At 68.4% G+C, this 56,009-nt stretch carries 59 protein-coding genes (1 of these 59 cut by a window edge); 41 read left to right on the top strand and 18 right to left on the bottom strand.

Annotated elements, in window-relative coordinates:
* The first annotated feature begins 38 nt into the window (after window positions 1–38).
* Both ISP_RS37915 and ISP_RS37910 read left to right on the top strand, forming a co-directional pair.
* The gene (locus tag ISP_RS37915; protein WP_013229083.1) at window positions 39–1,148 is read left to right on the top strand and encodes an ImmA/IrrE family metallo-endopeptidase; all 1,110 of its coding nucleotides are present in this window, start codon (window positions 39–41) and stop codon (window positions 1,146–1,148) included.
* Window positions 1,141–2,301: a hypothetical protein gene (locus ISP_RS37910; RefSeq protein ID WP_013229082.1), complete on the top strand. Its 1,161-nt coding sequence runs from the start codon at window positions 1,141–1,143 to the stop codon at window positions 2,299–2,301. The genes ISP_RS37915 and ISP_RS37910 overlap by 8 nt, the downstream gene beginning before the upstream one ends.
* Here ISP_RS37910 and ISP_RS37905 read toward each other — a convergent pair.
* Complete coding sequence (locus ISP_RS37905; protein WP_013229081.1) at window positions 2,298–2,894, bottom strand: hypothetical protein; 597 nt, start codon at window positions 2,892–2,894, stop codon at window positions 2,298–2,300. The genes ISP_RS37910 and ISP_RS37905 overlap by 4 nt on opposite strands.
* Window positions 2,895–3,023: 129 nt before the next feature.
* Between ISP_RS37905 and ISP_RS37900 the strand changes: the two genes are divergently transcribed.
* The 3 genes from ISP_RS37900 (at window position 3,024) to ISP_RS37890 (ending at window position 5,697) form a co-directional block, all read left to right on the top strand.
* Window positions 3,024–3,302, top strand: a complete 279-nt coding sequence (locus tag ISP_RS37900; RefSeq protein WP_013229080.1) for a hypothetical protein — start codon at window positions 3,024–3,026, stop codon at window positions 3,300–3,302.
* A gap of 103 nt (window positions 3,303–3,405) precedes the next feature.
* Complete coding sequence (locus ISP_RS37895) at window positions 3,406–4,548, top strand: hypothetical protein (RefSeq protein ID WP_013229079.1); 1,143 nt, start codon at window positions 3,406–3,408, stop codon at window positions 4,546–4,548.
* Window positions 4,549–4,761: 213 nt separating this feature from the next.
* Window positions 4,762–5,697 (top strand): hypothetical protein, encoded by a 936-nt coding sequence (locus ISP_RS37890; protein WP_013229078.1) that lies wholly within the window; start codon window positions 4,762–4,764, stop codon window positions 5,695–5,697.
* A gap of 75 nt (window positions 5,698–5,772) precedes the next feature.
* On the opposite strand, the gene ISP_RS48425 is transcribed toward ISP_RS37890, so the two are convergent.
* Complete coding sequence (locus ISP_RS48425; protein ID WP_080604935.1) at window positions 5,773–5,967, bottom strand: (2Fe-2S)-binding protein; 195 nt, start codon at window positions 5,965–5,967, stop codon at window positions 5,773–5,775.
* Between the two features lie 92 nt (window positions 5,968–6,059).
* The gene (locus tag ISP_RS37885) at window positions 6,060–6,284 is read right to left on the bottom strand and encodes a hypothetical protein (RefSeq protein ID WP_230469002.1); all 225 of its coding nucleotides are present in this window, start codon (window positions 6,282–6,284) and stop codon (window positions 6,060–6,062) included.
* On the opposite strand from ISP_RS37885, the gene ISP_RS37880 reads away from it, so the two are divergent.
* Window positions 6,189–6,890 (top strand): citrate/2-methylcitrate synthase, encoded by a 702-nt coding sequence (locus ISP_RS37880; protein ID WP_230468534.1) that lies wholly within the window; start codon window positions 6,189–6,191, stop codon window positions 6,888–6,890. The two genes, ISP_RS37885 and ISP_RS37880, sit on opposite strands and share 96 nt — an antisense overlap.
* Window positions 6,829–7,521 (top strand): NPCBM/NEW2 domain-containing protein, encoded by a 693-nt coding sequence (locus tag ISP_RS37875; RefSeq protein WP_230468533.1) that lies wholly within the window; start codon window positions 6,829–6,831, stop codon window positions 7,519–7,521. The genes ISP_RS37880 and ISP_RS37875 overlap by 62 nt, the downstream gene beginning before the upstream one ends.
* Window positions 7,522–7,553: 32 nt before the next feature.
* Here the strand turns inward: ISP_RS37875 and ISP_RS37870 are convergent, their stop codons facing one another.
* The gene (locus tag ISP_RS37870; RefSeq protein WP_071831714.1) at window positions 7,554–7,883 is read right to left on the bottom strand and encodes a uroporphyrinogen decarboxylase/cobalamine-independent methonine synthase family protein; all 330 of its coding nucleotides are present in this window, start codon (window positions 7,881–7,883) and stop codon (window positions 7,554–7,556) included.
* 60 nt (window positions 7,884–7,943) lie between these two features.
* On the opposite strand from ISP_RS37870, the gene ISP_RS37865 reads away from it, so the two are divergent.
* Complete coding sequence (locus ISP_RS37865; protein ID WP_013229075.1) at window positions 7,944–8,231, top strand: dihydropteroate synthase; 288 nt, start codon at window positions 7,944–7,946, stop codon at window positions 8,229–8,231.
* On the opposite strand, the gene ISP_RS37860 is transcribed toward ISP_RS37865, so the two are convergent.
* Window positions 8,142–9,443 carry a hypothetical protein gene (locus ISP_RS37860; RefSeq protein WP_230468532.1) on the bottom strand — a complete coding sequence of 434 codons (1,302 nt, stop codon included), beginning with the start codon at window positions 9,441–9,443 and terminating at the stop codon, window positions 8,142–8,144. The two genes, ISP_RS37865 and ISP_RS37860, sit on opposite strands and share 90 nt — an antisense overlap.
* Window positions 9,444–9,477: 34 nt before the next feature.
* Between ISP_RS37860 and ISP_RS37855 the strand changes: the two genes are divergently transcribed.
* The gene (locus ISP_RS37855; protein WP_230468531.1) at window positions 9,478–9,729 is read left to right on the top strand and encodes a hypothetical protein; all 252 of its coding nucleotides are present in this window, start codon (window positions 9,478–9,480) and stop codon (window positions 9,727–9,729) included.
* A gap of 96 nt (window positions 9,730–9,825) precedes the next feature.
* Here the strand turns inward: ISP_RS37855 and ISP_RS37850 are convergent, their stop codons facing one another.
* Window positions 9,826–11,133, bottom strand: coding sequence for a VOC family protein (locus tag ISP_RS37850; RefSeq protein WP_013229073.1), 1,308 nt, complete (start codon window positions 11,131–11,133; stop codon window positions 9,826–9,828).
* Between ISP_RS37850 and ISP_RS37845 the strand changes: the two genes are divergently transcribed.
* Window positions 11,132–11,524: a hypothetical protein gene (locus ISP_RS37845; protein WP_014467607.1), complete on the top strand. Its 393-nt coding sequence runs from the start codon at window positions 11,132–11,134 to the stop codon at window positions 11,522–11,524. The genes ISP_RS37850 and ISP_RS37845 overlap by 2 nt on opposite strands.
* A gap of 80 nt (window positions 11,525–11,604) precedes the next feature.
* The gene (locus ISP_RS37840) at window positions 11,605–12,402 is read left to right on the top strand and encodes a hypothetical protein (protein ID WP_141748519.1); all 798 of its coding nucleotides are present in this window, start codon (window positions 11,605–11,607) and stop codon (window positions 12,400–12,402) included.
* A gap of 44 nt (window positions 12,403–12,446) precedes the next feature.
* Here the strand turns inward: ISP_RS37840 and ISP_RS37835 are convergent, their stop codons facing one another.
* Both ISP_RS37835 and ISP_RS37830 read right to left on the bottom strand, forming a co-directional pair.
* Window positions 12,447–12,698 carry a hypothetical protein gene (locus ISP_RS37835; RefSeq protein ID WP_013229072.1) on the bottom strand — a complete coding sequence of 84 codons (252 nt, stop codon included), beginning with the start codon at window positions 12,696–12,698 and terminating at the stop codon, window positions 12,447–12,449.
* A gap of 113 nt (window positions 12,699–12,811) precedes the next feature.
* On the bottom strand, window positions 12,812–13,090 hold the full coding sequence (locus tag ISP_RS37830; protein ID WP_013229071.1) for a hypothetical protein: 279 nt from the start codon (window positions 13,088–13,090) through the stop codon (window positions 12,812–12,814).
* Between the two features lie 72 nt (window positions 13,091–13,162).
* Here ISP_RS37830 and ISP_RS37825 point away from each other — a divergent pair, with 72 nt between their 5' ends.
* Window positions 13,163–13,321: a hypothetical protein gene (locus ISP_RS37825; RefSeq protein WP_155258940.1), complete on the top strand. Its 159-nt coding sequence runs from the start codon at window positions 13,163–13,165 to the stop codon at window positions 13,319–13,321.
* A 176-nt stretch (window positions 13,322–13,497) separates the two neighbouring features.
* Here ISP_RS37825 and ISP_RS37820 read toward each other — a convergent pair whose 3' ends face one another.
* Entirely contained in the window at window positions 13,498–13,629 is a 132-nt protein-coding gene (locus ISP_RS37820) for a hypothetical protein (protein WP_014467606.1), read from the bottom strand.
* A gap of 86 nt (window positions 13,630–13,715) precedes the next feature.
* Between ISP_RS37820 and ISP_RS37815 the strand changes: the two genes are divergently transcribed.
* Entirely contained in the window at window positions 13,716–14,660 is a 945-nt protein-coding gene (locus tag ISP_RS37815; RefSeq protein ID WP_014467605.1) for a hypothetical protein, read from the top strand.
* Window positions 14,661–14,875: 215 nt separating this feature from the next.
* On the opposite strand, the gene ISP_RS37810 is transcribed toward ISP_RS37815, so the two are convergent.
* The 3 genes from ISP_RS37810 to ISP_RS37800 all read right to left on the bottom strand — a co-directional run bounded on the left by ISP_RS37810 (window position 14,876) and on the right by ISP_RS37800 (window position 17,026).
* Window positions 14,876–15,448, bottom strand: a complete 573-nt coding sequence (locus ISP_RS37810; protein WP_014467604.1) for a hypothetical protein — start codon at window positions 15,446–15,448, stop codon at window positions 14,876–14,878.
* Between the two features lie 214 nt (window positions 15,449–15,662).
* Window positions 15,663–16,550: a phosphotransferase family protein gene (locus tag ISP_RS37805; protein WP_013229069.1), complete on the bottom strand. Its 888-nt coding sequence runs from the start codon at window positions 16,548–16,550 to the stop codon at window positions 15,663–15,665.
* A 14-nt stretch (window positions 16,551–16,564) separates the two neighbouring features.
* Window positions 16,565–17,026, bottom strand: coding sequence for a glycine-rich domain-containing protein (locus tag ISP_RS37800; protein ID WP_013229068.1), 462 nt, complete (start codon window positions 17,024–17,026; stop codon window positions 16,565–16,567).
* A 276-nt stretch (window positions 17,027–17,302) separates the two neighbouring features.
* On the opposite strand from ISP_RS37800, the gene ISP_RS37795 reads away from it, so the two are divergent.
* The 12 genes from ISP_RS37795 to ISP_RS37740 all read left to right on the top strand — a co-directional run bounded on the left by ISP_RS37795 (window position 17,303) and on the right by ISP_RS37740 (window position 35,567).
* Complete coding sequence (locus ISP_RS37795; protein WP_013229067.1) at window positions 17,303–18,610, top strand: hypothetical protein; 1,308 nt, start codon at window positions 17,303–17,305, stop codon at window positions 18,608–18,610.
* Between the two features lie 14 nt (window positions 18,611–18,624).
* Window positions 18,625–19,101, top strand: a complete 477-nt coding sequence (locus tag ISP_RS37790) for a hypothetical protein (RefSeq protein WP_013229066.1) — start codon at window positions 18,625–18,627, stop codon at window positions 19,099–19,101.
* A gap of 461 nt (window positions 19,102–19,562) precedes the next feature.
* Complete coding sequence (locus tag ISP_RS37785; protein WP_013229065.1) at window positions 19,563–20,426, top strand: hypothetical protein; 864 nt, start codon at window positions 19,563–19,565, stop codon at window positions 20,424–20,426.
* A 69-nt stretch (window positions 20,427–20,495) separates the two neighbouring features.
* On the top strand, window positions 20,496–21,425 hold the full coding sequence (locus ISP_RS37780) for a conjugal transfer protein (protein WP_235204755.1): 930 nt from the start codon (window positions 20,496–20,498) through the stop codon (window positions 21,423–21,425).
* Window positions 21,426–21,441: 16 nt separating this feature from the next.
* A complete protein-coding gene (locus ISP_RS37775) occupies window positions 21,442–21,681 on the top strand; it encodes a hypothetical protein (RefSeq protein ID WP_013229063.1) in 240 nt (79 codons plus the stop codon).
* 80 nt (window positions 21,682–21,761) lie between these two features.
* Window positions 21,762–22,142 (top strand): hypothetical protein, encoded by a 381-nt coding sequence (locus ISP_RS37770; RefSeq protein ID WP_230468530.1) that lies wholly within the window; start codon window positions 21,762–21,764, stop codon window positions 22,140–22,142.
* Window positions 22,143–22,153: 11 nt separating this feature from the next.
* Window positions 22,154–24,721, top strand: a complete 2,568-nt coding sequence (locus tag ISP_RS37765; RefSeq protein ID WP_014467600.1) for an ATP-binding protein — start codon at window positions 22,154–22,156, stop codon at window positions 24,719–24,721.
* A gap of 52 nt (window positions 24,722–24,773) precedes the next feature.
* Window positions 24,774–26,858 (top strand): hypothetical protein, encoded by a 2,085-nt coding sequence (locus tag ISP_RS37760; RefSeq protein ID WP_013229060.1) that lies wholly within the window; start codon window positions 24,774–24,776, stop codon window positions 26,856–26,858.
* Window positions 26,855–27,850 carry a C40 family peptidase gene (locus ISP_RS37755; RefSeq protein WP_013229059.1) on the top strand — a complete coding sequence of 332 codons (996 nt, stop codon included), beginning with the start codon at window positions 26,855–26,857 and terminating at the stop codon, window positions 27,848–27,850. The genes ISP_RS37760 and ISP_RS37755 overlap by 4 nt, the downstream gene beginning before the upstream one ends.
* A gap of 737 nt (window positions 27,851–28,587) precedes the next feature.
* Window positions 28,588–33,312, top strand: a complete 4,725-nt coding sequence (locus ISP_RS37750; protein WP_320109509.1) for an RHS repeat-associated core domain-containing protein — start codon at window positions 28,588–28,590, stop codon at window positions 33,310–33,312.
* Window positions 33,313–33,362: 50 nt separating this feature from the next.
* A complete protein-coding gene (locus ISP_RS37745; RefSeq protein WP_230468529.1) occupies window positions 33,363–33,788 on the top strand; it encodes a hypothetical protein in 426 nt (141 codons plus the stop codon).
* A 1,146-nt stretch (window positions 33,789–34,934) separates the two neighbouring features.
* Window positions 34,935–35,567 carry a hypothetical protein gene (locus tag ISP_RS37740; RefSeq protein ID WP_230468528.1) on the top strand — a complete coding sequence of 211 codons (633 nt, stop codon included), beginning with the start codon at window positions 34,935–34,937 and terminating at the stop codon, window positions 35,565–35,567.
* 37 nt (window positions 35,568–35,604) lie between these two features.
* On the opposite strand, the gene ISP_RS37735 is transcribed toward ISP_RS37740, so the two are convergent.
* The gene (locus tag ISP_RS37735) at window positions 35,605–36,009 is read right to left on the bottom strand and encodes a histone-like nucleoid-structuring protein Lsr2 (RefSeq protein WP_013229055.1); all 405 of its coding nucleotides are present in this window, start codon (window positions 36,007–36,009) and stop codon (window positions 35,605–35,607) included.
* Between the two features lie 206 nt (window positions 36,010–36,215).
* On the opposite strand from ISP_RS37735, the gene ISP_RS37730 reads away from it, so the two are divergent.
* The 10 genes from ISP_RS37730 (at window position 36,216) to ISP_RS37685 (ending at window position 47,699) form a co-directional block, all read left to right on the top strand.
* On the top strand, window positions 36,216–38,390 hold the full coding sequence (locus ISP_RS37730; RefSeq protein ID WP_230468527.1) for a type IV secretory system conjugative DNA transfer family protein: 2,175 nt from the start codon (window positions 36,216–36,218) through the stop codon (window positions 38,388–38,390).
* Window positions 38,391–38,395: 5 nt separating this feature from the next.
* Window positions 38,396–39,250: a replication-relaxation family protein gene (locus ISP_RS37725; RefSeq protein ID WP_230468526.1), complete on the top strand. Its 855-nt coding sequence runs from the start codon at window positions 38,396–38,398 to the stop codon at window positions 39,248–39,250.
* Window positions 39,247–40,359: a ParB/RepB/Spo0J family partition protein gene (locus ISP_RS37720; protein ID WP_013229052.1), complete on the top strand. Its 1,113-nt coding sequence runs from the start codon at window positions 39,247–39,249 to the stop codon at window positions 40,357–40,359. The genes ISP_RS37725 and ISP_RS37720 overlap by 4 nt, the downstream gene beginning before the upstream one ends.
* Window positions 40,356–41,447, top strand: a complete 1,092-nt coding sequence (locus tag ISP_RS37715; RefSeq protein ID WP_013229051.1) for a DUF4417 domain-containing protein — start codon at window positions 40,356–40,358, stop codon at window positions 41,445–41,447. Before ISP_RS37720 ends, ISP_RS37715 begins: the two co-directional genes overlap by 4 nt.
* Window positions 41,447–41,752, top strand: a complete 306-nt coding sequence (locus tag ISP_RS37710; RefSeq protein ID WP_230468978.1) for a hypothetical protein — start codon at window positions 41,447–41,449, stop codon at window positions 41,750–41,752. The genes ISP_RS37715 and ISP_RS37710 overlap by 1 nt, the downstream gene beginning before the upstream one ends.
* 102 nt (window positions 41,753–41,854) lie before the next feature.
* A complete protein-coding gene (locus ISP_RS37705) occupies window positions 41,855–44,182 on the top strand; it encodes a hypothetical protein (protein WP_013229049.1) in 2,328 nt (775 codons plus the stop codon).
* Window positions 44,182–46,161, top strand: coding sequence for a hypothetical protein (locus ISP_RS37700; protein ID WP_013229048.1), 1,980 nt, complete (start codon window positions 44,182–44,184; stop codon window positions 46,159–46,161). Before ISP_RS37705 ends, ISP_RS37700 begins: the two co-directional genes overlap by 1 nt.
* The gene (locus ISP_RS37695; RefSeq protein ID WP_013229047.1) at window positions 46,149–46,595 is read left to right on the top strand and encodes a hypothetical protein; all 447 of its coding nucleotides are present in this window, start codon (window positions 46,149–46,151) and stop codon (window positions 46,593–46,595) included. The genes ISP_RS37700 and ISP_RS37695 overlap by 13 nt, the downstream gene beginning before the upstream one ends.
* A gap of 430 nt (window positions 46,596–47,025) precedes the next feature.
* Window positions 47,026–47,259, top strand: a complete 234-nt coding sequence (locus ISP_RS37690; protein ID WP_013229046.1) for a hypothetical protein — start codon at window positions 47,026–47,028, stop codon at window positions 47,257–47,259.
* The gene (locus ISP_RS37685) at window positions 47,256–47,699 is read left to right on the top strand and encodes a hypothetical protein (RefSeq protein WP_013229045.1); all 444 of its coding nucleotides are present in this window, start codon (window positions 47,256–47,258) and stop codon (window positions 47,697–47,699) included. Before ISP_RS37690 ends, ISP_RS37685 begins: the two co-directional genes overlap by 4 nt.
* Here the strand turns inward: ISP_RS37685 and ISP_RS37680 are convergent.
* The gene (locus ISP_RS37680; RefSeq protein WP_071831690.1) at window positions 47,670–47,963 is read right to left on the bottom strand and encodes a hypothetical protein; all 294 of its coding nucleotides are present in this window, start codon (window positions 47,961–47,963) and stop codon (window positions 47,670–47,672) included. The genes ISP_RS37685 and ISP_RS37680 overlap by 30 nt on opposite strands.
* A 207-nt stretch (window positions 47,964–48,170) precedes the next feature.
* Entirely contained in the window at window positions 48,171–49,034 is an 864-nt protein-coding gene (locus ISP_RS37675; RefSeq protein WP_013229044.1) for a hypothetical protein, read from the bottom strand.
* A 95-nt stretch (window positions 49,035–49,129) separates the two neighbouring features.
* Between ISP_RS37675 and ISP_RS37670 the strand changes: the two genes are divergently transcribed.
* Window positions 49,130–49,990 (top strand): N-6 DNA methylase, encoded by an 861-nt coding sequence (locus ISP_RS37670; protein ID WP_014467594.1) that lies wholly within the window; start codon window positions 49,130–49,132, stop codon window positions 49,988–49,990.
* 40 nt (window positions 49,991–50,030) lie between these two features.
* Complete coding sequence (locus ISP_RS37665) at window positions 50,031–50,312, top strand: hypothetical protein (protein ID WP_013229042.1); 282 nt, start codon at window positions 50,031–50,033, stop codon at window positions 50,310–50,312.
* Between the two features lie 34 nt (window positions 50,313–50,346).
* Here ISP_RS37665 and ISP_RS37660 read toward each other — a convergent pair whose 3' ends face one another.
* The 3 genes from ISP_RS37660 to ISP_RS37650 are packed head-to-tail and all read right to left on the bottom strand — an operon-like array spanning window position 50,347 to window position 52,719.
* A complete protein-coding gene (locus ISP_RS37660) occupies window positions 50,347–51,207 on the bottom strand; it encodes a 3-hydroxyacyl-CoA dehydrogenase family protein (RefSeq protein ID WP_013229041.1) in 861 nt (286 codons plus the stop codon).
* Complete coding sequence (locus ISP_RS37655; RefSeq protein ID WP_013229040.1) at window positions 51,204–51,836, bottom strand: fumarate hydratase C-terminal domain-containing protein; 633 nt, start codon at window positions 51,834–51,836, stop codon at window positions 51,204–51,206. Before ISP_RS37655 ends, ISP_RS37660 begins: the two co-directional genes overlap by 4 nt.
* 13 nt (window positions 51,837–51,849) lie before the next feature.
* Window positions 51,850–52,719 carry a fumarate hydratase gene (locus ISP_RS37650; protein ID WP_014467593.1) on the bottom strand — a complete coding sequence of 290 codons (870 nt, stop codon included), beginning with the start codon at window positions 52,717–52,719 and terminating at the stop codon, window positions 51,850–51,852.
* 147 nt (window positions 52,720–52,866) lie between these two features.
* On the opposite strand from ISP_RS37650, the gene ISP_RS37645 reads away from it, so the two are divergent.
* From ISP_RS37645 to ISP_RS37630, 4 genes are all read left to right on the top strand, one after another.
* Window positions 52,867–54,177 carry an MFS transporter gene (locus ISP_RS37645; RefSeq protein WP_230468977.1) on the top strand — a complete coding sequence of 437 codons (1,311 nt, stop codon included), beginning with the start codon at window positions 52,867–52,869 and terminating at the stop codon, window positions 54,175–54,177.
* Between the two features lie 56 nt (window positions 54,178–54,233).
* Window positions 54,234–54,971: a GntR family transcriptional regulator gene (locus ISP_RS37640; RefSeq protein WP_014467592.1), complete on the top strand. Its 738-nt coding sequence runs from the start codon at window positions 54,234–54,236 to the stop codon at window positions 54,969–54,971.
* 82 nt (window positions 54,972–55,053) lie between these two features.
* Window positions 55,054–55,701 (top strand): glutathione S-transferase, encoded by a 648-nt coding sequence (locus ISP_RS37635; protein ID WP_013229036.1) that lies wholly within the window; start codon window positions 55,054–55,056, stop codon window positions 55,699–55,701.
* On the top strand, window positions 55,698–56,009 hold the 5' end (the start) of the coding sequence (locus ISP_RS37630) for a CaiB/BaiF CoA transferase family protein (RefSeq protein WP_013229035.1). Its footprint extends 870 nt past the window's final position; the window shows 312 of its 1,182 coding nt (coding positions 1–312); the start codon lies at window positions 55,698–55,700; the stop codon falls past the right edge of the window. The genes ISP_RS37635 and ISP_RS37630 overlap by 4 nt, the downstream gene beginning before the upstream one ends.

Below are 56,009 nucleotides of genomic sequence, written 5' to 3'. Positions count from 1 at the left end.
ATGCGGCGTGGTACCCTCCTGAGGTAAGGAGGTGGCCCGTGGCTGAGACCAGCGCGAATCCGGTGATGCTGACGCTCGCCCGGGACTCCCGTGAGCTGACCCAGTCGGACGTCGCCAGGGAAATGAGCGAGCGGCGAGGCGACGGCCCGAAGATCACGCAGGGCTACGTCTCGAAGGCCGAGGCTGGGGCGACTTCGGTCAGTGGTGAGCGACTGGAACTTTTCGCCGCAGTCTTGGGCTACCCCACTGAGCTGCTGACTTTGTCGGGGAACGTTTTCGGGCTCGGGACGACGTGTGTGCACCACCGCAAGCGCCAGTCCCTGTCGGCTGCTGCTGGCCGTCGCGTGCACGCCTACCTCAACCTCGCGCGGATCCAGACCCGCCATCTGCTGCACGGTACCGACGTTCAGCCCGCGAACGCGTTCTTCCGCTTCCCGGTGTCCGTCATCGACACCGCGCGCGACGCCGCGGCCGAGGTGCGCAAGCGGTGGCGGATACCGCCGGGGCCGGTGGAGTCGATGGTCGACCTGTTGGAGCAGGCCGGCGGCATCGTGGTCCAGCGCCGCACACCATCGGCTGCATGGGACGCCGTCAGCCAGTGGCCGGACGATGAGGCGCCTGTCTTCCTCCTGAATGCCGCCACACCACCGGACCGGCAGAGATTCACGCTGGCACACGAGCTGGGACACATTGTCTGTCACCCGGTTGTCGGGCCGAATCAAGAGAAGGAAGCCGACGAGTTTGCTGCCGAATTCCTGATGCCGGCCGCGCAAATCGTCGCGGATCTGAAGAGCGACTTGGACATCGCCATGCTCGGCGCGCTGAAGCAACGGTGGAAGGTGTCCATGGCAGCGCTCGTCCGGCGTGCCCACGACCTGGGCGTGATTACGGACTGGCGCTACCGAACCCTCAATGTCGAGCTCTCCAGTCTCGGCTACCGGACGGACGAACCTGGTGTACTGCCGGCGGAGCACCCGCGGCTGCCGCTCAAGGCGGCACGCGAGTGGATCACCCGACAGCAGGATGGCCTTGACGACCTGGCCGCACGCACTCTGTTGACGACTGCCGAATTCACCGAGGTGTTCGGGCTCGCTGGGCAGTCCGATCCTGAGCTCGCCTCGACTCTCGAAGGGGGCACGTGTGGCTAACGACGACCGTGCCGGATCGCATGAAAGCGGCGCGCTCAACGCCGCCATCAAGGACGCCGAACGGCTCCGGCCACCTGGCCGCGTCGGCGTGCTCTTCGATCGCCTGCTGACCGCCGCGAGTACCCGCGAACTGCAACCGGTCCTAGGGGCCGTCGACCCGACGTGGGGTGGTGTATGGGTCGGTGGCGACAACGCGGCACTGAAGATCGCCGGGTATCGCGATGCGGGCTTCGACGAGCTGGTGCTCGTCGCAGATCCGGAGATCTACTGCAAGCGTTGTGCCACGCCGGAAGTGCCGTTCGACTTGCCCGGCACGCTTGATGGCGGCTTGGACGCGGTCCTGGACGACCAGCTGGCCCGCGGGGCTTCGGTCGCCGCGACGCCCTCGCTGTACGTCGCCGCCGGCGACTCAGCCAGCCTGAAGGCCCAGGTGCGCCGAGTATCCGAGCTGGAACGCGACGACACGGTGTTTGTCGTCGCTGCAGCGGTCGCGTGGCTCAACAAGACGTTCATCGACCAGTTCAGCGCCTTGCTGCAGGCTGCGAAGACGCCGATCGGGCTGCGGCTAGGCGGCCAGTTCGACCCGCTGGCCAAGGTCAAGGAGGCGCCTGAGAACCTCCGTCGCCTCGAGCGTGAAGTCCCCCACCTCATGCGACTGGGGACCGATCTCTCGGCTATCGACGGGCTTTGCCACAACTCCTTCGCCGGCGCGATCGGCCTGACCTCGACGCGCCGGCACCTGATCCCACCCGGGGAAATACCGAAGTCGGCGCCCAGCGACGGGCCACCGCCGCCAAGTGTTCTCGTCAGCGAGCTGTTGAGCTTCATCAGGACGACGTCGCTCGCCGAAAAGTTTGCCAACTCGTCGTCGCCGTCGTGTTCCTGTTCGATCTGCCACGGACAGAAGCTGACCCGGCTGCTTCACCCGACCGAGGACAAGCTTGAAGCCCGCTCGCACAACATCGCCGTCTGGAGCGCTCTCATGCACACCCTGCAGCGGGAGCTTCCTCGACGCGCCGATCGAGGCGAGTGGTGGAAGAAGCGGTGCCAGGTCGCGGTGGACCACCACACCCTGTTCAACGACCAGCTGCGCAACCCCAAGGCGTTCAAGTCTCAAGCGGTCCTGACGCGCTGGGCGAAGCTGCCCGCCTAGTTCGAGCAGGAGAGGTGCAGCGCATACACGCGCTCGGCGAACGCCCAGCGGGCCGCTGAATGCTGCTGGACGACGAAGGCATCGGGTTCCAGGACCCAGTTCCCGTCGTCACCTTCGAGGGCGACTCCCACTCCGTTATAGGACGCTTCGAGCACCTGCTCATGAGTGGGGCTCGACGTGCAGACCAGGACCCGTTCGGCGAACTGGCTGAACTCGAGAACGCGCTGCAACGCCGCCGTCCACGAACGTCGGACAGCTACAGTGATCCGCTCGACCCGCACTGGGTGCCGGGCGAGCCTGCGTAACCTGTCCTCGCTCTGAGACACCGCTGACTCTGGTAGCCGGGCGACGATGCGCTGGACGCGCCCGGACACCGACTCCCGGGAGATGTCCGCTTCCTCCGGCAGTTCCAACATGGCGTCCAGAGCTGCGAGATCATCCAGGCTGCCAAGTTCAGCCAGCTGCCGTCGCTCGTGTTCGCGACGGTCGAGGAGGTAGTGCGCGACGGCCCCAACGCCGCTACCAGGCAGGTGTCGAGCGTAGGTCTCCTCGCCGAGGCCGACCTGACGGGTGGAGCTGACCGCGACGTCCACGTTCTGCTCCCTCGCGTTGCTGATCCTCGATGGTCTACCGCACCATCACCGGTCTCACCAGGCCGTGTATTTGACTGGCCCAGCCTATCAACTATCTTGAAAGTTGATACTAGACACCCGGGAGCGTTCGTGGAGACCGACGAGCTGGGGCGGCTCCTCTTCGGGAGACCCTGCCGGCTCAAGCTCGCGCTCTGGATCCTTGACCACCCGCAACGCCGGTTCTACCAGTCCGAGCCTCCGAGCGACGTCATCGCCCAGAGCGCGGTCGGCGTCGAGCTGCGTCGGCTGGCATCGCTCGGCATGCTCACGGAGTCGAGCGGCAAGGAGCGACGGCGGATCTACTACGACCGCACCGACAGCAGCCTTTGGTCGATCATCGAGGCGGCCAGGCGATCTCTCGAACGATAGGCCGGTCTCAATCCGTGGTCCGCCGACTGCGGCGCGCCTCGCAAGGCCAAGCCGGCTCGGCGGGGTGCGCACGGTCACGGTGCCGTTGAGGGACAATGCACGGGTGAGCGCTCGACTGGCTGAGGCCGACTACCAGCTCGTGTGGCCGCGGGCCCTGTTCAAATCCGAGGCCGCCAAACTGCTCAACCAACGCGATCTGAACGACTGGAATGATCGCTGCGCGTTGCTTCTGGACGATGCCTTCGTGCGAGGCATCAGAGGTGGGCCTGTGGAGGAGTTCGCTGAGATCGGCGAACTCCCGCATGCCAGTCCTCGAGACGGCCGGGATACGCCCCGTTCAGCCATGACCTTCAAGCAACAGTTCCTCCGCGACCTCATGGTCAACGCGGACCTCTTGAACGAGGATCCGCCCCCTCGTCGTCCGTACTGGAGTGAGCGGAAGACGGGTCCGCGCTCCGCCCGAGCCCTGACCCGGGAAGAGACTGTCCGTGAATTCGTCGACCTGGTCCATGAGCTCGAGATGCTGGGCTACTTCGAGAAGCGTTTCGGAAAAGATTGCATCGACGATCCATATGGAGACAGGCCGGCGCGGTGGGTCGAGCGTGAGCTAGGGGTCGCCGGCTTGTGGCCGTTACGTGCGGATCGCCTGGCGCAGGACCACGATCTCTTCTTCGATGTTGTCGAGTTGTTGCACGACACGGCTGCGCGGCCCCTGCGGCGCTGGCTTCACAGCCACGGGGAATGCGGCTGGCACAATGAGCTCTTCGAGATCGAACCGGGACGCCTCGCTTACCGTTGGCGGGTGAACAAAATCCTCGACCGGAGCGAGTTCGGTTATCGGTTGGCCGAAGAGGGTGCCGATGTGGGCCGCCTTGTCTTGGCGACCGACGACGCCCGCTCGACGCTGGTTCACAAGCTGATCACGCGAGATGACGGAGGACCGGCCGACCAGGTCCGCCACGCGATCGAGTTGTTCCGCGCCCGCGGGGCGGACCGCAACCAGAAGCGCTCGGCGGTGGTGGCCCTTGCCCTTGTCCTCGAGGAGCGTCGGCACAACGTGTTGGTGTCTGCCCTTGCCAAGAAAGACAGTGGTGCGCTCTTCGAGATCGCCAACGGATTCCACGTTCGTCACCAAGATGCGAAGCAGAGGCGGGACTACGACGAGTTCTACCTCGACTGGATCTTTTGGGTCTACCTGGCCACTGTGGAGCTGACGAATCGGGTGATTGACGGGCAGGGAGCCTGACAACTCGACCGGAATTCGGGCGGTGTACGCGCACGGTCGCCCTCGGGCCTTCGAGCAGGGAGAGGTGGCTCGTACTGTTGATGTTGGTGCTGCCGCGCCAATGCACTTCGCCAGGTGAGGTCCAGCCGGCGCGCATGCGGATGACTTGGCCGTCGAGGCTTCTCCGCGCCCTGCAGGGGGCGCGTCGTCGAGACGGAGAAGGTCCCCAGGCCTATGATCGAATTCGTGGAAATCGGTGAGCCGGTGCCGGCCGATCACAGCCGGGCATTCGTGCAGGTCGCTCAGGGGAGTCGGATCATGTGGCACATGGTCCGCTCGTGTGGTGATCCCGAAGCGGGATCGAACCTCCGGACGGTCGACGAGTTTTACCCGTTTGAGAAGGTTTCAGTTCGTGCGAAGCATTACATCGAGGCGGCCTACGAGCATCTCCTCATGTGGGCAGACCACGTCGCTCCCTTCAAATTCCACGACGAGCAAGTCGTCAACTTCAGCCTCAGGCCGACGTTCACCCTCGCACGTGCCGCCTTGGAGAGCGCGGCGCAGGCCGTATGGCTCTTGAGTGCCGAAGGACCCGTTGAATGCGTCCGGCGTCACCTGTGCTTGATCCGCTGGGATATCGCCGAGCACCGCAAGAGCGCGGCTGATGCCGCGCACAAGGAACGCTGCCGTCAGCGAGATGCGGACCTGCTCGCGCGTGTCGCTTCGAGGTACACCGAGGACGAGCTGGCGCCGCCCAACGGATACCTCGATGTCCTGAAACACGCTTGTCTGCCGGTCGATCTTGCGTTGAACGCGGCCGACATCGAACGGCTGTGGCGTGCGGCGAGCGGCGCTGCTCACGGGAAGTATTGGCCGAACCTGGAATTGCAGCGAACGGTTGTTGGAGTTGAATTCGAGCCAGGTCATTTCCGAGCACTGACGTTGCCGGATTCCGCGGCCATGGTGGAAGTCATCGAAGCTGCCAACGCCATGTCGCAATACGCGGCGCTCAAGTACCTGGTGTTCGCCGGAGCTGATCCGGCCGCTCTCATGGGTCCGGCGTCACGGTGGCTTCTGGAACACACCACGTTGTCTGAGGATGCCGACCCCGAAGTTCTGGCGCGTTTGGCTGCTGACCGCCCGGAGGGATGGGGCGACCCTGCTGGTTGACGACGCTGGCCGCCATTCGCCAGACGTCCGCCCCCACCGGCAACGGTGCACGGATCCCGCGCCAGTAAGGGCTAGTCAGGGGGTGAGCACGCAGTCTCCGCAGATTGGGCTGTTGCGCTCGGGCGAGGCTCGGTAGATCAGGCAGCAGCTACGGCGCCGGAACTGTCCATCCACGGTTACGCCGCTCCCGGCCAGCGGTGGCTCGGAGAGCAGTGCCGAGGTGACCGCCCGGATCCGCGGCGCGCCCGCGGGCTGGGCGGCGATGAGCATCCGGGAGGCCCCGTTGACCGCGGAAGCCACTTTGCCTCAGCGGATCTGCTCGGACAGCGAGAATTCCGCCACCGCAGTGTCGATCCTCCGGATCACGCCTCCGAGCACGCCCGCTGCACGGCGGCGCGAACGAGGCTGTGATGGCAATGTTCGAGGAGATCGGTTCCGTGGGCAACGCCGAAGCCTAGCCGCGGAAAGCGCTCGCCGAGAAGCGCAAGATCATGGGTTTCGGTCACCGCGTCTACAAGAAGGGCGATTCCCGGCTCCCGACGATGCGGCACGCCCTGCAGGAGGTCGCCGAGCTCCGCGACGGCCATGAGCCGCTGGACCTCCACGAGGCCCTCGCCCGGGCGATGTACGCGGAGAAGGGCCTGCACCTGAACCTCGACTATCCGGCCGGCCCGGCGTATCACCTGATGGGCTTCGACACCCCAATCTTCGTGGCTGCGCGCATCACCGGCTGGACTGCCCACATCATGGAACAGCTGGCGGCCAACAGCCTGATCCGGCTGTCGAGCACCTACAGCGGCTTTTGCCGTGCGCTCCCTCGGGGTCCACGCGGACTCGCGAAGGAGAGCCCCGTGACCAGTTCCACCCCGACCAGCCGCGCTCCAACGCGCCCGGGAACTGCTCGACACCGGGGGCGCGAGTTCCATCCAGGAGATCGGCGCGGGCTGTCAGGTTGCCGCGCGCGTCCCACTTCAGCCGACCGTTCCGTGACCGGTACGCGATCAGCCCGCGGTGCTATCGCGAAGGCAAGGTGGACTCGAGTTGATCCCGCACACACCGTAACGATCCACGGTGCGCCACCGACTGTGGTGCGTGACGAACTCGGGCAACGGAAACAAGAAGTGGTACTTCGTGGCCGGCGGCATCATCGCCGGCCTCGTTGCTTTCCTGAACGGTGTCTTCGACCTCGGTGACCACATCTTCGGCGGCAGCAGTGCCGACGCGGAAGCGCCGGCGGCCAGCCCGACGGCTCCCGGCACGGCGGTCGCCTCGAGCAGTGGTGTCTCCTCGGCGCAGCCCGACGAGCCCGCGATGCCGACCAAGCCCGTCGCCGCGGGAACAGCGGAGCGTCAGCCGGAGACGACGCCGGTGTCGCAGGCAAGGCGTTCGGGGCCCGCCTGGTACGACCTGACCGCCTACGAAGCTGTCTCGTTCGGCAACGGCCACAGCTCGGTCTCGTCGATCACGATCGGCAACACGTCGTTCCCGAACAGCATCAAGGGCTATTACCAGTCTTCGGCGTCGGACCCGAACGATCGGCGCACCTGGCTGACCGCGGGGGCTTGTGACCAGCTTTCGGTGTGGGTCGGCAAGGACGCGGCTTCGTCGGGAAAGGGCGGCACAGGCCACTTCAGCGTCCAGGCCGAGGCTGCGGAGATCGCCGGCGCGGACGCGACCTTGCAGGACCAGCCACAGCAGCTCGTCGTGGATATCGCCGGGGTGAGCCGGCTGACCTTGTTCGACACCAAGGCGAGTCAGGATGCGAACAACGCGTGGGGCAGCCCGAAGGTGCGCTGTACCGCACCTCCGGGTAAACCTCACTGACCGGCAGCCGAGCTGAGCGCGACAAAGGTGGTTCAGGCCTTCCAGAACGCCGTGGCGGCTTCAGCGACCAGGTCCAGCTTCGCGGCCTGCACGTCCTCGGTGAGGTCGGGGTGGGCGTCCACCATCGATGCGAAGCCGCACTGCGTCGACAGCGCCAGCTGCTCGGCCGGGATGTGGGCGGTCGCGTCCTTCAGCCGGCCGATGATCTCGTCGACCGACTCGACGCGGGTTGTCTTCGTCGACACCAGCCCGAGCACCACCGTCCGGTCCGGCGGTGCCGCCGCGAGCGGCTCGAAGGTGCCCGACCGCTCGTCGTCGTACTCGAGGAGGAAGCGGTCGAAACCGTTGCAGCGGCGGAACAGTGCTTCGGCGACGTACTGCTGGACATCGCGGCCGCGGCGAAGACCGGCGGCATCGCCGAGGTGTGGATCGACCCGGGCATCGGCTTCGGCAAGACGGTCGAGGACAACGTGCGCCTGCTGCGCCGCATGCCGGCGATGTGCGACCTCGGCATCCCGGTCCTGCTGGGCGTAAGCCGCAAGTCGTTCATCGGCGCGGTCACCGGCCGCGACGTCGAGGACCGGCTGCCGGGCTCGCTGGCGCTGATCGCCCCGGCGTGGTCAGCCGGGGTCGACATCATCCGGGTCCACGACGTGCCGCAGACCTGCGACACGATCACCATGCTCGAGGCTGTCTGGGGAGATCGGTGACTGCTGCGCATAACTGGGTGGCGGGTCAGCTTTCTCGGTCGCTGGTTGGCGGCCGGGATTGAGCACTCGCAACCGAGTGTCTTTGGCATCGCGCTTGAAGTTGCTCAGCCGGCTGGTCGCGTATTCCGGGTACTCCTCGTTCCACGAGTCCATCTTCTGCTGCCACGTTCCGGTGCGGCCGGCCACGAACGCGGCGAGCAGGAGATTGCGTGTCGACGGCCCTTTGACACGACTGTGCCCGTAGGTCTCGGCGATCTCGAGATCGGCACGCGCCGCGACGTAGGCGGCAGCGACGTCTTCAGCCGCCGCTGCAGGGTGAACGTCCAGCCGAATACGCTCGCCCCAGGGACAGAACTCGTTGTTGTGTATGGGGGGATCAAGATGCGTCACTCGGATCATGCTGATGAGCGGGGAGAGTCCGGTCAGCACGAACGTTGCGGCCTGGCTCTCTGTCCAGCCATGGATCCGTCCGATACTTCGGGCCAACTCGCGTAATTTGAAGAGAACACCTCCGGGTGCGGCAGGTTCGAAGAACAAGCCGAAGGCGAGAGGCCCGTCGTCGGGATCCGGATGTGGACGGGGGTGATCGTTTCGCTGGTCGCCGGCGCTGCCATCCTCGATTTCACGCTGCAACTTGGGCCCGAGGTACTCCACCACCGGAAAGTTGTGGCTTACCGGAAAGTGACTCGAGGGAGCCGGGATCGGCTCGTGGCGCTTCCATCCTCGGGGCACCGGGAGGGTTACGAGAACCGTGTCGGTCGGCTGGGTGGTGACGTGCTCACGGACCCAATCGTGAATCTCATTGGGTAGCAAGGTGTTGCCGTGCGGCAGATACTTCTTCCGGAAATCACCGATGCGCGGGTCCTCGTCGGCCTCGTCCGCGACGAGCCTGGTCAGCGCCGTCTGGAAGGCGTTCAACCGCGGTCCGACGTCGGCGGCCCGAGTCTGCTGGTCAACTTCCGGTCGTCCCTCTGCTGGAAGGACTCCGCGGGCCCGTTCCGATCGAGGCTCTGCCGCCATGGCCCGGATCTTCTCGACTTCGGCCACGGCGTCCGCCACTCCGGCCTCGCCGGCCTGGGTGATGTCGTCAAGCCAGCCGCCGTCGCGGAGGTGCGCGAACAACAAGTCGTTGGTGATCGGTTTTCCCAGCGCGTCTTCGAGCTTGGCCAGCGCGGCGGCGTCGATGCTGCCCAGCGCCCGCTTGATCGCCATAGGCAAGGCTATCACGATCAGGATAGTCGAGGGCATGAACGACGACGAAACGGACACGGTGAACGGCAGCGTGGATGAGCCGCAAGCCGACCCTGAGGTCGTGTTCCCGGAGAAGGTGCGCGAGGTGGACGCACACTGGGGAGCCGACGAGTGGAGCCGGAGTGTGCTGGAACGAATCGAGACCGCGCGACGGGTGCTTCACGCCTTGCGGGGGCTGGTGATCGAGGCCGCGCACTTGCTGGCTGCGCTGCTGTTCTTCCTCGCCGTGGCGGCTCAGTTCTGGTGAGCCAGGTGGAGTCTCTTCGCCGGGAAGGCGCCGGCAGTACGCCGCTGCCCGCTGAGCGTCCGGCCGGGAGCAGTGCCCTGCCCCCGGCCGGCTCGCTCAGCCCACGGGCGCGTTGGCGACGCCGCGGGAGTGCTCGATCCCATCGGGAACGACCTCGGCCGCAGCCGCCGACTCGGCGGACGGCGGCGCCGGCGGCCCGGGTACCTCGGCGAGGTGCTCGGACAACGGCTTGGTCGGCGGGGTGCCGTAGCTGAAGTACGTCTCCCACGGCAGCTTCGCGCCGCCGATCGCCAGGCCGGTGTCGATGTCGGACATCTGCCACGTGCGGGTCTCGTAGTCCGGCTCGAGTTGCAGGATGCCAGGCTCGCCGAACAGCTCGATGCGGTTGCCGCCCGGCTCGAAGACGTACAGGAATGCGCCCTGCGTGATGCCGTGGCGGTCCGGGCCCGCCTCGATCGTGATGTCGTGCTCGCGGAACATCTCCGCCGCGTCGATGTTGTGCTGCTGGACGCCGTAGAAGAACGCCGCGTGCTGGAGGCGGCTGTGGGCGCTTGCGCGGACTGGGACGAACGCGGCGATCTGCCCTGTGATCGCGACCAGCGTGGACAGCAGGCCGTCGCCGCCGGTGCTGGCGGAGGAGAACACCGCGAACACGATCTGGCCGAGGGTTGCGCGGATCGTGACCAGGTCACCGACGGCGGAGAGCCCGGCCGAAATCCATTCGCGCAGTTGCCCGGTCTGGCGCGCGGTGGCGATGAAGTCCGCGAAGCGCTGGGCACCGTCGGCCAGCCCGGAGGCGAACCCAGGCAGGAACTCCGCGCCGACCGCCGCCACGTCCAGCAGTGCCTGCAGGAACGGCTGCACCCCGGCGGAGGCCAGCCGCACGGACGCGCCGGTGCTGTCCAAGATCGAGCGGACGTCGTCGACGGTGCGGCCTTCGCGGGCGAACGCGGCCAGGCCGCCCGCTCCGGCGTTGAGCCCGTCCGTGATGCCGCCCAGTTCAGTTTCGGTACGGAGTAGCGGTAGGTACGTCCCAGCCCGGCCGGTGATCTCCGCTGTGAGGCCAGCGAACAGACGCTGCTGGACGTCCTGCCGTAGCCCGGTCAGGTCCGGACGCGGCGCGCGGACCGCGTTCGCAGCGGCGGCCATCGCGGGCGGAAACTCGGCGATGGCCTGCGTGTATTTGGCCGGGTCGCTCTCCTTGAGCGCATCGGCGAACCCGGAGACGCCGAGCTTGAGCGTGGCGATCGCCGCCGCTGCGGCAAGGCCGGCCGCAGGGACGACCAGCAGGGCGCCGGAGGCGGTGGCCGCCGCCGACCCGATGCCGCCGAGCACGGTCACGGCCTGGCCCGCGGCGGCCATCGCGCCGTACTTCAGCACTGCCGCGCCGACGGACAGCGTCATGCGAGTGAACCCCCACGGTGGTGCGGTTCAGGCCGTCGTCCAGCTCGCCAAGGCCGCGCACCGTCGAGCCGATCGACTTGTCGGCCACGGCCTTGATCGAGACGGACTTGCCCAACAGCTCACGCACGAGCCGCTGGAGCCGGGTCTCGGCCGGGACGGCGTCCAGCTTGGCCAGCAGCCGCACGTCGCTGTCGTTGCCTTCGCGAGCGGCGGCGCGGATCTGCTCCTTGAGCAGGGCCGTCTGCACCTGCGCCGACAGCGTGATCGTCGGGGCTGTGCGCTCGTTCTGGCGGACCTGGTCGCGGATCTCGCGGCCGAGCCCTTGCAGGCTGGGCAGGAGCTTGAAGTAGGCGTGACCGACCGTCGTCACCAGGCGCTCACCCCTCCGTAGCCGAGTAGGAGCGCCAGTCGGAATGTCCGACTTAAGACCGCCGTAGGATTGAGGTCTAACGGCAGATCAGAGGATCAAAGGTGGAAGTTCGCCAAAACGGAAGTGTTTCCCCGGAGACCCTTGCTGGCCTCAAAAAAGTGTTCGACGGTATGGAATTCCTGCATCAGTCTGCTCAGAAACCTTGGCCCGCACCGTCAGGTGGCAGTAGCCTATTTCGCGACAACCAGGAGACGGATCCCTACCAAATTGGACACGCCGTTACAAACTCACTCGTCGGCGCGATTGATCACATACAGACCTTGAGTGCACTCGTGGGTCGAGCTGGCGTGATCCCGGCGCGGGCAACTTTCACCATTCTGCGTGGCGCATTGGAGAACGCGTCAACGGCCGCCTGGCTCCTTCAGCCTGCATCGAGAGATGAGCGTATTCTCCGGCGTTTGCGTTGGGAGTGGACGAATATGACATACCGCGCCAAGGCCATGAAGCTAGCTGACCCAGGATTTTCACTAGAGCCCGATCGTAAACAAACTCTTCTCGACATTGGGTCTAAGCGGGGCTTCTCAGGGCAAAAGCAGGCACAGATCTTGCAAAGGACCACGTTTAGCGAGATTGTCAGAGCAGCAGCGTCCGCCATTGACGAGGTACCCGAAGATGTCGCGGAGATCATTTGGAATGAGTGCAGCGGGGTAGCGCATGGGCAAACGTGGGCAGTACTCGCTATGGCGGACCATGAACAACTTCGTGAAAGCGCAGAAGGGATTCTCGACCTGCGGCTTACTGCGCCAGATAGCGACTTGCTGACCACCACCCTCCTCGTGGGAATCGCAATTATTACTGCCTGGAATCTGCGCGCCGAACGAGGAAATTTGGTCCGGTAATCAGTCCTGGTCACGCATCCATAGCGCAATCTCACGCAAAGACTTCAGCTCCGGCTCGCCGGGGCCGGCCGGGGCCGGGCTGGCGAGCGGAGTGGGGGCGTGATGACCTCGATCGGGTCGGCGAGCTGCGCGTCGGTGAGCTCGTGGCCCAGCGCTGCGGCGACGGTGGCCCACAGGGCGGTGATCCGCCGTTCGGTGCCTGAGACGAGCAGGTCAGCGTGGGTCCAGGCTCCGCGTAGGTTCAGCGTGCGCCAGACGGCGGCGTCGTCGGGCAGGTGGGTGATCAGCGCGCACACGCGCCGGTAGGACAGGCCGCCCCGGTAGAGATCGAGCAGGTCGACCCCGTATCGGAGCAGGTCCGTTTCCAGGGCTTCGGCGGTCGCCTCGTCGGCCAGGAGCAGGGCGACCGTTACCGGTTTCCCCGGCCCAGCTCCTTCATGACCACGGCCGAGAAGTCCTCGGCGTCGGCGGCCGTGACGGCCAGGCCGCGCCAGGTCGCGTACTGGGCGGCCCAGAGGATGAGTTTCAGCGCGGTCAGGTGCTTGCCCTCTTCCTCCGCCTCGAGTGCTTCGAGCGGGAACTTCTCCGGGCTAGGCAGGGTGAAGCGCTTGCCGCGCCAGGTCACGGCCAGGTCGTTGCCAGTCGAGGTGGGTTTGCCGATCGCTTCCGTGCGTTGGCGTGTACTCATCCGGGTGTATCTCCTTTTCGTTGCAGTGGCAGACGGCCCGCGGCCGGGCAACGTCGGGTAGCCTCTTCCGGCATGTCACTGACCAATGCCGAGGCGTACAACGCTGACGGTTCATTTAAGATGCCGATGTTGTCGGTTTCTGAACTGCGCGTCCCCTTGAAGGGCTTCTATTTTCTCGGGTGTACGGAGATCGACTCTGCGGCTCTGGCGGGCGTCGAGGGACGATCGTGACGTCCTGGCGGTGCACCGTCGTCCGCGACGGCGACGGGCCGCCGGTCATCCTCCGGTTGGCTGAAGATGGCCGGCCGGTCGACCGGTGGGACCGGGAAACCAAGACGTGGCAACCAATTGAAGGGAACGAGTGAGGACGTAAGAGCCCGATCGCCGGACACCGGTCCGGATGCCTACTACTGCTTGGTGATGACGTCGAGTGCGCTGGTCGCCACGGCCGGGGCTCCGAACAGGACGGCCGGGTCGTTGGTCAGCGAGACGGCGATGTAGGTCTTGCCCTTCGGCGGCGCGAGCGCCGAGAACGTCATCCCCCAGCGGGCTTCCTTGCCGAGCCGAGGCGCGCCGCCGACTACCTTCCCGGTCGGCCGGCGAGCTTTACCATGAGCTGGTGGAGATGCGATCAGCGTGGCTGAAGTGGGCGCGTGCCGTCGAGCACCAGCGAGTACTCGCTCGCCGCACCCGTGAGTTCCTCGCCGACGGTTCGTACGAGTACGTCCGTTGGGACAACGTGGCCGACAGCACGGACCCGCTGGTGAAGATGCAGCGGCGGTTGAAGACCAAGAAGGAGTTTTCCGAGTCCTGGAGCGTCCTGCTCGGCGACATCTTGACCAACCTGCGGGCAGCGTTGGACCACTCGATGTGGACGGCCGTGGTGATGCACTCCGGCCGGCCCGCCAAGCCGAACCAGGTACAGTTCCCCATCACGACGAAGGCAAGCAGCTTCTCCGAGGCGAGACGCAAGTTCAGCGCGCTGGTGGTGCCGGATTTCTGGGCTGTGATCGAAGCGCTGCAACCGTTTCACGGTGGCAATCGGGCGCACACCTCTCCGCTTGAGGTCCTTCGCTGGCTGTCCAATCTTGACAAGCATCGCGCTGTCCACATCGTCGGTCGCATCTATTTCGATCTCGCGCCGGTGGTCATTCGTTCCGAGACGCCGATCAAGATCGTCGAGGAGCGACGCCACGAGGGGCCGATCGACGGCGACAACAAGGCCGTGCTCGTCCTCAAGTTCGAGCGTCCTCGGGGGAACGCGCCGATCGACGTGGTTCCGACGTTCGCTTTCTCGCCCTCGATCCAGATCAGCGACGACCCGGTCGAGTACCGGACGCTCGCCAGCGCGATGGAAGTGATGACCGACGGTGTCTTGAAGGTGCTGACCTACTGCACCAGCTCGCTGGGCTTGCCGATGCCCGACATCGACTCCCTCGAGTTGGGGGAGGAAAACGATCTGGTGGCAGCCGATCTGGCCGGTGACGTCTACACCTTCCGGGACTTCGATGGCACTGTCCATCGGTTCACCGGTCCGGCCGCGCCGGACGAGGAAGCCCGGCCGAGCTAGTGAAGGACGGTCGGGGCCGAGGGGTTGCGGCTTGAGGCCGCGATCGAGACCGGCGATCCCGTAGTCCCGTCCGTCCACTCCAGAGCGAGGTGGCGGTGGTTGGTTCGCGTTGCTGCTTTGCCCTGCCGTCAGACGCACGTCATTTTCGGTGCGAGCGAGCTCAGAGCTCGCTCGGGGAGCGGTGATGGGTGATCAGGACGGGTTGAACTTCGTCGCTACGGCCGGTTCGTATCCGGCAGGGCCACGATATCGAGCGGCCCCGGCAGGAGGGTGTTCTGCTCCATCTTCTGTCTGAAGAGCTTCGTGGCCCGCCGCACGCGGCGGGCGCGCCACCGCGGTTCGAAGCCGTCGACGCCCAGGTCTTCACGGATCACCGCGAGCGACAGCGTGTGGACAGCCCGTTCGAGCCGCAGCAGACGAGTCTGTTCCTGTTCGTCAGCACTGTTCCATGAGAGGAATGCCCGTATGCACTCGCGGTACTCCTCGAATGCGCCGAGGACCATGTTGCTGGCGAACACCTGCATGTCTTGTTCCAGGCGGGCCAGCTTTACGTAGAGGGCGTCGACGTCGGGGGTGCGTGGATCCTCTTCACCTCGGAATACAGAGGCGTTGCGCGTCATGACGTCCAGATAGGTCAGGTAGAGGTCGTATCGGCGCTCAATCAGGCGCGACAAGTGGGTGTTGGATCTGTTCTTGCGCTCACGCAGGCTGGTCAAACTGGCTGTCACGACTGCGCCGAACAGTGTGAGTCCCCCGCCGGCAAGCGCAGCGATAATCGTGTCCGCCATCCGGCAACGGTAGCTGACTCTCGGTAGCGGGCTGGGATGGGAGCAGATCGCGCTGGTCGACGCCCGGGTGGTGATGGTCGACACGCGAGGCCGGTTACCGGAGCGCCCGCCTGTCGTGGACTTGGATGTGGTGATGAACGTGTTCGGCGTGCCGATGGACGAGGTTACGAAGGTGGGCGGCGGCCCGCCTTGTCATCACCCGCCACGGGCGAGATCAGAGGTCGAGCCGGTAACGAGCCCATGATCGGGCGGCCGCGGTGAGCGCGGTGCGGTGGGCCAGCGGCTGGTGGCGTTCGAGGTACTCCCAGATGCCCCAGATAGCGACCGCGAAAGCCGTCTTGGTTTCAGCGGGAGTCTGCTGCCAGAGCGGCAGCTGCTCCGCCCAGGTTTCGGCTGCTTCGGAAGCGTGGCCGGCCTCGATGAGGCGGGTGACGAGGAAGGCCGGATCGACTGCTGGATTGGCGTTTCGCGACCAGGCCCAGTCGACGATCTGGACCTTGCCGTCGTTGCTGAGCAGGTTCAAGGCGTGCAGGTCGGTGTGAGCGAGTGTGCTGCCCGCGACGTGCTCGACCGCGGTGGTCTCCCAGCTCGTCAGCTCGTCGAGGTGGTCTCGGGCCCACGGATCGAGATCGTCAGGAGCGTCCTTGGCGAGACGTCGCCAGGCGGCCAGTCTCGCCCACTGCTCCGCCAGGGACGGCGCGTCGACGGACACCGTGCTCAGGGCCGCCGCCATCGTCGTAACGACGTCCCGCACCGGTCCCAGGTCGGCGGATCCCGGCGAGAGGTCGACGTGGTGGCCGGGCGAGTGCTCGAAGCCGAGGAGAAGCCAGCCGTCGGCCTCGGCGTGCCACAGCAGTCGAGGAGCGACCTCGGGCGGGAGGAGCGGATTGACCGCGGCTTCGTGGCGGTGCATGCGGCCGCGCTTGCCATCTGCGTCGGCGATGCCCTTGCAGAAAATGGCGCCCGTCTCGGTGTGCAGTGTGGCGGAGAAGTCGGAGTTGCGGCCTGCGTCGGGAAGCACGGTGTCGTGTACGCCGCCGGTTTCGCGCTCGATCGCGGTTCGCACCGCGACGGGCAAGGCTTCCCAGGTGCTGCGCGGCATCGCCGTCCGTCCTCCTAGGCCGCGACCGGCGGCGGGTCCTCGTGGCAGCCATTGTGACAGCCCGTGCAGCTGCCGAGCGCGGTACGTGGCCACAGCGCCTCGTCGAGGCAGAAGCCGAGCCGCCGCATCGCCGTAGTCGTCCGGGCGAAGACGGCCGCGGGTGACTCCCCGTCGTTCCGGCCGTCGGTGGGCACGTGGTGGAGGAACCTGCCGGCGACGTGGTCGCAGAAGGCGGCGTACTCGTGGGTGTCGAGGATGAAGGTGTGCCAGCCGATGTCGACGAGCTCGCTCGGGGCGAGCGGGGCATCGACGTTAGAGCCGCACGCGGCGAGGAACGCCAATGCCTGGTCCAGGATGCGTTCGGCGAGGTCGCGCTCGAAACGTTCCGCCATGACGATGCGGCTGCTCAGGCGTTGGAAGAGGTCTGCGGAGACGAGGGACCGCCCGGTTCGGTGCGTGCTGATGGTGATCGACATCGAGTTCTCCTCGGGTTCGGAGCGCTGGACGAACCCAGCTTCGGCGGCTCCGCTGGCGGAAGGGAGGCCAAGCTCAGGGGCGTCGCGGGGAGGTACGGGGCAGAGCGGGGCAGATGACCTTCACGCGGTGACTCAACGCGCAGGCGTGGCTACACTCGGCGTGACCGGGGAGGGTACGTGCCAGAGCCGAATCGCCTTTTGCGGGCAGCGCGGGAACGACTGCCCTCGCCGAGCGTGCCTGGTGAACAAGCATCCCGAGCCGATGTCGCCGACGGGGTGACGCGCTGGTTGTGGGAAACGACCCAGACCAGGTACCCCTTCGACGCCCACTACATGGCGAAGCTCGAGCGAGGCGTCGTCCGGCGGCCGAGCGCGGCTTATCGAGCCGCTCTCCGGCACGTCCTGGGCGCATCGGACGACGCCGCGCTCGGCTTTGCCGCGCCTGCGAGTTCTTCCGGCCCGGCCGTACCGTCGTCGTTCAGCGCGTGGCAGGCCGACGTCGTCGTCGACAGGGCGGTCACCGCGACCGAACAGGACCTCATGCCGACCTCTCGCCGGAGTCTGCTCGCGACTGCTGCTGTCCTGGCCGGTTCGGCGCTGGCCGCCGAGCTGACTCCGTTCCTCTGGCCGGCCGCAGGCGCTGCGCCGCGGCGGACGTCGACCGCGTTCACCGTGGCCGAACTGACCTCGGCAGAAGAATTTGTCCAGTTCGTTCGTCGCTGGCGTTCGGCCAGCGGCTCCGTCGCACGCTCGACCGCCGTGGCGCAGCTCGACTCCCACCTTCGCCGCCTGAAGGAGGCTCCATCCGGCACGGCGGAGACGCGTCGCGCCTTCCGCGTCGGCGCCGAACTCGCCGACATCGTCGCGACGATGGCCTGGGACGAAGCCGCGCACGGCGCGGCCCAGCGCTACTTCAAGCTGGCAGCTCAGCTGGCCCACGTCGCCGGCGATGACGCGCTTGCCGCGGTCGCACTCGCCTCGCTGGCCAGGCAGTGCTTCGACCTCGACCGGCCGGCCGACGGTCTCGAGGTCGTCCAGCTGGCGCAGTACGCCACCCGCCGGACGGCCAGCCCGCGGCTACGAGCTGTCCTGGCCACCCGCGAGGCCTGGGCGCACGCCCAGCTCGGTGACGCGCCCGCGTTCCGACGGTCCGTCCGGCTCGCCGAGGACTACTTCAGCGAGGAGCTTCGGGACGGCGACGCAGCGACCCCCTCGGTCCGGAGCTTGGACGAAGCCGAGCTGATGGGCGTCATCGGCGCTCGCTACCGCGACTTGTCACGGCACGATGCCCGGCACGCGGCCCAAGCCCACGTCTACATCGGCCGCGCGATCGCCCTGCGCGATCCTGATCGGGTCCGCAACCGCGTCTTCGACCTCGTCGGGCTTGCCCGCGCCCACCTGATCACTCGTGAGCCGGAACGCGCCGCCGAGCTGATCGGCATGGCCCTGCCTGACGCTGCGCCGTGGACGTCGGGCCGGGTCGGGATCAAGCTGCGGGACTTCCATCGGGAAGCAGGGGCGTTCGCTACGGTTCCTGCCGTACGCGACATCCGCGAAGTCGTTGCAGCGAAGCTCGCAGTCTAGAAAGAGGACACTCCGTGGTGCGCATCGGAATCACCGGCCACTCCAACCTGACCGACACCACCGCCGAGCTCGTGGCCGGCGAGCTCCGCGAAATCCTGAAGGAACAGCGCGACGACCTCGTCGGTGTCACTTGCCTGGCCCGCGGCGCCGACCAGGTCTTCGCCCGAGTCGTTCTGGAGCTGGGCGGGACGCTCGAAGTCGTACTGCCGGCAGCGGACTATCGCGAGCGCAAGGTCAAGCCGGACAACGCGGCCGAGTTTGACAGCTTGATCGCGGATGCGAGCGTCCGCACGATGCCGTTCACCGAGTCGAACCGCGACGCCTACATGGCCGCCAGCGAACACGTCCTGTCCATCGTGGACAAGATGGTCGCGGTGTGGGACGGCGGGCCGTCCGGCGGCCACGGCGGCACCGCGGACGTCGTCGAGGCAGCAAAGAGCCGAGGGCTCGAGGTCACGGTCGTCTGGCCGGAGCACGCAGCCCGGCTCTAAAAGTCGTCAACGACGACCGATCCGGTCGCGGCGTGAGAGGATTCCCTTGCGCCGTCTGAAGACATCTTCACAGGGCTCGCGCTGCTGGTGGATGCGCTCGTCTCGACGCTCACCTGAGAGCCTGAACTCCGCCGCGCCGGATTCGCCGCAGAGCATGGTGACGGTCTGGCCTGGCACCGGCCCGTGTCTGCGATCCGCCCTGCGCGATGACGGAAACATTCGGTCTCCGCCTCCCGAGTCCGAAGTCGCGTTTCGGGCCGCGCTGTAGTGACCACGGATAAGAACGACATGGTCATCAGGCTGCGGTCCGTCGTTCCGGTCGCGCCGAGGGTGAGCTGTCACCCGTCAGTGTGAATCGAGGCTTGCTCCCCAGCCGGGGCAAGGTCGCGGGCCAGGAACAGCGCGAACACCTGTTCAGACGCTGGTTCGGATCTTGTCATCCGAGCGAAGGAGCCGGCGTCATGACCAGTCGATCCACTGCGAACAGCCCGTTGACGATGCTGCAGATCCAGTTCCGGCAGTCCCGCGTCGTGACCCGATTCGACCAGGTGCTGCGTGCTTGGTCCGCCAAGGAGCCGGCGTTGTCGGCGATCACCTGCCATCAGGGACTGGTGGATGTCCTGGCTTCCCGCGACTACAGCCGCCACGACGAGGTGCTGCACGCTCTGCTCGTGCATGCCGCGTCCTCGGACGGTATGGGTGTCACCGCGACCGAGATGGTGGTGAACGCGATGTTGCCGGCTGTGCCGGGCATCGTCGGCCGTGTGGTTCGGGCGATTCGGACGGCGGGCGGGACGTGCGGTGTCCGCCGTGGCGTGACCGGCGGTGGTGTCTCGGCCTCGGAGGACAGCCGCGATATCCAGGCGGCCGTGATCGGACACCTGTGGGAGCAGACCCGCTGCTACCCGCTTCGACGTCGGAACCACGTCGCGGCGAACATTGTGCGCGAGACGCAGCGGGCGGCACAGCGGGACTTCGGTGTCGACCACGGCCAGGCCGCCGCCGACGTGGTCAGCATGGATGAAGACCCGGTGCACCGGCCGCTCGCGGCCGTGCCCGCCGAGCCGGATGCGTCGGAGGAACTGCTCGAGCTTCTGGCCTGGGCGGTAGAGGAAGCGCGGCTCGACCAGCACGCCGCCACCATCCTGATCACCCGCTACTTCGGCGACCCGGTCGGCCGCGACGGTGTCGCCACCGATCGGCAGATCGGCGCGCTGATCGGGCTGAGCCAGCCCACGATCACCCGCCACCGCCGCCGGGCGTTCGAGCAGCTGGCCGAGGCCGCGGCAGAGTTCCCCGGCCGCGACATGCCCTGGGCCAGCTGAATCACATCGACCGTGCAGCTGCGTGCCTTCAAGCAGCAGCCCGCAGCCCACGCATCGGGAGGTCCAGTCGTGATTCGTCGTCGCGGCCGTGGTGGCAGTAGCCCGCTGGTGACGCTGCTGCCCGATGCGGACGTCGAGCCCGCGCTGCGGGGTGTGACTCGCCGCGCCGGGCGGTGGGTGGCGTGGTTGGCCGTGCTGGCCAGTCCGCTGCTGACGATCGCCGGACTGGTCGTCCTTCAACCGGCGGGTGCGCCGTTGATGCGGGACGACGGCGCACCCGCACCCTCCGTTACTCCGGCGGGCTGGGCGGAGATGTACGTGCGCGCCTGGCTCACGGCGAGCCGAGACGACCCGGCCGGGCTGGAGACCTTCTACCCGGGCGGCGTTAAGTCGCAGCGAGCCGTGGGCACGCAGGTCCCGATCGACACCGCGGTGATCTCGGCGGTCTCGCCGACGCCAGGGGTGTGGTCGGTCGTGGTGGTCGCCGACGTCCTGGTGCTGCAGCCTGACGGCAAGCGCAGGGCGACGCTGCTGTGCGCCCAGGTCGCCATGACCAGCACCGACGCCGCCTACGCCGCCGCGGCCCTCCCCTCGCCGGTGGCCTGCCCAAGTACCGGTGGCGCTGCAGTGCTCGCTTACGACGAGGTCGCGGATTCGGGCGGGCCGGTCGGGCAGTCAGTCACCGGGTTTCTGACCGCTTACCTGGCGGGGCAAGGGCAGCTGGACCGGTTTGTCAGCCCCGGGGCAAGCCTTGCCCTGCCGCGGCCGGCGCCGTACACCGCGGTGCAGGTCGCCGAGGTGCGCACGCACGAGAAGTTCGAGCCCGGTCAGGCCGCGAGGCCGGTCGACGGGACGGTTATCCACAGCTTCACCCACGCCTGGGGATGGGACGCCACCGGCCAGAACACCCCGGTCGACTACGCGCTGACCCTGGTCGCGCGAGCCGGCCGGTGGGAGATCAACCGCATCGATTCGGCGCCGCTGACCGCGGGCCGCTAAGGCCGAGGAGAACCCGATGATCGTGCTCGCCGCAGACGTGAAGTCCTGGATCGACACCAACCTGGCTTGGGGTGACCAGTCCGTCCGCAGACTGATCCTGCTGGCCGCGATCGTGGGCGGGATCGGGCTGCTGATCGGCACTCGCGGGAACTTCACCCGGGCGATCAAGTACGGCGTGATCGCGGCGATCTTCCTCGGCATCCTGCTCAACCTCGACGCGGTCGCCGGCATGTTCGGCGCCTGGTTCACCCATTGACCGCGCCGAAGAGCCGCGGCGAGCTCCTGGTCGGCCGCTCCTACACCCGGTCTCGGCGGTTCCCGCGAATGTTCGGACGGATGCCCGGCCGCGACGGCGGCTACCTACCCGGCGGCCCCTACACCGTCACCCAGGGCACCCTGTTCCTCGTTCTGGTGGTGGTGGTGTGGAAGCTGCCGCTGCTGGACTGGCTCGGCCCCGCGCGCTGGGGGCTGCCCCTGTCGGCGGTGTTCCTCCGCCGCGCCCGGATCGAGGCCCGGACCCCGCTCAGCTGGCTCGCCGGGCTCGCAGCCCATCTGCTCGCGCCGCAGGCCGGGATGCTCGGCCGCCGTCCGTTCCGGCCCGCGTGGTCGGAGCGCAGCCGCGGCTGGCTGTACGTGCATCTGGCCGACGAGGTCGAGGAGCCGGCGGTGCCGGTGTCGTCGCTGCAGCAGGTGCTGGCCCAGGCTCGGGAGCGGTGATGGAGTCTCCGGTGACCGACGTGGCGGGCAACCTGCTGTTCTGCGTCGACGGGTCGGTGTGGGCGGTGTGGCGGGTGCTGCCGCACGAGAGCGCCCGCTCCACCGGCCGGCAGCTGCGGGAGCTGTATGACCGCACGGTGACGCTGATGAAGTCGCTCCGGGACGAGGTGATGATCGCGTCGCTGTGCGAGCAGCTCCAGCCGCACGCGATCGTCCAGCGCTGCCTCGACGGGATCGATCTGGACGCCAACCCTCACTGGGCGGAGACCGTCCACAACGCCTGGGACCAGCTCGAGCACCTCGACGTACTCGGTCGCAGCTTCTGGCTCGCCAAACCCCTCACCGGCCACGGCTGGAAGGAAACCGCGCAGACGACGGCCCGCGCCACGGCCGCCGCGCTCGGGGAACTGCTCGGCATACCCGCCCGGCCCTCATCGGCGACTGCGGTGGCGGCTGGACGAGAGCGGGCGCGGGTCGCGGCCCAGGAGCTCGGCGGCGCGGTCCCGTTCCGGCCGGCGACGGAGGCGGAACTGCTGTGGTGGCTCGCCCGCGCCCCCGTCCGCGGGGTCAACGAACCCCAGCTCGACCACGCCAACTCCGTCCACAACACCGGCCTCGCCGTGCGGCGGGGGAGCGGACGCGCCCAGCTGATGACGCTGCGCAGTTGCGTGTTCGACGAAAGTGGCCGGACGGACGCGTCCGAGGACCGACAGGGCTGGGGACCGCTGGGGCTGCTGAACCGCCGGTTCGTCAAGTGCGTGACCCCGCACGACGATGGCACGCTCGCCAGCTACCAAGCCTTCCTCGTGCTGGCGGAGATGCCGCGGGCGTTCACCTTCCCCGGGCACGAGATCCTGGCCCGGCTGGCCGACATCGGCTTCGGGGTCGACTACGCGCTACGGATCGCCGCCCGCTCGAACGAGGACGCCCGCGCCGCCAACCGGCGCCGGACCCGGGACCTGATGAGCCAGGACGAGGAGCACGCCGGCGACACCGCCGGCGTCCCGGCGGACGTGATCTCGGCGCAGGAGGAGATCCAGCACAAGAACGCCCGCCTCGGCGCCAGCTCCACCGAGATCGACCTCGAAGTCGGCGTCGTCGCCTGCGTCTGGGGCCCCACCGCCCGCGACGCGGACGCCCGCGCCAAAGCGCTGCGACAGGCGTTCCTCGGCGGCGAGTATCGCTGGGAACGCCCGCTCGGGGGGCAGCGGCAGCTGTATCAAGCGATGCTGCCGGGGAGCCGGACGCCGATGGTGGTGCGCGAGTGCAGCCAGAACCTCCTCGCCACCGATGCCGCGATGCTGCTGCCGGTCTCGGCGACCGACTTCGGCGACCCCACCGGCGCCCTGTTCGGGCTGACCATCGACGGCGGCGCGATCACCCCGTTCCTGCTCGACCCGACCTACGGACCGACCCACGACTCCTCCGGCGGGATCGCCGTCATCGGCGAGCTCGGCGCCGGGAAGTCGGTGATCCTGAAGAACGTCGCCGCGGTCGTCCGGTTGATGCTCGACGGGCGGGTGATCGTCATCGACCGGACCCGCAGCCGCGAATGGGCACCCGTCGCCGCCGCGCTGCCCGGCAACGCGCAGATCGTCGACATCATCGACCCCAGCCTCGACGACCGGCCCGCCGCAGCCGAGCTACGGCACTCCTGCGACCCGCTACGGGTCTTCCGCACCGCCGGCAAATCCAGCACCGGCATCGCCGAGACCTTCTTCGCCTCCTGGCTCGACCTCGAGTCCAACTCCGCCGAACGGGACGCTCTCGGCCGCGGCCTCGACGACGTCAGCGGCCGCACGGACACCTCCAGCAACCGACTTGTCGACACACTCCGCAAGCACGGCGCCCGCGACCCGGCCGCCCGTGCGCTGGCGGACCGGCTCGAGCGGCTGCGGCGCGACCCGATCACCCGCCCGATCTTCGACCCCGACCTCGCCCCGGTCGACTTGTTCGGCGCGGACATGGTCGTGTTCTGCACCAACGAGATCCCGCTGCCCAGCGCGCTGGAGATGAGCAACGAGCGGATGGCCGCCCGGATCCCGCCGCGCAAGCTCTTCGGCCGCGCCTTCCACCTGCTCATCGCCGCGATCGCGAAGGAGATCTGTTTCAGTCCGGGGCGGTGGGGCGAGTTCATCTGCGACGAGGCCTACAACGTCACCGGCACCCCCGAAGGCCAGCAGATCGCCCTGGAGTTCGTCCGCGACGGCCGCAAACACGGCGCCGACGCCGCCTTCGGTTCCCACGCACCGCAAGACCTCGGCGACGACGTCTTGCGCGGCCTGATCGCAGTGCGGTTCCTCGGCCGCCACCGCGACGACGGCCTCGCCCGCAGCGGCTTGGCCTGGCTCGGCGTCGACCCCGCCGACGCCCGCTACCACGAGGTGGTCACCAAGGACCTCTCACCGCTGAACCCCGCCGGCGGCGAGGAGGAGCGACGCGCGCGGGCGGGCGAATTTCTCGTGCGTGACCACAGTGGACGGATCGGCAAGGTCAAGGTCCTGACCCAGCCCTACCGCACGCTGCCGGACGCCGTCCTGACCACACCTGACGTCTCGCGGGGCCATCGGGCGCATTGAAGGTCGTCCTCCGGAGCCGTGTCTCACAGGGACACCCGGGCAGGAGGCCGTGATGAGACTGAGGACCGGCGGAACCCGCGCACTCGCGATCTCCGCAGTCGTCGTCCTTATCGGACTGCTGACGCCGCAAGCCGCGCGCGGCCAGACACTGCCATTACCGCCGAACCCCACCAATCCGCCACCGTTACCGACGACACCACACACGCAGAATCCGTGCGAGCCCTACCCGACCTGCCTGTGGATCCCCGGCAACCAGCCGCCACCGCCGAAACCTGATCCAGCCGCACCTCCGCTGCCCCTGCAGGACGACCCCGGGCACCACGTCCACCTCGGTGGCATCTTCAGCATCGACGACGGCTACGGCCGCGACCTGCACAACTACGACCTCTTCGCGAACCTGCCCTCGCTACTCGACAATCCGATGCCGGCGATCTGGCTGTGGCTGGGCAACATCGGCTTCGCCGCCGGCAAGTACGCGGTCGGGTTCTCGGTCTGGTTCACCGAATGGGCCTCTTCCACCCAGGTCTTCGACTGGATCAAAACACCGGCCCGCGACCTCGAGGGCATCTGGCGGACCTCGGTCATCGGCGAGCTGAAGCTGCGCGAGATCGCGCTGCTCATCGCCACCTGCTATCTCGGACTGCTGTTCGCCCGCGGACTGACCACCCGGGCTTGGCGGGAAACCGCGTCCACCATCGCGGTCAACGTCCTTGCCATCGCGATCCTCACCCACCCCGTCGACGTCCTCATCGGAAACGACGGTGTCCTCTCGCTCAGCCGCGATCTCGGCACCGACGTCTCCAGCGTCATCATGGGCCAGCAGCCCGGCGGCACCGGCAACCCAGCCGCGCCGATCGGCCAGGCGTTCATCGACAACCTGCTGGTCACTCCGTGGGAGACGCTCAACTACGGCACCCCGATCAGCCGCGTCAACGGCATTTCCGGGGCTTGCCAGTACTCGGTCAAGAAGGTCCTCGACGACGGGCCCTGGTCGGGCAAGGACGACAGCACCCCGGCCCGCGAGCTCGACGGCTGCCCTGGCGACTACGGCAAGTACAACGAGGTCGCCGACGGCGACCGTGCCCTCGGAGCCTGGCTGTACGCGATCGCGATGCTCCTGTTCGCGATCCTGGTGATCTGCCTGAACACCGTCCAGGTCCTCGCCCCGTACCTGCTGCTGTTCGAAGGGCTGCTGCTCGCGCTCGCGCTGGTCGCCGCGCTGGTGCCCTCGATGCAGCACCAGCTCGCCTACCGGGTCAGCTCCATCGCCACCACCATCGCCAAGCTCCTGGCCGGCATGGCCTTCCTCGCCGTCATGACCGTGCTGCTCCGGACGCTCATGCTGGCCGACCTCGGCCCGCAGCTCGTCCGGTTCGCCGTCATCGACCTCGTCGTGTTCTCCGGCTTCCTCTTCCGCAAACGCCTCGCCGCGAACCTTCAGCGTGTCCGGGGCCAGGTCAGCTCCCGGCTGCAACGCCTGGGCCGACCCCGGCGTGCCCCGAAGGCGTTGCCGACACCGATCGTTCCGGCCGGTCCGGATCGGCTGGCCCGGACGGTCAAGGCCGGGACGTCGGCGTTCGCGGAGACTTTCGCGCCGGTTGGACGCCTGAAGGAGCGGCTGGTCACCGCGGGCCGCGCCGGTGGGCAGGCTGGCGGGAAGGCACTCAAGTACACCGTCGGGGCGCCGGTCTCGTGGCCGCAAGCCGCGCAACGCGCGCAGACGGCGCTCACCGCGAAGGCCGGTGTCGCCAAAGCCGCGTTGGTGCGTCGCGCCGACGCCGCGAAGACCTACACCGCCGCCTACGCCGGCAACCTCGGTACGGCGACCGGCGCAGTACCGGCGTGGCACGCGGCCACCACCGTGCTCACCGCACTCAGCGACCGAACGGACCGGCAGAAGCCAAGCCCTTCGACATACCGGGAGGCCGAGCTCACCGGGGCGAGGCCACCGGCCACCGGCCGGACACCGGAGTTCACCGGCACCGACCTCGCCGCCGTAGCCCGCGGTCGCGGGGTCCTCCCGAAGCCACCGGCGCAGCAGGCGGAGACGCCCCTGCCGCCGGCGATACTGCCGCCACCCGTTCCGTGGGCGCAGCGGTTGCGCGACCGGCTCGGCAACTCCGGAGACCGACGATGAACCCGCTGATCGCCCTGCGCGCCGCCGAGATCGCGCGGGACCAGGTCCGTGAGCATCCCGGGCGCTGGGGGTGCCTGGCCGTGTTGCTGCTCTTCGGGCCGCCCGCGATCTGCGTCATGATCGTCGTCGTTCTGCTCACCACGCTCACCGGAGCCGGCGACACCAGCTCGGCCTCCGCTCCCGGCGACGGTGCGGTGGCCGACATCCCGCCCGACTACCTCGCCCTCTACCGCCAAGCCGCCCAGACCTGCCCCGGGCTCGACTGGTCGATCCCCGCCGCCATCGGCAAGATCGAAACCGACCACGGCCGCTCCCCGCTGCCTGGCGTGCACAGCGGGGAGAACAGCGCCAAAGCCGGCGGCCCGATGCAGTTCCTGCAGTCCACCTTCGACAGCGTCGTCGCCCGCCACCCGATCCCGCCCGGCGGCGCGCACCCGCCCTCGCGGTACAACCCGCACGACGCGATCTACGCCGCCGCGGCCTACCTCTGCGATTCCGGCGCCCGCGACGGCCGGGACCTGCACGCCGCGATCTTCGCCTACAACCACGCCGAGTGGTACGTGCGAAAGGTTCTCGACCAAGCGCAGAAATACAACTGCGGCGCGGTACGTGCGCCCAACAGGACGGTCCAAGCCGCGATCGAATTCGCTTGCGATCAGTTGGGTTTGCCGTACGTCTGGGGTGGTGACGGTCCCGCCAACGGTGACCGCGGATTCGACTGCTCCGGCCTGACCAAGGCGGTCTACGCCGCAGCTGGGATCGACCTGCCGCGGACAGCGCAAACCCAGTACAACGCCGGATCTCGGATCGCTCTCGATCGCCTGCAACCGGGAGACCTGATCTTCTTCGGAAATGGTCCGGGACGCATTACACATGTCGGGCTCGCGCTGTCCGGCAGTTCGATGATCAACGCGCCGGACTTCGGCACGCCCGTCAGAGTCGATGCGATCGGCAAGGCTTTCGGAGCCGCGCGGCCGGCGGGGTCTCGGTAGAGGCCGGCCATCGTGAATAACGTCGGAATTGCCGTCTTTAGCGTTATTTCGGGATTCGGGCCGTCGTGCGCGGAGGTACTAGTCTCCAAGACTGGGCATGTTACGTCGCATTGTCGGCCGGCTTTCTCGCGCCTCTGGCCGCATTCCGGCGGGGATTCTTGCCGTGGTCTCGGTGGCGGTGATCCCGTGTCGTTCGCCATCGACCACGGGCGCTAAGCATCCTCAAGCTCACTCGGTAGTTCCTTCGTTCTCATGGTGTGGAACTCGCTGCGCCTGCCTGCGCGCACGCGTCCAGCAACCCTGCAGCCGTCGACTGCGCCGGATGCCAGTGCGGATTGTCGTGATCGTCCTGAATCAGACGAATACGTCCACTTGGTTCGTAAGCCCAGTTCGAGCACATTGGGATCCGCACCACCCAGTTCCCCTTTGGGCCTCCCCTTGTCGAGTGCGGTTCGAACATCCTGCAGGGCACGCTGAAGGCGATTCCGGTCAGCTTGCCGTCCTGGCGCGACCATATTCTGAAAATTCCCGGCGTTGTGCTTCGTTTTCCTTTTCTCCATTGACATCCGCAAGTTCGTCAATGCTACGTTGTGGAGCGACAACGTAGCTTGCTGCTCATCTGGGGGAAGTGCATGTTTCGTCTTGTCAACCCATTCCTGCTGCGCCGTGCCCTGGTGACGGCCGTTGTCGCCGCCTTGAGTGTCGCCGTCGTACCGGCGTCGGCGTAGGCCAGACCGATTCTGCGGGAAGCGGCCGACCAATCGCGCAGCGCCCCGCAACCCGGTTCCGCCATCCCGGCGGCTCCTGCGGCTCCTACCGCCCTCAACGGCACCGGTACTGTCGCGTCCTGGGGCTACAACGCGATGGGCCAACTGGGCAACGGAACCACGATCGACGCCAAGACGCCGGCCCAGGTCAGCGGGCTGACCTCGAGCACCGCGATCGCGTCCGGCCTGTACACCGGGTACGCGGTCAAATCCGACGGCACCGCCTGGGCGTGGGGTTACAACACCTACGGCGGTCTCGGCGACGGCACCACCACCGACCGCTCGACACCGGTCCGCGTCGGCACGCTGACCAACGTGATCGCGGTCGCCGGCGGCTCGTTCACGGGCTACGCGCTCAAGTCCGACGGCACCGTTTGGGCCTGGGGCAACGGCTACGACGGTGAACTCGGCAACGGCGGCACGGCCGACAGCCACACCCCGGTGCGGGTGGGCTCGCTGACCGGCGTCACGGCGATCGCGGGCTCGGGCGGGAACGGCTATGCGCTCAAGTCGGACGGCACCGTGTGGTCGTGGGGCATCAACTCAAGTGGCCAGATCGGTGACGGCACGACGACCACCCGCCTCGCGCCCGTCCAGGTCAAGAATCTGCCCGGCGTCAGTGCCATCGCCGCGGCGAGTGGCTCCGAAACGGCGTACGCGGTGAAGTCCGACGGCACGGTGTGGTCCTGGGGCGACAACGCCAGCGGCCAACTCGGCAACGGGTCCACCGCCGCCAACACCAGCACCGCCGTGCAGGTGAAAAACTTCACCGGAGCGACCGCGATCGCCGGCGGCCTTTCCGACGGCTACGCCCTCAAATCCGACGGCACGGTGTGGAGCTGGGGTGACGGCTCCTACGGCCAGCTGGGCAACGGCGGCACCACACAGAGCGCCGTCGCGGTTCAGGTCAGCGGCCTGACCGGCATCGCCGCGATCGCCGCGGGCGGCCATTCGGCCTACGCGACCCGTGCCGACGGCACGGCGCGTTCCTGGGGCAGCAACTCCAACGGCCAGCTGGGCAACGGCACCACGACCAATGCGAAAACGCCGGTGGTGGTCAGCACGCTGACCTCGGTGATCGCGGTGGCCGCCAACTACAACAGCGCATACGCGCTGGCGGGCGGCACGATCCCCGCCGCGGGCGCGGTGCCGCCCCGGCAGCTTCCCGGCGACGGCAACCCGTGCCTGCCGTGCCCGCTCGTGCAGTCCGGCACCGGCTCGGGCGGTGACCCGGTGGACACCTCGTCCGGGGCGTTCCACGAGAGGTACACCGATCTGTCGGTAGCCGGCCGCGGTCCCGGCCTCGTCTGGGCCCGGTCGTACAACTCCGTGATGGCTGCCGACGACGGGCCGCTCGGCTACGGCTGGCACACCGGCTACGGCGCCCGCCTGATCACCAACGCGACCACCGGCGCCATCACGGTCAGCCAGGAAAACGGTGCCGAGGTGGTGTTCACCAACTCTTCGGGCACCTACACCGCTCCCGCCCGCGTCCAGGCGACCCTGGTCAAGAACGCCGACGGCACGTACACCTTCACCCGCCACGCCACCCAGATCCTGCGCTTCGACTCGGCGGGCCACCTGACCGCGATCGCCGACCTCAACGGCGAAAAGACCGCGCTGACCTACGCCGGCGCACTGCTGTCGAAGGTGACCGACAGCGCCGGCCGGGCGCTGACGGTGACCTACACCGGCACGCACATCAGCAAGGTCTCCGACCCGCTCGGAAACGCCTACACCTACGCCTACGACTCGGCAGGCAACCTCACCACCGTGACCGCGCCCGACGGCGGCGTCACGACGTTCGGGTACGACAGCGCGCACCGGGTCACCTCGGTGCTGGACCCAGCACAGCAAAGCGCGACGACCAAGCACCCCACCACCAACGTGTACGACGCCAAGAGCCGCGTCACCACCCAGACCGACGCGCTGGGCCGGGTGACCACCTTCGTCTACACCGGCGACCCGTACAGCTCCGCCGGTGGCACGACCGTCGTCCTCGATCCCGCCGGCCACCAGACTGCCGACATCTATCAGTACGGCATCCGCGTCTCGAACGTCCGCGGCTTCGGCACCGCGGCCGCCGTCACCACCAACTACACCTACGACAAGACGACCCTCGCGCCGACCGAGACCACCCGAACCACCGCGGGCGACCCGAACGCCCACCGGACCACCGCGACCTACGACACCAAGGGCAACCCGACCGCCCAGGTCGACGGCCTCGGCCGGGAAGTCGACACGACCTACAACGCGTTCAACGAGCCGCTCACCAAGACCGAGCCGAACCCGTCGTCCGTCGGACCGGCCCGGATCACCACCACCTACGCCTACGACAGCAAGGGCAACCTGGTGAGCAAGAGCCGGCCGCTCTACACATCGGCGACAGCCTCCACCAACCAGACGGTGACCTACCGACACGACGCCAGCACGCACCCCGGCGACGTGACCGGCGCCGTCGACCCGTTGGGCAAGATCACCACGACGACCTACGACAGCGCGGGCAACGTCGCCACCGTCACGACACCGCAGGGCCGCACCACCACCCACACCTACGACGCGGACGGGCATCGGATCACGACGATCGCCCCGCAAGGAGCCGTCAGCGGTGCCGACCCGGCCGCGTACACGACCACTTTCGGGTACGACACCAACGGCCGGCCCACCTCGACCAGCGTCGCCGCGCCCGGCGGTCCGCTGGTCACCAGCCAGGCCTACGACCTCGACGGCCGGCTCACCAGCAGCACTGATCCGCTCGGCCGCGTCAGCCACAACACCTACGACCTGGCCGGCGAGCTGATCACGGCGACCCAGCCGGACGGCAGCACCCGGCAGACCACCTACTGGCCCGACGGCACGGTCAAGACGCGGGTCGACGGGCTCGGCAAGATCACCTCGTACGGGGCCGACACGCTGGGCCGGGTCGCCTCGGTCACCGACCCGCTCAACCGCGTCACGACGTACACCTACGACGCCGCCGACGCGGTGCTGATCACCACCGACCCGCAGAACCAGGTCACCACCAACGTCTACGACGCCGCCGGGCAGTTGCTGACCACCACCTACTCGGACGGCGTCACGCCCAAGGTGACCCGCACGTACAACGCCGGCGGGCTCGCGGCCACAATCGTCGACGGCAGCGGCACCACCACCTCGGCGTATGACAGCCTCGGCCGGCTCACCAGCCAGTCGGTGGCGGGCCAGACCGTCGGATACGGCTACGACCCGGCCGGCCGGGTCACCACCCTCACCTACCCCAACGGCAAGAACGTGACCCGCACCTACGACGGGGACGGCTCCCTGACCGGCGTGTCCGACTGGCTCGGCGGCGCCAGCACCTTCGGCTACGACGGCGGCGGCCGGCTCGCCACGACGACGGTTCCCAACGGCATCACCACGACGATCGGCCACGACGCTCCCGGCCGGACCACCGGCATCACGTTGGCGAATGGCGGCACCACGCTGGGCAGCCTGACCGACACGTGGGACACGGCCGGTCAGCTGAGCAGCGAGACGTCGGCCGGGCTCGGGGCCGACCGAGCCTTCGGCTACGACACGGACGGCCGGCTCACCACCGACACCGACACCGCGTACGCCTACGACAGCGCCGGCCAGCTCACCTCGAACGCGGGAACCACCCAGGCGTACGACGCGGCGGGCCAGCTGACCGGGGCGTACACCTTCGACCAGCGGGGCAACCGGACCGTGGCCGGGACCACCGCCTACTCCTACGACCAGGCCAACCGGCTCACCTCGTACACCGCCGACGCGACCGCCGCCGTCTACGGCTACAACGGTGACGGCCTGCGCACGACCAAGAAGGTCGGCACGACCACCAGCACGTTCGCCTACGACACGGTGGAGGGGCTGCCGCTGCTGCTCGCGGACGGCACGAACTTCTACCTGTACGGTCCGGGCGGCACCCCGATCGAGCAGATCGGCGCCACCTCCGGTACGCCCACCTACCTGCATGCCGACCAACTCGGCAGCGTCCGGGTGCTGACCGCGGCGGACGGGACGGTCGCCAACACCGCCACCTATACCGCCTATGGCGTGCGAACGTTCGGCACCGCCGGCGGCACGACGACGCCATTCGGCTTCGCCGGCCAATACACCGACGCCGAAAGCGGCCTGCTTTACCTGCGAGCCCGCTACTACGACCCGGCGACCGGACAGTTCCTCACCCGCGACCCGGCATTGCCGCTGTCCGGTTCCGTCTACGGGTACGCCGACGGCGACCCGATCGGCAGGAAGGATCCGTCCGGCCTGTGGACCGGTGGCATCTGCTTCACCTCGCACCTCGGCGGTCTCGTCTTCTGGTCCGGTCAGGTGTGCATCCAGATCGACGGCCACGGCGATCTGGGCGTCACCGGCACGATGGCCGGCGGCGGGTCCACTCCCGGGCTCGGCGCCGGCGTGGGGCTCCAGGGCAGCAACGCCGACCAGATCAAGGACTTGAACGGCCTGTTCTGCACGGCGGGCTTTAGCGCCGGTGCACCCTACTTCGGCGGGGCGGACTTCTCCTGGGGCACCGACAGCCAGGGTCGTCCGGTGTATGTCGGGGAGCTGAGCGGCGGCGTGGGCGCCGAGGGGCTGCCGTTTCCGGCCGAGGTACACGGCGGCGTGTCCGACACGTGGTCGGCGTCGTTCAGCATCCCGAAGGTCTGGAACTGGCTGACGAGTCTGTTCGACTGAGATACTTCGCCGGTGATGCGGGAGAAACGTCGATGAGCCCTGGTGCGGAGATGGGGATCGTCCTGCTGGGGATCTGCGCTCTTTTGGTGACGACGGTGTTCGTCGGGGTCCGGTGGCGGGAGAAGACCGGAGGTGTCGGCCAGGTCCCGCCGCCGGCCCCGGAGTATGCGCGCCGGATTACCGCGCTGGGGGATGAGGACTACGACCTCGTCCTGCGGGGCGGGGCCATCGTCAACGGCGTCAGCGTGACGTGGCCGTTCGCCAGCCTGCTGGTCAGCCGAGACCAGATCGAGTTGCGCGTCAAGGTCCTTGTGCCGATCCGGATCGCCCGCGCCGAGGTGACTGGCGTACGTCGGGTGCGTGGCTTGTACAGTCGCGGCTTCAAATTCCGGACCGAGTCGGACCGGTTGGACAAGGTGAGCTTCTGGCCCGTGGGCAAAGCCGCGAAACAGCTGGCTGAGCTGGGCTGGTACTGAGACCACGGACCAATCGCACTGGCCACCTTCATTGACGGCGACGCCACAGTCGGCACCGCGGCCGAGCCCACGTAAGCGATGAAAGTCATGCCGAATAGAGCAGCCATGAGTGGCAAGAGCCGCAGGCAGCTCATCAGGTCCTGGGACACGGTGATGCTCCAGGACGCGCCGTCGAGAGGCAGCGCGGGTGGTGCGGCGTCCTTATGGTCGTCCGCTGCCAGGCGCAACTCCTCAGGCGCGGGCGAGCTGGTGTGCAGGGCGAACCGCGCCCAGCCCTCCACTCTGGGGCCCGCGTCCATCAGCGCGGCGAACACCATGCCGGCCTGGAGAACGCCGGGACGGTGTGCCGCGGCGTGCCGTAGTGCCGTCGCAGGCACGTCACCCAGCGGTGTCGTGGTCCACCAAGCCAGCTCGTCGACTGGCGGCGGGCCGGTGGCGCGCAAGCCGTCGAGCACCGCCTTGGGGGGGTTGACGAAGAGCTTGTGGAACCGGGTAGGCGGTGGTGTCAAAGACCTGCGCTTCATGAGCGCGACGATTGCGTCCCGTTCCGGTGGCGGGTGGCCTCCACGAGCTGTTTCCGTGCTTGGACGGCGGTGTCGTGCGTACGGTAGGAGCGCAGTCCACCGATGAGCGAGGCAGGAAAGGAGTCGAGGCGACGCTGGTGGAAGCGGGCCAGGTCCGCGGCTGTTTGATGAGACCGGAAACAAGCGACCTCTCCCTCCACCGTAGCGCGGCCTGGAGGTGGGCCCTACGAACCTCACGGTTGAAAGGACTCCAGTGCCGACGGTCCGCCCACTCCTCGTGGTATCTCAGCCAGCGCCGGAATCGCCCGACCGTCGTGCGGGAGCAGTATCGACAGCCTCCTTGAAGTCGTCGTCGGCCGTGAGCGCCCGGGCCTCGGCGATCAGGTCACCCGTCGGACGGACTGCCTGTTCGGAGTCGGCCAGGAAGCGCTGCACGCGCCGGTGCGGCTACGCATGGTCGTGCCTCCACGCTCGCTGGGCCCAGCTGCCATCCCGGCACTCATCGGTCACAACGGACGCCAACGCTGTTACTGCTTTCGCGAGCGGCCAGGCCGTCGACGAATGGAAATCGGGTGAAAGCTGACGTGACTGCTCCCGATGAGCCATTGATCGAGGAGGACTCGTGTCGGAGACTTTCGATTCTGCCCAGCATCCTGTCGTTGGCCCCGACGTTGGGGAAGCGTTCGCTGTTGATGGCGGGAACGACACATCTGCCGCTCGGGCGACACTTTTCACCGTTGCTCTTAATGCTGACATGTTCCCCGGTACGCATGGCCGTCAGGCCATGCTGGGAACCAGCGCGCCGAAGGCGCTCCGTCTAGGCGACGTCCTCACGAGCGGCGCGGTGTGGTGGGTGACCACCGCCGCGGTCGCGATCCTGATCGCGGTCTTCGTCCTCCACCGACACCTTCGTTCCCACCACCTCCGCTCTCGTGTCCGGTTCGACCTCCTGCCGACCGCCGGCTTCGATCCCTCCCCGCAAGCCGTCGTCGGCTTCGCGCACCAGCTCGGGCGGGTGCGGCCGGTGCACGGGTGGGTGCCGCAGGGCGCAGTCGGGGTGCGGATCCGGTTCGGCACGGACCCGGAGTTCGGGAAGATGGTGATGAGTGTGGAGGGGCGCGAGTCGGTGACCGGCGTGCTCAACAAGCTCGTCTACCCCGACGTTGAGATCCGGCGGGCGACGTCAGAGGGTGAACCGTCCTCCGTCGGCGGCGAGGGTGATGTCTCCTCGCCGCCGACGGGACGACAGCGGTGATCTCTCCCCGGTGATCTGCTGGCCATCGCGGACAGCGTCAGGCGGCGGTCTTCTTCCGCGGAGAGCGCTTTCGCGGCGTCGGCGCCGGAGTTGCCGCCTCGGCCACCTGGGCCTGCTCGTAGGCGGAGACCACTTCGGAGGACAGACGTCCTCGCTCGGAGACCTCGTAGCCGTTCGCGTTGGCCCACGCGCGGATCTCCTGGTTACGCTGGCGGTCGGACGCGGTGGTCGCCGTCGACTGGCCGGTCGCGACCCGGACCCGGCGGCCGCCGATACGACGTCCGGCGCCGATGAATCGGGCGAGTTCGTCGCGCAGGGCGGTGGCGTTGTCGTCGGAGAGGTCGATCTCGTAGGTCACGCCGTCCAGGCCGAACTGCACGGTTTGGGCGGCGGCGCTGCCGTCGATGTCGTCGAGGATCTCGACGAGCACTTTCTGGGCCATTGAATGCTCCTCGGGGTGGGGGTGCGACCAAGAACGCGAGCTGTGCAGCGTTGCACAATGCGCGACGTCCTTCGACTGAGTGTATCCACAGTGTCGACGGAAAGGAAAATTCACCCCCTTCGTCGACTGCATCAAAACCGTCCGGCACCTCCCGTGACTGGTGGTGAGAGTCACCAATCTTGCCGTTCATGGGAGGAGAACCCGCCGTGCACCGTCAGCTGTCGCAGCCGGACCTGCACGTGGCTCGGGCTGAGCTCGTACTGGCACGGCCTGGGCATCTTCCGTTGCGTGCGTTGCCGATCCGGCCGGACGATCCACTTCAGACGCTGGCGAACGCGCTGGGTGACGTCCGGGCGGATCTCGGTGAATCGGTGCAGGCCTGCCTTGACCTCATCCCGCTGACGCCGGCGCGCATCCGGCACCTGGCTCACCGTGCCGCGCCGCATTCTGTGGGAAACGGTGTGAGTCCGCTCGGCATAGTTGCCGACCTTGCAGTGGAACTGCTCGGAGAATTTTTACCGATCGCGCGCACGCAGGCGAGCGGCCGTCCACGAAATGCGACACCGTCCCCTCAACGGGTGACGAACAAGTTCGTGACCGACGAGCCGGTGTTCGCCATCCAGGTCCTGATCAGGTGTGTCTCGGAAATCCCGGGGCGGGCGCAGGCGCACCTGCGAAGCGTCATCGGGGCTTTTGACGTCTTCCGCGGCGAGAACTACTGGCGCGTGCGTGGCCCGCGGATCTTCGGCTGGCACTTCGGCGCCGACACAGTGCTGGTGCGCCGACGGTTCGACCGGCGCTTCCGGACGGGGCTGGCGAAACCGCGAGCGGGATCGCTGGTGACGACCAGCGAGATCGCCGGCCTGCTGAAGCCGCCGTCCGGGCGCTGCCAGTCACCGGCGATCGCCCGCAGCCGCGGCTGGGTGCTTCCCGCACCACGGGAAATCCCCACGTACCGGCCAGGGACAGGGCTGGTGCGGCTCGGCTACGTCACCGACGTCAACGGCGACGAGCGAATGGTCGGCGTGCCCCTGCGCGAGCTGCTGTTCTCCGCCCGCTTCGGCAAGGCCGGCTTCGGGAAGACCGAGGAAGCCTTGGCTCAGGCGATCGAGATCGCCCGGCTCGGCGGCGGTGTCTGGTTCCTCGACCCGCACGCTGACGGCTGGAAACGTGCCAAGCCCTACCTCTCCGACCCGGCGCTGCGGGCGCGACTGTGGGAGGTCAATCTCGACGTCCGCGGCCGGGGCAAGCGTTTGCCTGGCTGGAACCCATTGAGCATGCAGGGCTTCACCGAGTCCGACATCGAGGACCGCGTCGACGCCGTCGTGACCTCCTTCGCAGCGGCACTGGGCTGGGGCGACGCGGCGCCACGGGCGAAGTCGATCCTCACCAAGGCCTGCGAGGCCCTCTGCTACCTCGCGATGCGGGTCCCGGCGGACTGCGCGCCGACGATCTTCCAGATCCCGACGCTGCTGGACGACGAGACCTGGCGGGAGTCGATCCTGCCGGCGCTGAAGCCGTCCGTGCGCAGGTACTGGACGGACTCGTTTCCCAAGCTGGCCCCGGACGCGACGACCGTCGTCACCAACATCATCAACCGCCTCCGGACCAGCCCCACCCTCTCGGCGTTCCTCGGCTCCTCAGTGACGACCTACGACGTCCGTAAGGCGATGGACACCGGGCGGATCGTGTTCGTCTGCACGACCGGCACCGGCGAGACGAACAAGCTGATCACCTCGTTCATGATCTACGACCTGTTCCGCGCTGGCCGCTCGCGCGCCGACACCCCGGTCGAGAAGCGGCGCAGGTGCGACGCGTTCGTCGACGAGCTCGCCGCGGTCGACGGCGCCTCTCGCGGCTACCTCGCCGCGATCCTGGAGCAGTTGCGCAAGTACCAGGTCGCGCTGCACGCGATGAACCAAATGCCCGACCGGCTCTCGGCGGAGACCCGTAGGGCGTTGCTGCAGAACCAGTCGCTGCTGATGACCTCCGCCGCGGCCATCGACGGCGCTCGGACCGTCGCTCGCGAGTTCGGTGGCTTGGTGCAGCCGGCGACGGTGACAGAGCTGGAGCAGTTTCACCACGTCGTCACCGTCACCCTCGGCGGCCAGCGCACGACGCCGTTCAAGATCCGCGGCCTGCACGTCGACGACGAGTTCGCCGAGCACTACCACCCCGAATGGAACGACGCCGTCGACGAGGCGCTCGACGCCAACCTCGCCCGCCGCCCGATCGGCGAGGTTCTCGACGAGCTCGAGGACCTGGACGACCGGATCCTCGACGTCCTGCAGATCGAGCAGCCGGCCCCGCTGCCGCGACGTGGACGTCCGCCGGCGCGGGGCAGTGGCGCCGGGATCGATCTGACCTCGAGCGTGGAGTGACCGCCGTGGACGTCTTCCAACGCGAGGCCCTGATCGTTTTGTACTGGCACCGGCTGGTGTCCACTGAGCAAGTCCGGCGGCTGGTGGCTCCGGCGCTGTCCCCGGTCACCGTCCGCGCGAAGCTCGCCGACCTGCGCCATGCCGGCCTGGCCGACCGGATCACTCGGGAACACCGGCCCCGCACCTGGCACGTCACCCCAGCCGGTGCCGAGGCCGTCGAGGCAGCCGGCACGGTGGATGCCCGGGCTTACCGGCTGCCGGGCACTGCGGTCGCGCACTTGCTGCAGGAGCACACCCTCGACGTCGTCGAGACCGGCCTCGTGTTCGTCGAGACAGCTCGGGAGCGCGGCGATGAGTGCGGGCCGCTGTCCTGGACGCCGGAGGTCGCGCACCAGTTCCGTGACCGGGCGGGAGACCGCCGCGGGGTGGTGATCGCCGACGCTGTCCTGCACTACGTGTTCGAGGAGGCCGGGCGCCGGACGCAGCGGACGCTGTTCGTCGAGCTGGACCGCGCGACGATGCCGGTCGCTCGCCTGGCCCGCAAGCTCGTCGGCTACATCCGCTACCACGACCACGCACCAGCCGGCTCGAGCCAGCGGCTGGCCTGGCGGGAGCGGTATCCCCGGTTCCCCCGAGTCCTGATCGTCCTGTCCGGAGCCGAGCCGCCGGTGCTCGAGCGCCGGCTCGCCGACTTGCGTGCCCACGCCCAGGCCATGCCCGTGGTGAGCACGGCCGGAGGCCGGGTCGACATGGTCGTGACGACCTTGCCTCGGCTCCGAGAGCACGGCCCGGTGAAGCCAGTGGCGATGCCGCTGCTCGGCGACCCGCGATGGGTGACCGTCTTCGGCAGGCTGTCATGACCGAGGCGCCGACGGAGGTCGTGGCGCAGTTCGGGCTGTCACCGCGGCTGCGGCAACGCCGGTTCGCGCTGCTGCCGCTGCGCGGCGAGGGCACGCCGTTCACCGACCTGCAGGGCCGGCTGCCCGGCGACGCCACCACGCCGGCGGACCTCGCGGACCTGATCTCCTCGATCGCCAACGTCGGCGTGCTGCAACCGGTGCTGGTCGAAGAGGTCGACGCCGGTGACGGCTCGCATCCGAGGATGAAGCTGGCCGCAGGGGAGCGGCGGCTGCGCGCTTGCCGCTGGGGCGCGGTGAACCGGCCGGACAACCCGCACTTCGCCGCGCTGCCCGCGGTGGTGTGCCCGGGTCCGCTGTCGGATGAGGAGCGGCGGATCTGGCAGCTGGTGGAGAACCTCGCCCGCGAGAGCCTGCGGCCCGGCGAGCTCGCCGCCGCGCTGGTGCTCGACCGCTGCGCCGTCCTGCTGGGCAAGCTCCTCGCCGGCGGCCACGCCGTCCCGGTCGAGGTCTACGCGATCGACAATCCGATCGCCCGATTCGCCGCGATGGAACGGATCCGCGGGACCGACAAACGCTGCGCCGCGCCCTGGGCGGAGGTCCTGACCCGGCTCGGCCTCCAGCTGAGCCCGCGCAAGGCCCGCGAGCTGGTACGGGCCTTCGCCGAGATGCCGCGCGAGGTCGCCGAGGAGATGGACGAGGCCAAGGTGTCCCTGCACACCCGCATCCGGTTCGTCGAGCTGCGCCGCGGCCGGGAGCAAGCCGCCGCCGACATCTGGGCCGCGGTGAAGAACACCGGCCGCACCCGCCTGCTGCCTTCCGCCATCGCTGCCGCCAGCGCCGACGACGAGCTGAGCGCGGAGCAAGCCCTGGTCGAAGCCGAGCGAATCCAGGAGCAAGCCGACACCGCCCGCGCCGACAAGCTCCGCGCCAAGCCCGAAGCGCAGGTCGCCGGTGTTGACGCCCGGCTCGTCGAGCGTGCCCTCGCGGCCCTGCGCCAGCTGCTTCTCGCGCTCGTTCAGGGTGCCGAGCTGGGGGAGCACGACCGCGGCTCGGTCGCGCTGCTGCTGGATCAACTTCTCGACGTCATCCACAAAGGAGCAGCCGCATGAGCACCTTCCTCGGCATGCCCACCGCCCCAGCCGCGCGGTGCGACTGCCGCCGCTGCCCCTGGTACACCGACGCCGAGCCTGCAGTCGCGATCGCGCCGCTGTGCTCCGGCTGCAACTCCGACTGCGCCTACTGCGGCTGCGCCCGCACCGACTGCCGGGCATGCCCGATCCGCTGCGGCTCCCGCACAGACATCGACGCCTGGATGCGCGACGTCGGCGGCACGCTCGAGTTTGACGACCTCACCGTCACCACCCCGCTGCCGGCCACGATGCCGGCGTTCGTGCCGCAGGTCGACGGCTCCAGCGTCGCCGAGCTCGACGCGGTCGTGCGGTGGCCGGCGTACGCAGTGGGGCTGCGGCGGGTGTTTTCTCCCCGTACCCACACGCTCTACCCGCGGTGGAGCGACGGCCGGACCGCCGCCGAGATCCTCGAAGTACCGCAGGGCACCTTGACTGTCCTGAGTGGATATGGCGAAGACCCGCTCGTCGAAGCGTTCTGGACCGCCCGGCACCACGACGACCTCATCACCCGGATCGCGGCGCTGCGGTTCGGTCTGGTGCTGGCGCCGAACTATTCGATCTACGGCAACTGGCCTCGCGCCGAGCACTTGATCAACATGCGCCGCTCACTGATCATCGCCGCCGAGTTCGCCGCCGCCGGAATCCCGACCGTGCCGAACCTGTACTGGTACCGGCTCGAAGACCTGCGCCGCCTGACCGACTGGGTCCTTGAGACCGGGCCGGCGGCGGTCGCGGTCAACGTCCAGACCGTGCGGGAAAACACCAACTGGCAAAACTGGACGTTGCCGGGCCTGCACTGGCTGGCTGAGAACCTCCCGCCGACGCTGGTCGTGATCTTGACCGGGTTGTCGCGGCAGGACCGGATCGAGACCGCGCTCGAGCTGTTCGGCGACCGTCTCGTCGTGATCAGCCAGAACCCCGCGCAATACGCCCTGCACGGCGCCGTGATGACCGGGACCGGTCGCCAAGACGTCCATGCCCGCGTCCCCGACGCCTTCGCGCGCTCAGTCCGGTTCATGGCCTCCCTGCTGCCGCACGGCAGCGTCACCACCAGGACAGCTGCGTGATGGCGCGGCAGGTCTGGGTTCTGCTGGGCTGGTCATCGAAGCACGGGGTGGCGAGCACGCCGGTCGGTGTCCTCGGCCTTGACGTGTCCGAGGTGTTCGTCGAGTGGGTCCCGCGCGAGCACGTCACCGGCCGGGTTTGGCGCGAGCGGCTGATCGGCGCATGCCCCGCCGAGGTCGCGGAGGAGATCGCCGGGTGGGCTGAGACGCCGATCGCGCCGGCGGTGCCAGTGGAACCGCTGCTAGACGGTGTGCTCGCGGATGTGGTGCGTGCGCAGTTGGACGACGTTCTCGGATCGGCACGCTGACCGGCGGCGGGTATGGGAACGAACGCGAAAGCTGGCCACGCCGCGTACGCCGTCGCACCCGCCGGTGCGTCCGGCGAGGCGCCTGAATCGGCGGATGACGCCGTGCTTCAGCACCTCGCCGCGGTCTGCGCCCACATCGAAGAACCCGCAAACGCCGCGGAGGAGAACCTCGCGTTCGTCGCGGGCATCGTGGCCGGCGGTGTCGACCCCGAGGACCCGCACGGCCCGCCGGCGATCGACCTGCCTGAGGACCCGATCGAGGCCTATGGCGTGTTCTCTGCCGCCGTCGCCACCGCGCTCGCCGCCGAGAGCCAGCTCTCCGACACCGCGGCCGGCCCGTACCAGCAGCAGCTGCAGGCGCTCACGGCCGAGTACCTGGCAGGCCTCACACCCGAGGATCTCGAGGCGGCCGCCGCGGCGGCCGGGTTCGAGAATCCGGAGCTGGTCGGGTTCACGGGGCACGCGCCGCACCCGCTGGCGGTGTGGCTGGACCCGTCCGTGCCGGCCGACGCCGAAGTGAAGAAGAAGATCCAGGCCCTCGCGCAGGCTCGTCACGACGCCTTGTGCGCCGGGCAGGAGATCAACGGCAAGGCGCTCGGGCAGTGGGACCTCGCGGCGACCTCGTCCGCGCTGCCGGAGGGGTTCGACAGCTGGCTGGCGGCCGAGGCCGACCTCGCCGAAGTGCAGTACGACTTCGACACCGCCGCGACCGTGGTCGCCCACTTCGGTGCGGACGCGAAGCCCGAGCAGATCGCGCAGCTGCTCCGGCTGGAAAACCGCATCGCCACCGCGCAGAACTTCGAACCGGGCGTCGACTACGGAACTGCGACCGCGGCGGCTCGCCACCACGTCGACGAACTGCTCGGCGCCGTTACGGCGGCCCAGCTGAGCGCCGCGGTGGAAGCGGCGAAGCACCAGGGACAGGTCACCGACGCGCAGCTGCAGACGCTCGATGCGCACCACGTCCTGCAGCTCGTGCGGGCGTCGACGCCCGCCGCTGAACGCCAGGACATCGCCGACACCGTCGCCGAACGAACGGCGCTCCTGACCAACTCCGCCACCTGCGCCACCAACGTCAGCGCCGCGCTCGAGGCCGGCCCGATCGACGCGGCGAACGCCGGAGCCCTGGTTCAGCAGCTGCGGGCGATCGCCGAAGTCCACACGGCAGCCGCGACGTGGGACACCTTCAGCGCGGCTCCGCTGAACCAAGCGGTGATGCAGGCCGGCCAGACGAAGGTGCTGGCCTGGGCCGACGAGCTGAAGGTCGGCGCTCTGCGGAAGTTCATCAGCGACACGGGCATCGCGACCGCAGCGCAAGCCTCCACGGCGACCAAGTCCCAGCTCGGCAAGCTCCTGCACGGCCACCTGAACAGCTCAAGCGCAGTCGTCACCGCCGTCAAGAACGAGCTACCGCCGCCGAAAGCGGCGGCCAAGCCCGCCCAAGCGCCGTCTCCGAAGCCGGCGGAAGCGACTCAGAGCACCAAGCCGAGCAGCCGGTTCGGGATACAGCACGCCCAGCTCGTCGCCGCCCTGCAGCAAGCTCAAGCCGCCCACGCCGCCGTCCCGAAGCCGATGGACGCGGCCGCGGTCGCGGCGTGGGACTTCGGACCGGGAACGCCGGCGAACCTCGGCGGCACGCACCCCAAAACCCTCCACACCGGACCCGACGGCACCACGTGGATCGCGAAACGCGAAGGAAAACCGCACGCCGGCGCCATCACGCACACCGAGGCGGCCGCCTCGCGTCTCGTCGCGCGAGCTGGACTCCCCGTCGTACCGGTCTACGCCACGAAGGTCGACGGCCACCCCGTGAGCGTCCAGCCGTTGCTGGCCGGCGCGAAACCGATTTCGGGCAGCGCGTCGAGCTGGTCTCAGGCCGATGTCGACGAGATCGTCCGGCTGCACGTCACCAGCTGGGCTCTGAGTAACCACGACCCCCACCGCGACAACGTCCTACGCACCAGCACCGGCGGCCTCGTCCCCATCGACCAGGGCCAGTCCTTCAAGAACTTCGGCACCGACAAGCTCAAGCTCGGCTACCGGCCCAGCACCACAACTGTCTACCACCAGGTCTACGACGCGCACCTCGCCGGCCAACTCGGCACAGGCGTGCAGGTCAACCCGGCGGCGGCGCACTCGGTCATCCGCCGGCTGGAAGCCGTCCCCGACGCCGAATGGCGCGCCACGCTCCACACCGTCGCCCACGCCGGCGCCAGCCAGAACCTCACTTGGGTCGCGCCGATGCGGGCCCGCGCGGCGAAGACCCACGGCATCGCCGAATCCGCCGTGACCACCAACCAGATCGCTGAGACCTTCCTCGACTACGCCGTCGAACGCAAGCAGAACCTGCGGCGGGACTTCGTCGAGTTCTTCACCGGCGACCTGAAGATCGCCTCCGCCGCGGCCCTGGCGCACCTCGGCAAAGGCTGATGGGCACCAACGCCAAGACCACGCACACCCCGAACGCCATCGCGCCCGCCGGCAGCAGCGAGCAGGGCGACGTCGACGGGCCGATCCAGACCGACGTCGACGTCGGCGAACTGCCGCTGCCGGTCGTTGACGAGCCGGTGCCGCTCGAACCGGGGCAGCTTCCGGTGACGCCGATTCCGCTGACGCCGGATGTCGGGCACGCCTACGGTGAACCTGTCCTTGTGGGCGGATCGGACCTGTTGGCCTCGACGGCCACGCTGGTCAGCTACGTCAGCGATCAGGGCCCTCGCACCGTGCTGCACGCCCGTGTCAACGAAGACGCCGAGGCCAAGCTGCTGGAAGCACTCAACATCAGCCCGGAGATGGTTCCGACGCAGGTTGAGCAGCAGGTCACCGGTCGGCTGCCGATCGACGAGCAGCACAACGTCGCTGAGAAGATCATCACGGCGGCCAAGAGCGTCAACCACCACATCGCCAACGGCACCCTCACCGCCGGAGGCGCGACCCCGGGGACGACCGCAGTGAAGATCGACGCCGCCGAGATGGCCATCGAAGGACTCGCCGACGACCTCGGCGATGCATCGCCGGTCGAGCAGGCGATGCTCGACCACTACGTCGCCCAATTCCAGGCCGTGCAACACGCCATCTCCGCCGGCACGCCGGTCGACCACGTCACGCCGTTCCTGCACGACGGCACCGCGATGGTCACCGTCATGGTCCCGGCCCTGCCCTCCGAGGCATTCGGCGGCGCCGCGGTCGCGGCACTGCGCGACGCAACGCGGATCAAGCCCACACTGGACGCCCACACCGGACAGGCCAGCTGGGGCGGCGCCCGTACCACCAGCGTCCTCGGCAAGGAGTACGCCATCGACCTCGGTGACGGCTACCAAGCCGTCTACCGTCCCTACAGCCTCAACGATCCGGCGACGACCGAGTACAGCCTGCGCGGCCGCCTCGAGGTCATCGCGCCCGCAGGGGAGGGCCGTGTGCCCGACGTCGTCCGCCGGCTCGGCCAGCTGAACCTCGCCAACCGGCCCATGACGCGCGATGAAGGCGAGTACAGCTATCTCGCCGCCAACGTCATCGCGCAAAGTCTGGGCGAGCGTGCGGAGGTCGCGGCCGCGCAGGTCACCGGGGACCACATTGAGGACATGGTTCGGCAGGAGATCTTCCACGAACGCGCCCACCAGGCGGTCGGCATGAGCGACCTGCAGCTGGCCACGTTCGCCAAGGACATCCAGCTCGAAGCCCACACCCGCGCACTGCCGGCGAAGGTCCAGGTCCTCCGCGACGCGGTCGCCAAGGCCACCGGCTTCACCGACGGCGCCGCGCTCGCGTCGAGCCCTGGCTACGACCCGGCACCCCGGCGCTCAGCAGGCTGGCTCGCCTGGACACGCTTCGACGTCGGCAACACCGCCGACAAGCTCAAAGCGACGGTCGCCGGACGATCACTGACGCACTCGACATCCTTCGCCGGGCTGAAAGCGATGCTGGCCACCGGCGTCCTGGCCTCCACCGAACGCCGCGCGACAATGGGAACCAGCACAGGTATCGGCAAGAGCGAAGACGCGGACAAGCTCACCGGCGGCGCGAGCTCGGTGTTCCTACGGGTTCGCCAGAGCTCATCGCTCACGGACGAGCCTGCCTTGGTCTGGGACCAACCGGACCGGCTGCTCGCCCGTGCCGACTACTACGGCGCGAACGCCGACACTTTCGGTGTGATCAACCCGGCCAAGGCCGGCCAGTACGCCAAGGCGCCGCTGACCCGGGATCCGTTCAAGATCGCAACGTTTAGCAACGCCAGCAACGAGGTCATGTTCGCCGACGGGATCGACCTGCTCGGCGCCGAAGGCCCGAGCCGCATCCTGTGCAAGAACACCGCGCAACGCGACGAGATCAAGGCGCTCCTGCACGGCAAGAGCGTCGCCAGCATCGCCGGAAAGCCGATCGAGGAGGTCGTCACACTATGCAGCACCTGACCGATGACGCGTTCTGGCCCAGACTCGGCGAGTTGCTTCTCGGCCGCGGCCAAGACGTCGGTGACGACCTGCCGGGAGCCGAACTGGTCGTGTTCGAGGGGGGAGTCGAGGTTTTTCGCGCTGCGCTCGCGCGGCATGCCCGACATGACCGTGACGACCGTGCGGTCATTTGGATCCGCCCGCTCGTCGCGCCTGCGGGCTCGCACGGCGGGCTGCTGGTCTTTGACCCGGCGGTCGTGCGCCGCCGCGCGCTTCACGTCGCCGACGCTCGGATCGACGAGGGCGGTCTGGCGCTCGATCTGGTCAGCGGCCAGCATGCGCGGATCGAACCCGCACGCGACGCCCGACTCGCTCGGCTGCAGGACTTCGACACCTGGATGACCACGCTCGCCCTCGAGCAGCGCATCGAAATCGAGGGGCTCGAGCACGACTGAATTTCCGGCGCGACGACGTCGACGTGTCTTCACCGAACGAGGCGGTGAGGCCACATGCGCGAAGTCACGCCGACACCCAGGGCTGTCGAATGGGTTACCCATCACGGCGAGGCCCGCGGCCATTTGCTAATCCGGGCGGGAACTCTCGGCGAGATCATCCGGCGCGCTCAGGCCACGCCGGGTACCGGGCAGGCGCGACTGAAGATCCACCCCGGTTGGTGGCGCACCGAGCGCTGCCGATGCCGGCAGACGCTCGCCAGTTCCAACCACCCGGCTTGGCACTACCGCCCGGCAGCGGCGACGGATGACGGTGCGTGGAGAGGTGCTGAAGTCCGGCTGGTCCTCTCGTGCCCCGGACGAGCCTGAATCAGTGGGCCTCGACGACAGCCCTGTCTTCGTCGCATCGACGGTTCGCTAGTGGGAGGCAAGCATGGACGAATACACCGAGGACGATCTCGGCAACGCCGCCGCTCGCGCGGCCCAAAGTTACGACCTCGACCAGGACGAGGCACGCAACCTGGTCGAGCTGGTCGCCGGAGCGCTCGGCGACGGCGGCGACGCGATCGACGACGCCGTCTGGGACGTGCAGGACCGCGACGCGCGCATCGACGGCCAGGACTTCGTCGAAGACGTCGCGACGAACCTTGGCTACGACTTTCCATGACCACCGGCCTGGATGGCGGCGCTGAAAATTACCTGGTGCTGCAACGGAAGGGGCAGCTGTTCCCCGCGGTCACCCTCGCCGCCTACCGGCTGCATCGCCTCGCGGTCTGGCGTGGCCGGACGCCGATCGATCCGCATCCGGCGTTCGACGTGCTGGAGGACGCGGTGGTTCAGGCCACGTTCTTCGGTGACGACGACCTCAACGCCATGCTCGAAAGCCTGCTCGCCGCGGCGCGCTCCTTCGTGGACAGCGTCCGGATGATCCAGGACTCCAGCCGGCCAGGTTTCGGTGGCAACGTGCAGGAGCCTCACCGTGGTGACGATGCCGACGTCCGGCAGAAGCTCCAGAGCACGATCGAGAGTTTCGTGACCGTCGCGCGCGCCGATCTGTGCATCGAGGGGTCTTGGCGATCAGCGTTCGGTGATTCGCCAGCGACGTGACGAAGGATCCCACGTCGCTTCCGCGTAGAGCCGGTTGAGGTCCGGGAAGCCGGTGTCGGTGGTGAGGTCGAAGATCAGGCAGTCCTGCAAGCCGGACCAGTACCCGTCCCAACGGTCTCCTCCGCACCGGTGTGCGGCGTTGCAGCTGTTTCGCTGAAGGCCCGTTTTCAGGCAGCGGGCGACGTCGCACATCCGATCGTGCTTCCTGCCGACAGCGGCATTGCAGCTGGGGCACGTATCGCTGAAGTAGGCTTCCATGCTCATTGTGGATTCCCTCGTCAATCGCGAGGGCGGTCGAGCGGAGTATCGACAAGGTTGACCTTCTTGGAGATCTGGACCGGCGCGTCGGCCGGGCCACGCCAGTGCCCGGCCACGGGCGTGAGTTTTCGCAGCTGTCGACCGGGTCCGTAAGCCTGCCGACGGAAGAACGGAGCGACCGGGAACCGCACGCTCACGGTGCGACCCGAAGGCTCACCCCGACGCGCGGACTTCGAGGACGTCCGATGCCGCACCGATACGACGCGAACCGGTGACGTCGTGTGCCCCGCACGTTCGGCCCGGACGCGCTGGGTGCGGGGCAGGTGTTCCTCCGCCGTGTCGGTCAACGTGTTGGGACAGCAGAAGACCCAACCCGCATGGACAGTCTGTAGCCAGGTGCTCGTCGTTTCGGCGGCCGCGATCTTGCTGGGGTCGATCGATCGGACGCGCGGCAACGCCGTGTCGATCGTCGGCGCGCTCGCGCCCCACGGCATGTAGATCTCGTTGTCCCACGTCAGCTCGGCATGCTGACGCCGCGCCGAGAACTTCTGCCTCGCGCTCGGTGGCGCCGGCTTCGCGGGCAAGCCTCTTGACCGCCGCGAAGTCCGTGACACTCCAGAAGCTCAACCACAGCCCGCCGGTCTCGCTGGTCAGCAGTTCGGTTCCGCCCCACGACACCCCGACGATGTCGATCCGCTTGCCGTCCGTGGCCCGAATGTACTCGGCGATCGGCTCGGCGAACAGCATGAAGCCGGTCCGCGCGGGAAGGTCGTGCGGCTGGATCTCCCACTTGTCCTGGAGGCTCGGCGCCGCTTGGCGGACGAGTTTCGTGATGTCGGCGGTCACGTAGAACAGTTGCGCGTCGCGGAGCCGCTGGTACTCATCGGCCAGCAGGAGCACTGCTCCGGTTTCCGGGCCGACGTCCGGCCGGAGGGTGCCGCGCCCCTGTCGCAGCGCTTCGGTGGTGAATAGGTACGCGTACTCGGTTTGCAGGTAGTCGGCGAGGTGCTCGCGCAGAGCGGGCAGCTCCCGCGGCGCGGGTGGCTGCCACCGGACCGGCTCGGGCTTCAGCGTCATCGCATCTCCATGGAAAACCTTGTGTACTGAGTGCTCATGATTTACGGTAAGCAAACGTCGAGTACTAAGTCAACAAGGATTTCTTGGAGGACGCGATGAACCACCGAGCCGGCGCGGCCGGGCCGGGGAACCCGATCAACGCCGAGTGCCATGCCCTGAAGATCGCCGTCGAGGTGGCTCAGGCCTGGCACAAAGGTGGCGGCCCCGACCGGCCGGAAGTGCCGTTGGGGGTCGTCGCCACGCTGGCGCTCGCCAGCCTGGCCACGCACCGGAAAGCTGAGGTCGCGGAGTGGGTCCGAGGCCGGTCCGCGGCCGAGTTCCTCGGCTTTGCCCGCTGGGTGTGGCGGGCGGTGCTGGTGCAGCGACCGGACGTTCTGCGCCTGGCCGCCCCGATCGTGGGCTGGCTCGACGGGACGGACGAGCAGCTGGCCGACCGCATCAAACGCACCGCCGACGCCGCCCTCGCGGCAGGACAACTCGAACTGACCAGTGGCGACCGCCGGTTCGATGCCGACCTGCTCGGTCCGGTTCTCGGCGCGCTGCGGTCTCCGGCGGCCACGAAGGTCGACGCCCAGATGTACACCCCAGGAGACGTCGCCCTCGCTCTGACCTCGGTCATGCTCGGTGACGTCAAGCCGGGCCAGGCCTTCGTCGACGACACGATCGGCACCGGCGGGCTCTTCCGCGCGGCCGCGCAGGTGATCCGCCACCGCGGCCTGGCTCCCGCAGCCATTGCCTGGTACGGCGCCGACGTCGACGAGCTCGCGATCGCCGCCGCCGCGGTCAACAGCGTGATCTGGCAGCTCGGCCCGAACGTCATCCTCTACGTCGGCGACCCGCTGGCCGAACCGGACTGGTCGGCCGCGGCTGCCCAGCAGAAGGTGCAGTTCCACCGGGAAGTTCACGCCTTGCGGGGCGTGCTGGCGGCGCTGGACCTGGAGAACACGCCGAGGTAAGTGCCCAGGTCATGCCCGGGATCCCTGCTAGGTTCGCCGGGTGGGCGACGGCCAGCGCAAGATCACCGACGGTCCTCCGGCGAACCCGGAAACGACCTACCGCTACGTCGACATGGTCGAAATCGCCGGCTGGTTCGGAATCACCCACCGCGCGGTCGCCAACTGGCGCACCCGCTACGCCGACACCCACCCCTTCCCCGAGCCCGACGTCATCATCGGCCGCACCCCAGGGTGGGCCCGGGAACGCAAGCCCGAGATCGAGACGTGGGCGGCCGGCCGCCCCGGCCCGGGAGCCGGAGGCGGGCGGCCACGGAAGTTGTGATCACATACTCCGAGATGAGCAAGGCCGGGAATCCTCAGGACCAGTCGTGGAATCCGCGACCGGTCTTGCGGCCGAGCTCTCCGCGCGCGACCTTGTCTCGCAGCAGTCGTGGTGGGGCGAACCGTTCACCCAGAGTTGTGTGCAAGTGCTCCGCGATGGCGAGCCGGACGTCGAGCCCGACCAGGTCGGTGGACCGTAGTGGTCCCATGGGGTGGCGGTAGCCGAGTTCCATGGCGTTGTCGATGGCGTCGGCGTCGGCGACTCCGTCTTCGAGCATTCGGATGGCTTCCAGTCCCAGCAACACACCGAGGCGGCTGGTCGCGAAGCCTGGTGAGTCCCGCACGACGATGTCGCTCTTTCCGAGCGCACGCACCCAGCCGCGAACCCGATGGGTCACCGCGTTCGCCGTTTCCGAGGTCTTGATCACCTCGACCAGCTGTGACGCCGGGACCGGGTTGAAGAAGTGCATGCCGAGGAAGCGTTCGGGCCGCTTCAGCGCCGAACCGAGTTCCGAGATCGACAGGGAGCTGGTGTTCGTGGCCAGCACCGTCGACGCTGAAACGGTCTTCTCGGCTTCGGTGAGCACCGCGATCTTGAGGTCGGCGCGTTCCGGGATGGCCTCCACGACGAGGTCCACGTCGGATGGGAGCGCGCCGGCGTCGCTCACGGCGGTGAGCCGCCCCAGGACCTCCTCAGGGTGACTGTTGAGCGTGCCACGCCCGGCGGACTTCGTGAGTCCGTCGGCGACGCGCTGCCTGGCCGCGGCGGCGACGTCCGGGTCGCGCTCGACGAGGTGCACTCGCGAGCCGAGGGTGGCGAAGACCTGCGCGATGCCCGCGCCCATCCGCCCGCCGCCGATCACGCCCACCGCGGCCGGTGCCGGTCCGGTCGTCACGACGTACTCCTTCCCGTGGCCCGCTCGCGGGACAGCTTTTCGAGGATCGCCGGGAGCCGCGCGCCGGCGCGTTCCCGCAGGTTCCGGTAGATGCTCTCGCCATGTGCGTCGATGCCGACGGTCAGCGGCCCGAGCCGCTCGACCTCGACCTGGACGAGCCGGTAGTGCGAGACCATCTCCGTCCAGAAGACACCGGTGACCCGCCTGATCGCTTCCGACAGCAGGGTGCAACCGCCGCCGAGGAAGGACAGGTAAACGCATCCCGTGTCGCGCATAGCGGCCACGGACTCGTCACCGAGCCCGCCTTTGCCGCCGGCGAAGCGGATGCCGAGCCCGCGGATCAGCTCGGGCATCTCCGCGTCGAACCGGGTGCTCGTCGTGGGATTCAGGTACAGGAGCCGGTGCTCGTCGCCGACCTGCTCGCTTTGGCTGCCCACGTGGAACAGGGCCTTGCCGTGGAGGTCCAGCGGCGGCTCGATTCCGTGGCGCAGCTGCGACAGCAGCCGGCGATAGGTCGGCAGGCCTGCCGAAATCACGATTTCGCCCGTGAGTGTGACGAGGTCGCCCGCGCGCAGGCTGCGCACGCGGTCCTCGTCGGCGGGCAGTTCGATGTTCAGTGTCTCGACCATCGGTTCCCGGTCCTCATTCCGTTTCGCTGACGGTTCCGTCGTCGCTGATCCGCACGCGCGTCCTGCGGTCGATCCAGCAGTTGAAGCACACGGCGACCGGGGTGAACCCGTGGCCGGCGGCGTAGTCGACGTGCACCGCCATCGCGGTCGTCGCGCCTCCGGTGCCCATCGGGCCGAAGCCCGTCTCGTTCACCGCGGCGAGCAGCCGCCGTTCCATGTCGGCGACGACCGGATCAGGGTGGCTCTGCCCCATTGGCCGCACGACCGACTCCTTCGCCAGCTTCGTGGCGTAGTCGAAGGTGCCGCCGATACCCACCCCGACCACAAGGGGCGGGCACGCCTGGGACCCGGCCCGGAGGACGACCTTCAGGACGTATTCCTCGATCTCGGCGAGCGACGGGAAGGTGAAGATCTCCAGCGCCGCCCATCGTCCCGAGCCGAGCGCCTTGGGTGAGCAGATGATCTCCACGTAGTCGGCACCGTCGAGCACGTCGAAGGTGACGATCGGCATGTCCTTGCCGGCGTAGCCGCGTTCGTTCGTGAGGGGATTGGTGACGTGCTTGAGCAGTGGCGGGTCGGAGGTGGCCACAACCTCGGCGAAACCGTCGCGGATCGCTCGCTTGACGTCCCCGTCGAACGTGACCTTCGTGCCGATGCGCACGATGTAGGTGGGGACGCCGGAGTCGGAACAGAGGAAGTGCCCGCGTTCCTCGGCGGCGCGGGCATTAGCCACCATCAGGTCGAGCGTGGTCCGCGCGACCCCGTCGGTCTCCCGCGCCTGCGCCGCGGCGAGGGCCTTCTTCGCGTCGGCCGGTACCGCTCGCAGCGAGCGCAGGTACATGCGCGAGGTCACGCTCTTGAGTAGCTGGTAGCTGATCGGCAAGGTACCTCCGTAGGGTCAAACGCAGTAACAAGCAAAAAACTATGTCATTGACTTTACGCAGGTCAAGTCCTAGCGTCCACGTCGAAACCGGACGGCGTGCGCTCGGCGCCGCCGCAGGAACTCAACGACGAGGAGGTTCCGGTGACGATGGACACGACGCCGGCGTCCGTGGCCGGTGGGCTGGAAGAGCAGCGGCGGGACGCCGTCTACCGCACGATCAAGTGGCGGATCCTGCCGTTGCTCGTGGTGTGTTACGTGGTCGCTTTCGTCGACCGGTCGAACATCGGCTTCGCGAAGCTCGAGTTCGCGGGCCCGCTAGGGTTCTCCGACGCGGTGTTCGGGCTCGGGGCGTCGCTTTTCTACCTGGGCTACGTGCTGTTCGAGGTGCCGAGCAACCTGATGCTCCACAAGGTCGGTGCTCGCAAGACGCTCCTGCGGATCATGATCCCGTGGGGGCTCGCGTCGGCGGCGGCCGCCTTCATGGTGGCGCCGTGGCACTTCTACACGCTGCGGCTGCTGCTCGGCGTCTTCGAGGCCGGCTTCTTCCCCGGCGTGCTGCTGTACCTGTCCTACTGGATCCCGTCCGCACGGCGGGCGAGTGTGATGGCGATCTTCCTGGCCTCGATGGGGATCTCCGGCGTCGTCGGTGGCCCGATGTCCGGCGGCATCATGCACGCCCTCGACGGGGCGTGGGGCCTGGACGGCTGGCAGTGGCTGTTCGTCGTGGAGGGCCTTCCCGCCTGCGTCCTGGGCGTCGTGGCGTTCTTCGTGCTGAGTGACCGGCCCGAGTCGGCGCGCTGGTTGACGCCGGCGGAGCGCGCCTTCGTGGCGGGGGAGCTGGAGCGCGACCGGCCCCGGGGCGAGAAGGTTCCGCACTCCTACGCCGCCGCCTTGCGCGACCGCCGGTTCTGGGGCCTGGCCGCGCTCGGATTCGGCATCATGACCAGCACGAGCGGCCTGTTCCTGTGGCTGCCGACGATCCTGAAGGGTGCGGGCACACTCAGCGTGGCGCAGATCGGCGTGGTGAGTGCCGTTCCGTTCCTGGCGGCGGTCGTCGTGCAGTACCTCAACGCCCGCCACTCCGACCGGACCCAGGAGCGGCGCCGGCACGCCGGAAGCTTCGCCCTCGTCGGGGCCGCGGGCTGGCTGCTGCTCCCGGTGGCCGCACACCAGACGTGGCTCGCGCTCGCCGTCCTGACCGTGATCGCGGTGGGAACGATGGGGGCGATGGGGCCGTTCTGGAGCATGCCGTCGGCCATGCTCGCCGGCACCGCGGCCGCGGGCGGGATCGCCACCATCACCGCCTTCGCCGGCATCGGGAACCTGATCACCCCCGCCGTCACCGGCTGGCTGAGCAGCACGACCGGCACCCAGGTGTACAACCAGCTGCTCTACGGCGCGGTCCTCGGGATCGGAGCCCTGGTGATGTTCCTGCTGGTCCGCCCGGCGCGCCGATGACCCGCCCGGACTCGCGGCCGGCCCGCCGGGCCGGCCGGCCTGCCACAATGGCGGACATGGCGCTCAACCCGCACGGCAACAGCAGCGCAGGCGTGTCCCGCTACAACCAGCTGGCCACGATCTTCCGCCGCCGCATCGAATCCGGTCACTGGACCGTGGGCAAGCGCATTCCCACCGTTGTCGAGCTCGCCGAAGAGTGGAAGGTCGCGCCGGCGACCGTCCGCCAGGCCCTCGGGATGCTGGAGGAAGCCGGGTTGATCGAGCGGTTCCGCGCCAAAGGCACGTTCGTGACCCGCCGGCCGCAGCAGGACCTGTGGTGCGAGGTTCCCACCGACTGGAACGGCCTGCTGCTGTCCCCGCCGGGAGTCGACGTCGAACTGCTCTCGACAGAGGCCGGTGTCCAGCCGCCGCACGTCGAGCACGTCGGCGGAACGCTCGCGCCGTCCTACCGGCATTGGCGACGGCGTCACTCACGCGACGGACGCCGGTACTACCTTGGCGACGCCTACGTCGAGGAGCGCTGGGCCGCCCGCATCACCGACGAGCAGCTGGCCGAGAACACCACGCTGCGGATCCTTAAGGAAATGCCGGGCCTGCACCTGGCCACGGTCCACCAGACCCTCACGATCGTGACGGCCGACGTGGAGCTCAGCAGCGACCTCGACGTGCCGCTCAACTCACCGATCGCGCGGGTCTCGCGAACCGCGGTCGACGCCGACGGTGTGGTCGTGTTCGTGGGCGACGGCATGTACCGCGGCGACGTCGTCCGCCTGGACATCTCCGTCAGCGCCTGAAACCTCCTCGGGTTGCGGTTGTCATGGATCTTCGTCTACCTTAAAAGTCATAAAGCTATGTTATTTGTTTAGGAGCCTGCTGGTGCGACTGTTCTGGTCCCCGAAGTCACCGTTCGTCCGCAAGGTCATGGTCGTGCTGCACGAAACCGGCCAGGTCGACGAGGTGGAGACGGTACGCACTCCGGTGCAGATGTCCGAACCCAATCCCGAGGTCCTGCGAGCCAACCCGCTCAACAAGATCCCCACCCTGCTGCTCGACGACGGGCGGATCCTGTTCGACTCGCGGGTGATCTGCGAGTACCTCGCGCGCCGCGCCGGCACCGAGGCGATCTACCCCCGGGACGCCGACGCCTACTTCCGCGCGACCACCCTGCAGGCTCTCGGCGACGGCCTGCTCGACCTGCTGCTCATCTGGCGGAACTGGCACCGGGACCGCGGACTCGCCCACGACGCGGCCGACCCCTACCTCGACGCGTTCGGGCTCAAGGTCACGACCACGCTCGACCACCTCGAGTCCCTCGCCGGTGAGCTCGGTGAGCGGTTCGACATCGGCCGGGTGTCGATCGCGATCGCGCTGGCGCACCTGGACTTCCGGTGGCCGGTCCTGGACTGGCGCGCCGGGCGGCCGAACCTCGCCGCCTGGCACGCCGAGGTGTCGGCCCGCCCGTCGATGCGGGCCACGGAGATCGTCGACGACGCCGCCGCGGTCCCCGGCGGGACCGCGTCATGACGGGGCCGCTCACGCACGTGCGCGTGCTCGACCTCAGCCGGATCATGGCCGGCCCGTGGGCCGGGCAGGTGCTGGCCGATCTCGGCGCGGACGTGATCAAGGTCGAACGGCCCGGCACCGGCGACGACACCCGCTCGTGGGGGCCGCCGTTCCTCGGCTCGGAGTCCGGATACTTCCTGTCCGCCAACCGCGGCAAGCGCTCGGTCACCGCGGACATCGCCACGATCGAGGGCCGCGACCTGGTCCGCCGGCTCGCAGCCACCAGCGACATCGTGCTCGAGAACTTCAAGGCCGGCACCCTGGACCGG

This window comes from Amycolatopsis mediterranei (genome assembly GCF_026017845.1).
In the GTDB taxonomy this organism is placed as follows: Bacteria; Actinomycetota; Actinomycetes; order Mycobacteriales; family Pseudonocardiaceae; genus Amycolatopsis; species Amycolatopsis mediterranei.
This window is presented reverse-complemented; position numbering and strand designations above follow the sequence as displayed.

Bases quoted from the DNA above. Each gene is read 5' to 3' on its own strand.
- ISP_RS37700 (WP_013229048.1), top strand. From the start codon at position 44,182: ATGGGCACCAACGCCAAGACCACGCACACCCCGAACGCCATCGCGCCC.
- ISP_RS37845 (WP_014467607.1), top strand. From the start codon at position 11,132: ATGCGAGTGAACCCCCACGGTGGTGCGGTTCAGGCCGTCGTCCAGCTC.
- ISP_RS37745 (WP_230468529.1), top strand. From the start codon at position 33,363: ATGGGGATCGTCCTGCTGGGGATCTGCGCTCTTTTGGTGACGACGGTG.
- ISP_RS37815 (WP_014467605.1), top strand. From the start codon at position 13,716: ATGCGATCAGCGTGGCTGAAGTGGGCGCGTGCCGTCGAGCACCAGCGA.
- ISP_RS48425 (WP_080604935.1), bottom strand. From the start codon at position 5,967: ATGCTCATCGCCGCCCAGCCCGCGGGCGCGCCGCGGATCCGGGCGGTC.
- ISP_RS37880 (WP_230468534.1), top strand. From the start codon at position 6,189: ATGGGTTTCGGTCACCGCGTCTACAAGAAGGGCGATTCCCGGCTCCCG.
- ISP_RS37715 (WP_013229051.1), top strand. From the start codon at position 40,356: ATGAGCACCTTCCTCGGCATGCCCACCGCCCCAGCCGCGCGGTGCGAC.
- ISP_RS37770 (WP_230468530.1), top strand. From the start codon at position 21,762: ATGCCCGGCCGCGACGGCGGCTACCTACCCGGCGGCCCCTACACCGTC.
- ISP_RS37735 (WP_013229055.1), bottom strand. From the start codon at position 36,009: ATGGCCCAGAAAGTGCTCGTCGAGATCCTCGACGACATCGACGGCAGC.
- ISP_RS37800 (WP_013229068.1), bottom strand. From the start codon at position 17,026: ATGTCGATCACCATCAGCACGCACCGAACCGGGCGGTCCCTCGTCTCC.
- ISP_RS37885 (WP_230469002.1), bottom strand. From the start codon at position 6,284: ATGGCCGTCGCGGAGCTCGGCGACCTCCTGCAGGGCGTGCCGCATCGT.
- ISP_RS37675 (WP_013229044.1), bottom strand. From the start codon at position 49,034: ATGACGCTGAAGCCCGAGCCGGTCCGGTGGCAGCCACCCGCGCCGCGG.
- ISP_RS37810 (WP_014467604.1), bottom strand. From the start codon at position 15,448: ATGGCGGACACGATTATCGCTGCGCTTGCCGGCGGGGGACTCACACTG.
- ISP_RS37855 (WP_230468531.1), top strand. From the start codon at position 9,478: ATGAACGACGACGAAACGGACACGGTGAACGGCAGCGTGGATGAGCCG.
- ISP_RS37670 (WP_014467594.1), top strand. From the start codon at position 49,130: ATGAACCACCGAGCCGGCGCGGCCGGGCCGGGGAACCCGATCAACGCC.
- ISP_RS37830 (WP_013229071.1), bottom strand. From the start codon at position 13,090: ATGAGTACACGCCAACGCACGGAAGCGATCGGCAAACCCACCTCGACT.
- ISP_RS37710 (WP_230468978.1), top strand. From the start codon at position 41,447: ATGGCGCGGCAGGTCTGGGTTCTGCTGGGCTGGTCATCGAAGCACGGG.
- ISP_RS37760 (WP_013229060.1), top strand. From the start codon at position 24,774: ATGAGACTGAGGACCGGCGGAACCCGCGCACTCGCGATCTCCGCAGTC.
- ISP_RS37690 (WP_013229046.1), top strand. From the start codon at position 47,026: ATGGACGAATACACCGAGGACGATCTCGGCAACGCCGCCGCTCGCGCG.
- ISP_RS37720 (WP_013229052.1), top strand. From the start codon at position 39,247: ATGACCGAGGCGCCGACGGAGGTCGTGGCGCAGTTCGGGCTGTCACCG.
- ISP_RS37685 (WP_013229045.1), top strand. From the start codon at position 47,256: ATGACCACCGGCCTGGATGGCGGCGCTGAAAATTACCTGGTGCTGCAA.
- ISP_RS37640 (WP_014467592.1), top strand. From the start codon at position 54,234: ATGGCGCTCAACCCGCACGGCAACAGCAGCGCAGGCGTGTCCCGCTAC.
- ISP_RS37755 (WP_013229059.1), top strand. From the start codon at position 26,855: ATGAACCCGCTGATCGCCCTGCGCGCCGCCGAGATCGCGCGGGACCAG.
- ISP_RS37860 (WP_230468532.1), bottom strand. From the start codon at position 9,443: ATGGCGATCAAGCGGGCGCTGGGCAGCATCGACGCCGCCGCGCTGGCC.
- ISP_RS37850 (WP_013229073.1), bottom strand. From the start codon at position 11,133: ATGACGCTGTCCGTCGGCGCGGCAGTGCTGAAGTACGGCGCGATGGCC.
- ISP_RS37655 (WP_013229040.1), bottom strand. From the start codon at position 51,836: ATGGTCGAGACACTGAACATCGAACTGCCCGCCGACGAGGACCGCGTG.
- ISP_RS37645 (WP_230468977.1), top strand. From the start codon at position 52,867: ATGGACACGACGCCGGCGTCCGTGGCCGGTGGGCTGGAAGAGCAGCGG.
- ISP_RS37805 (WP_013229069.1), bottom strand. From the start codon at position 16,550: ATGCCGCGCAGCACCTGGGAAGCCTTGCCCGTCGCGGTGCGAACCGCG.
- ISP_RS37825 (WP_155258940.1), top strand. From the start codon at position 13,163: ATGTCACTGACCAATGCCGAGGCGTACAACGCTGACGGTTCATTTAAG.
- ISP_RS37820 (WP_014467606.1), bottom strand. From the start codon at position 13,629: ATGACGTTCTCGGCGCTCGCGCCGCCGAAGGGCAAGACCTACATCGCC.
- ISP_RS37890 (WP_013229078.1), top strand. From the start codon at position 4,762: ATGATCGAATTCGTGGAAATCGGTGAGCCGGTGCCGGCCGATCACAGC.
- ISP_RS37785 (WP_013229065.1), top strand. From the start codon at position 19,563: ATGACCAGTCGATCCACTGCGAACAGCCCGTTGACGATGCTGCAGATC.
- ISP_RS37775 (WP_013229063.1), top strand. From the start codon at position 21,442: ATGATCGTGCTCGCCGCAGACGTGAAGTCCTGGATCGACACCAACCTG.
- ISP_RS37680 (WP_071831690.1), bottom strand. From the start codon at position 47,963: ATGAGCATGGAAGCCTACTTCAGCGATACGTGCCCCAGCTGCAATGCC.
- ISP_RS37695 (WP_013229047.1), top strand. From the start codon at position 46,149: ATGCAGCACCTGACCGATGACGCGTTCTGGCCCAGACTCGGCGAGTTG.